Raw genomic sequence first — 57,671 nt, 5'->3', positions numbered from 1 at the left:
CAAATTGTTCGGAGAGCGCAACAAGAACAGTAGTTTTTCTAACATTAATTTCGTCTAACATTTTTCTGACGCTGACGAATCGTTCTTTCTATTACTCGATATTTACAACATTAAAATACAAAAATAATCTGGTTTTGATGATCATCAGCGTAACCATTCTAATTACAGCTTCGTTATTATTTGTACCATTATTTGCTGCTTTTTTCCAATTCGAAACGGTTTCGGGATTCCAAGTAGGGTTAAGTATTTTAGTAGGTTTTGTTGCCGTACTTTGGATAGAAATTTACAAAGGATTTAAACGAAGAAAAGTCCAATTTTAATCAGCAATTTACTTTTTACTATTCTTAAAAATAACATTCAGCCCGAGTTGAAAAGAAAGGCTATTTGCCTTGGTAACATCGCTATATTCTAAAAGATTATCGGCAAGAACATAGAAATTCACAGGTCCAAAATGACTGGACAATCCCAATCCTATATTCTTGTACGAATACGAATCTAGCGTGTACGTGGCTTTCATTTGCAATGCCTTGAATATTTTTCTTCGGTAATACGTGGTAAAAGCTACTAATGGTGTTCTTGGCGTAGACATAACGAATAACTGTGCACCAACCGCACTTTTATAGGTCGTTTCCGGATCATAGTTAAGACAATTACAATCTTCTGGTCTTTCTTCATTAAAGGAATACTGAACCGAAGTATTGAACTTTGCCGGACGCCAAGTCGTATAATCAGCATACAACGTATCTAAAGGAATGGCATCTTTAAATTCTTGATATCCGTTTTCGGCTGAATTTCCGGAACTGAAATTTGGAACCACACCTTCGTATTTATAAGCACCTTTAAACGTTAAACTTTCCACTTCTTTGGTGTGTTTAATGAAACCTACGTCAATAACACTGGCGGTAACTTGTATGTTTTTCTTTGGATAATAGGTAAAACCAGCATCAAATCCCAGCCCTAAATTGCCCCCAAGAAGAGCTCTTTTGGTAATATCTTTAACCACATTTGGCTCATAATCTTCATCATCATATTTAGCAATTCCCGATGTATTGAGCTGTAATTGTGAATAAATCATCTGCTCATAAACTCCTGTATATGAAGGGATTGTATAAATATAACCGGAGTTATTTGTAGAATTAGCATTGTAAATACTGGAATAAATTTTTCCACGAACTCCTAAAATAAATTTTTTGGTGATGTTTTTATGAAATCCAAGATGAAATACGGATAGCATTTCTGCTTTGGCACTCAAATCGCCTAAATTGAAAACTTTACCCAAATAGTCTCTGTTTCCATCTAAAGCTAAAACGGCAATATCTTTAGGAACATAACTCAGCATATCAAATTCCTGGTACATTCCAAACGAAATATAGGAATCACTTTCCTGTCCTGCTATTTTAAAACCTCCGTTAAAAATTTCTATTTGCTCGTTGATGGCTACTCTGTCTTTTCGGGTGGTAGAAAATACTGCATTGCGTAATTTTACATTAAAATCGACTCCATTATCCGCAAATAAATCATAGGCTGAGAACCCGCTTGAGCCTACATTTGCAGAAATCCCAGACAACAAAGGAACTCCAGCATACCAATTATACTTGAAATCCGCACCGGGATTTGTCAACAGAGACTGTGGTATTGAAGTGAAATTATATAAAATTTGTTTGTTTTGTGAAAAGCAATCTATTGCCAGAAATAGAATAAATATCAAAATTAACTTTCTCATTCTACTACTAAATAAGCGGTTACACCAGAACGCAATTTTAATCTTCCTGAACCATTCTCATTTACTGGAGCACCCGGCAACATTCGTAATGTAAAAGCAATTTTTGTGGTTCTTTTTAATAAGTCAAGTTGGGCATTTTCGAATATTTCAGTCTTGGTCACTTTATTTTCTGTGTCCGCGTATTCCGGGACAGTAAAATTAGTAGCATGAACTCGTTGATTATTATTGTCTAAAAATACTAAATCTACTGAATAAGATCTATTTATGGTGTTTTCCATTTCAAAGAAAAACTCTACTTTTTTCAAATTATCTCTAAAAAAATCATCATTGAACACATCAACGGTTGGTGTATCAAAAATCACGCTTTGCTCTACTCCATTTGTAACAAATTCATTTGCCGGAATATCAAAATATATTAAATTAGCTACGAAAATAGGCTCCAGTTTTAAATCATTCGCCTGATTATAATCTAAATCACTTGCACATGAAAAAGAAAATACTAGAAGAATTAATAGGCCTACAACTCTATTTAAAGCAGGTCGTTTCATAATTTTATAAGTTAAGGGTAATTTAGTGGATATTATTACTCAACGCATCAATACTACACTTAGTATCAACATTGTAAAGAGTTCAACTATATTTTCGTTTATTTTATTTTTAATGAAACTCCCCAAACAACTTAGAAGCTTCATTATAAGCACTTTCGAAACTCATTGGGCTCATATTCGTGAATTCCTTTTGTGCTGTAAAATAAGACAATAATTTCTCCGTAGGCATATTACCCGTAAGATCATCAGTCGCCATTGGACAACCACCAAAGCCCTGAATAGCTCCATCGTATCGACGACATCCCGCTTTGTACGCGGCATCAATTTTCTCAAACCATTTATCTGGTGTAGTATGAAGGTGCGCACCAAATTCTATTTCGGGATATTTTGGAATCAAATTTGAAAATAAATATGAGATTACATCAGGAGTGGAACTTCCCACCGTATCCGAAAGTGAAAGTATTTTCACTCCCATAGTAGCCAATTTTTCAGTCCACTCTCCTACTATTTCAACGCTCCAAGGATCGCCATACGGATTTCCAAATCCCATTGATAAATACGCCACCACTTCTTTATTACTCTTATCTGCAATTTCAAGAATTTCATGCAAGGTGATTAATGATTCGGCTATAGTTTTGTGGGTATTCCGCATTTGGAAATTCTCAGAAATCGAAAATGGAAAACCCAAATATTGTATTTCTGGATGAACTGCAGCGAGAGTTGCCCCTTGCGTATTGGCAATAATAGCCAAAAGTTTGCTCCGGGTTTGAGACAAGTCCAGTCGTGCCAAAACTTCGGCCGTATCCTGCATTTGCGGAATTGCTTTTGGAGAGACAAAACTTCCAAAATCAATACTGTCAAAACCTACCCGCAATAACGATTGAATATAAGCCACTTTCTTTTCCGTAGGAATAAATGGTTTAATGCCTTGCATGGCATCGCGTGGACATTCTATAATTTTTATTGGCTCCATAGGAAGCCAAAGATACTAAAACTTGTAAAGTTGCAAAATTTCTAACTTACTAAATTTTCATAAACAAAAATTGATCGAATTTCAGCGATTGTAACAGCTTAATTATTTCTATTAACCCACATTTTACACAAAAAAATTAAAATTTTAGTCCAAAAGCTGAAATAATAGTTCAATTACAACTAGATAATCCTTTAAATAGCTATTCCATCTTAAGGTATGGCATGTCTATACTATTTTCAACAATTAACATAAAAGAGATAATCCGCTATTTTTATTGATTCTATTTTTTTTCTTAAAAAAAATAGAATTATCTACAATAAAACAACATTAAGACATTTTTTTCAAACATAATACGTCATAATTAACATTTTATTTAGATATTTGACCTAACTAATCTTAAATAATCCAAAAATGAAAATTAAATTCAAACAATTTTTGAGTTTACTATTTGTACTATCGGTACAATTAACATTTGCTCAAGAAAGTACCTTGTCCGGTAAAGTTACCGACATGGGCGGCGTTCCCGTTCCAGGTGCTAATATTGTAGTTAAAGGAACTACTATCAGTACGCAAACAGGTTTTGATGGTGACTTTACCATTAATGCAAAAAAAGGACAAATTTTAATCGTCAGTTTTATAGGAATGAAAACGGCAGAAATTCCTGCATCTACTGCAATGCTGATAAAGTTGAGTGATGCTTCCAATCAATTAGAAACTGTAGTTGTTGTAGGTTATGGAACCCAAAGCAAAAAGAAATTAACCGATAATATTGCTCGTGTAACAGCAAAAGATATCCAACAAATTCCAGTATCGAATGTTCAAAATGCTTTAGTGGGTAAATTAGCAGGTGTTCAAATCACCCAAACCAATGGTAAAGTTGACGGAGGAATAAACATTCGTGTACGTGGAGCCGCCAGTATTAGTGCAGGAACACAGCCACTCTATGTTTTGGATGGAATTCCTTTAGTAACTACAAATGAATCCAGTAACGGTGCACCAACCAATCCATTACTAACCTTAAGCCCAAACGAAATTGAATCTATTGATGTACTAAAAGATGCTTCATCAGCCGCAATTTACGGTGCCAGAGGTGCAAATGGTGTGGTATTGATTACTACTAAAAGAGGAAAAGAGGGTAAAGGAACTTTCTCTATCAACCTTTCTCAAGGAGTTAGTCAGGCTACAAATAAAAGAAAATGGCTGAATGCTGACCAATACATAGAATTATTTACAGAAGCTTCTATCAATGGACTTGGTGATGCTGTTGAAGCCGAAGATACTTTTGATTTCTTGGCACAAGGTACAGATTGGAGAAACAGAGAAGTAGACACCGATTGGCAAGATACCGCATTTCAAGACGGATTTAACACCGATGCTGATTTTTCAGTTTCTGGAGGAGATGCTAAAACTCGCTATTTCTTTTCTGGAGCTTACAACAACACGACAGGAATCATTAATAGTAATGCATTAGAAAGAGTCACTGCTCGTACGAATGTTTCCCACAAAGTTTCAGACCGATTCACTGCTGGAATGAATTTGAGCTTTTCCAGATCACAAATTGATCGAGTTCAGGATGACAACTCTTTTACAACTCCTTTACAGGCTGTAGCCCAATCACCATTATCTCCAGATCGATTAGAGGATGGTACAGCAAATCCAAATACGCTGTATGCAAATTATTTATTAGCGATTGACAATTCATTTTGGAAAACATTAATGAGGAGAGTTACCGGAAAAGTGTACGGAGAGTTCAAAATTATTCCTTCTCTAAAAGCAAATTCTGATTTTTCTTATGACCTTTTATCACAAACAGAAGATGCTTGGTTTGGTAAAGATTCTCCTTTTATGGCTACTGATGGTGAAGTTTTCGCCACTTCTGTCAATAACGAAACCTACATTTACAGTAATTATTTGACCTTTGACAAAACCTTTGGTGAGAAACATGACATTAATGCCGTTGCGGGTATAGAATTCAATAAATTTAATCGCAGGTTTCAAAGTGTAACCAGTATTTATTTTCCAAATGACTCCTTTCAAACTGTAGATGGTGGAGCAGAAGTAAATGCAGGATCAGGAAATGAAACGGATTACACTTTTGTTTCACAATTTGGCAGAATTACTTATTCATTTGATGATAAATATATTTTTAAAGCTAGTATTCGTCGTGATGGTTCTTCTCGTTTTGGTAAAAATGAACGATTTGGAACTTTTCCAGCCTTCTCTGCTGGTTGGATTATTTCAGAAGAAAGTTTCTTAAAAGACAACGCTACTTTGACTTTTTTAAAATTAAAAGGAAGTTGGGGTAAATTAGGAAATGCCGAATTAGGAAATTTTGCGTCCCGCCAATTGTACGGTTCAAATCCTTATAATTTAAAATCAGGACTTACTTTTTCTCAAGCAGGAAATGACAATCTTACATGGGAAAAATCTACGCAAATTGATTTTGGTGTTGAATTTGGCTTATTAAACCGAATCAGTGTTGAAGCAGATTATTACAAAAAAAATACCGATGGATTATTGTTTAGCGTACCATTGGCTTTAAGTTCTGGTGCGACATCTATTAACCAAAATATTGGAGAAGTACAAAGTAGCGGTGTCGAATTTACTTTAAATACAAAAAATATTGATTCTGATAAACTAAAATGGAATACCAGCTTAAATATTACCACAAATCAATCCGAAGTATTATCGATGCCAAATAATAACAAAGACATCATTACTACATTTACTATTAACAGAGTAGGAGAAAATATATCTTCCTTTTTCTTGGCAGAATATGCTGGAGTTGATCCTGCTAACGGTGACGCATTATATGTGAAAAATACCCGTCTTGCTGATGGATCTTTAGACAAATCAATTACAAATGATTATGCTGAGGCTTCAAGAGTAGTTTCTGGAAATCCTTTCCCAACATTGATGGCAGGTATGACTAACACTATTAATTTTAAAGGAATTGACTTCTCTTTTACCTTTCAAGGAGAATGGGGTGCCAGTATTTATAACTCAGCAGGAAAATACCAATCTGTAGCTGCTGATTATTTTGATAACCAAACTATTGATCAATTAAATCGTTGGCAAAATCCTGGAGATATAACTAATGTTCCGCAAGCCAGATTATATGGAAGTAATGGAACTGGGGAATCAACACGATTTTTAGATAAATCTGATTTCGTTCGTTTAAGAAACCTAACCATAGGATATTCACTTTCCGGGAATGCTATTAAAGAACTTGGAATGAGCAGCGTTCGCCTTTATGCAACGGGTGTCAACTTGCTTACATTCACAAACTATTCTGGTTATGATCCAGAAGCAAGAAGAGATGATACCGGTATTGGAGAAGAATTTTATTCTGCCCCACCTGCGAGAACAATTGCTTTAGGAGTAAATATTAATTTTTAAAAATTAAAAAAATGAAATCAAATAAATTAATCTTATTTATTCTTTTCGCTACTTTTTTTGCAAGTTGTGATAATGAATTAGAAATTGATCCGAGACAAAATGAAGATGCAACGGTAACATTAAGTACGGAAACCGGCATTACTAACATATTAACAGGTGCCTATGCTATTGCGGCTGATGGCGATGTTTACGGAGGTCGCATATTGACCTCTGCAGATTTATTGGCACAAACGGGAATAACTGCTACTACAGATTTTAGATGGAGAGGAACTTTTGGCGAATGCCGCCAAATGTATTCTAAAACTATTCTTGTAAACAATGCTTTTGTTCAGCAAATCTATGCCCGAAATTATCAAATAATTAATGCGGCAAATATTGTTATTGAAAACATAGATAAAGTACAAGATCTGGAAAAACAAGCGACAATGATTGCCGAAGCTAATTTCCTAAGGGCATTGGCGTACTTTGATTTGGTTCGTTTCTTCGCAAAACCGTACGAAGCAGGGCAGGCCAATGCACAATTAGGCGTGGTTATCAGACCAAATGCTATCTATGATTTCACTATTGATTTGGCAAAAGAAAGAAGCACTGTTGACGAAGTATACACGGTAATAATTGCCGGTTTGAATCTAGCTTACAATGACCTTCCAGCAGATAATAGTTTTTATGCTGATAAATATGCTGCCAAAGCGTTGTTAGCAAGAGTTTATCTGCAACAAGGAAATTACCCTGCGGCCAGAGATGCGGCTCATGATGTAATTGAAAATAGCGGACGCACATTATCGACTAAATATGCAAACGCTTTCAACCATGATGTAAACCAAAGTGAGGATATTTTTGCAATCCAAATCACAAAACAGACAGGAGAAAATGAAATGACCAATTTATATGCTTCTGAAAACAACGGTGGTCGTGGTGGCGATATCGAAATCAGATCTACTTATTTAGCTAAATTTACAGATCCTGCTGATGAACGACGTAACTTTAATTACATCAACCCGGACAATGGCAGAAGATTGACTTCCAAATATACCAATCAATTTGGTGATGTTCCCTTAATTCGTTTGGCAGAAATGTATCTTATCAGAGCGGAAGCTAATTTTAGAGCCACAACTTTTGTAGGAAACACTCCGGTAGCGGATATTAATTTATTGAGAACTCGCGCAAATGCTACAAATTTCGTAACCGTAACACTAGCAACTATTTTAAGAGAACGCCAGTTGGAATTAGCAATGGAAGGTTTTGCTATCCATGATTTAAAAAGAACAAAAGCTTCAATTGATGTTTTTGCTGATGGAACAGAATTGATTTTATATAATGACAACTCTTTAGTATTTCCTATTCCTTTAAGAGAAATGGATACCAACAGTAAAATAAGTCAAAATCCTGGTTACGGAGGATAATCAAACTTCATTTATTAGATAAAACCATTACCAAAAAATCCCGAAATCAATTAAGATTTCGGGATTTTTTATACGTTCCAAAAAACTATTCAACAGGAATAATAAGCTCCGCGGTTATGGCTTCTAAAACTTCAAAAGCCGTTTCTGCCATTTTATTTCCTTTAGTATCTAATAAAGGATTGATCTCAACAAACTCGATACAAACCACCTTTTTGGTATGGATAATTTGATTAATGATTGCAATAATTTCATACTGATCGAAACCTTTAGGAACTGGAGTTCCCGTTCCATACGAAATCATATCACAATCCATGGAATCCACATCAAAAGAAATATACAAAACTTCACAATGCGATAATTTTGATAATGCTTCAGTGACACATTTGTACAAACCTCGATACCGCACTTCGTCCACCTTATAATTTTTGATCTGCAATTTTTCTATTTGCTTATCTTCCTCTTCTTCGGTATCACGAACACCAAAATAAATCAGATTTTCGGCTAAAACTTTTGGTCCTTTATAGCCAATATTTTTCATGTCCTCCCAATGCTGCTGCGTTTCAGCTGGGACTTCGTTATTCTGGCAACTCAAATTATCATCGCCAAGAGCAGCAGATAAAGGCATTCCGTGAATATTTCCAGAAGGCGAAGTGTAAGGCGAATGCAAATCAGCATGCGCATCAATCCAAAATACACCTATATTTTGCTCTGGATACGCGGCTTTGATTCCACTTAAAGTTCCTAATGCTGAGGAATGATCTCCCGATAATACTATTGGAAAATAATTCCTTTCTATATTTTTTTTGACTGCATTACAAACTCGGGTGCATTGCTCCACAACGTGCTCAATCCTTTTAGCAGATGAACTGCGATTTTTATCATAAATCGATTCGTTATGTGTTTTGACATCTTCAAACTCAAATTGATTAAAATAATCACTGTTTTTATTAATTGCAGCAATTTCTATAGCATCAATTCCTAAATCGGATCCTCGTGTACCAGCTCCAATATCGGATCGATTCTTTATTAATTTTATCGTTTTTCCCATTATTTGAAATCGTTTAATGCTCTTTCAATAATAGCCAAACATTCGTGTATTTGAGCTTCCGTAATTACCAATGGCGGCGCAAATCGAATTTTGTTGCCGTGTGTTGGCTTTGCCAATAATCCATAATCTCTGAATTTCATACAAATATCCCAGGCTAAGTCGGATTCTTCATCACTGTTGATAACGATCGCATTCAACAAGCCTTTTCCTCTCACCAATGTAATTAATGGATTTCTGGAAGCAATTTCATTCAATCCTGTTCTTAAAACTTCGCCTAAGTAAGCTGCATTTTGTGCCAAATTTTCTTCTTTTACTACTTCGAGCGCCGCAATTGCAACAGCAGCTGCAATAGGATTTCCTCCAAAAGTAGATCCGTGTTGTCCCGGTTTAATCACGTTCATAATGTGATCATTTGCTAAAACTGCCGAAACAGGATACACACCACCAGAAATTGCTTTTCCAAGAATTAAGATATCTGGTTTTACTTCAGGAGTATTTTCACATCCTTTTTTACAATCGCAATTTCCGCAAGTTGCTAATAATCTTCCGGTGCGCGCAATTCCTGTTTGAACTTCATCAGCGATAAACAAAACATTATGTGCTTCACAAAGTGCTTTCGTTTTTGCTAAATATCCTTCGGAAGGAACGTAAACTCCTGCTTCACCTTGAATAGGTTCCACTAAAAATCCAGCAATATTTTTGGTTGATTTTAAAACGTTTTCCAATGCTTCGACATTATCGTATGGAATTTTAATAAATCCAGCTGTAAAAGGTCCAAAGCTTTTACGTGCATTTTCATCATTCGAAAATGAAATGATTGTTGTTGTTCTTCCGTGAAAATTATTTTCACAAACGATAATTTGCGCTTGATTTTCAGGAATTCCTTTTACCTCATACGCCCATTTTCTGCATAACTTCAATGCAGTTTCTACTGCCTCGGCACCAGTATTCATGGGTAATACTTTATCAAAATCAAAATACTTGGTCACATATTCCTCAAAAGGTCCTAATTGATCATTGTGAAAAGCACGCGACGTCAGTGTCAATGTTTGTGCTTGTTTAATCATAGCACCCACAATTTTTGGATGACAATGTCCTTGATTTACGGCAGAATATGCAGATAAAAAATCAAAATATTTTTTTCCATCTACATCCCAGACATAAACGCCCTCACCTCTTTCTAAAACGACAGGTAATGGATGGTAATTGTGTGCACCATATTGATTCTCTTTTGCTATCAACGCTTCAGATTTTGAAGAAAGGTTTTGTTCTGTATGTGTCATGATATTTCGGATTTACTATTTGAAAGCACAAAATTACTATTTTTTTTTAATTTACCAATAAAAATAAATATTTTGACTTTTAAAACGAGTTTATTTAAAAATATTTGATTAATTTAGATTGAAAATAAGTCATTTTTTAAATAAACATTTCGATTTTCAGATGCATTTCGAAATAAATAAAAATAAGTACTTTTATACAAACACAAAAGCATCATTTAAAATTAAACCAACATGGAAATACTGGACGAATTCGATATTAATATTATTAAAGAATTAGAAAAAGATGGAAGAATGGCGTATTCAGCCATTGCAGCCAATTTAAAAATATCAAATACGATGGTGCATCAACGTATCAACAGATTAATGGAACAAGGAATAATTACCGGAATAAAACCTATAATCAATGAAAAAAAGGTAGGATATGATTGGGGATCTTTTACGGGAATCACGTTAAATAAAGATCAGGATTCAGATAGGATTATTGAAGAACTGAAAAAAATATCTGAAATAACAGAGTGTTATTATATTACCGGATCGTTTACCCTTTACATAAAAATTATTGCCAAAGACCACGAACACATGCGCAAAGTCCTTTATGAAAAAATTGATACTATTCCAGGTATTGCCAAAACAGATTCTATAATTGAATTGGGTTGTGCTTTCAAAAGGAATGTTTCTCTGTAATCTTCATTTAAATATTGAACTAACTTCTAAAAAATAACCCATGATAAAGACGAACCATTCCCCACTCTATTTCAAATTTTTTATTTCCATGCTTGCATTTATATTTTGCGGCAGTTTACAAGCGCAAAAAACGAAAGGAAATTTATTCATCATTGGTGGCGGACATCGATCTGATACATTGATGACGCAATTAGTAAGACTGGCGGATTTGGGGAAAAAAGATTATGTGGTTGTGTTACCAATGTCAACCAAAGAACCGGATAGTGCTTATATTTATTTCAAAAAGCAATTCGAAAAACTGACCCCAAATCCAATTATTATGTTAAATTTTAACAATACAACCGCTTTTAATAAAGTGCTGAACGATTCCTTGCAAAACGCCAAACTAATTTTCATTAGCGGAGGCGATCAATCACGGTTTATGAATGTCGTTAAAAACACTCCTACATTTACAGCAATTCATCACGCATACAAAAACGGAAGCACAATTGCTGGCACCAGCGCCGGAGCGGCAGTAATGTGTGAGCACATGATTACGGGAAATCAGAAATTAGAGTCCAAATACACCGAAACTTTTAACAATATCAGATACGATAATCTGGAAACAACAATCGGTTTGGGACTTATAAAAAACGTGATTATCGACCAGCATTTTCTAAAAAGAAGCCGCTACAACCGTTTACTCTCTGCTTTGGTTGAATTTCCAACTCACATAGGAATTGGTATCGACGAAAGTACTGCGCTGATTGTTCGCAATAAAGAAATAGAAATTGTTGGCGAAAGCGAAGTTATTGTGGTCAAAAAACCGAAAGGAATTGCCAGATCTAAAAAAGAAAATTTAGTAAGTATCAAAAACTTAGAAATGGCTGTGTATCACGAAGGTCAAAAATTTAAAATTTAATAAAATGAAATATTTTAAGAATCATTTTGCGCTAATAATGGTAGTTTTTTGTTTTAGTTTCTCGATGTTTTCGCAAAAAATATCAAATCAAGAAATAGAAAGACTAAAAAAAATATCGCAACAAGTCACTATCATCAGGGACAATTGGGGAATTGCGCACATTTATGGCAAAACAGATGCTGATGCCGTTTTTGGAATGTTATATGCCCAATGTGAAGACGATTTCAAACGTGTAGAAATGAATTATATTGAAAAACTCGGGAGACTCTCGGAAATCAAAGGACAATCGGTTTTGTATAATGATTTAGAAATTAAACTTTTGATGGACACTGAAGAAGCTAAAGCCGATTATAAAAAAGCAGCGCCTTGGTTAAAAAAATTATTAAACAGTTATGCGGACGGAATCAACTTTTACCTGCACAATCACCCCGAAGCAAAACCCGCTTTATTGACTCATTTTGAACCGTGGTTCCCGTTGCTTTGGACCGATGGAAGCATTGGGGCCATAAGCACCGCTGATCTATCAACCGGAGAATTGAAAGCTTTCTACTCCGGAAATACCGATAAAGTGTCGTACATAGAACGCGAAAAAGATGTGCAAACCGGGTCTAACGGATTTGCAATTGCTCCTTCAAAAACTGCATCGGGAAATTCTATTTTATATATTAATCCACATACTACTTTTTATTTCAGACCAGAAATACAAATGAGCAGCGAGGAAGGATTGAACGCTTACGGAGCAGTAACTTGGGGGCAATTTTTCATTTACCAAGGATTTAATGAAAACTGTGGCTGGATGCATACCTCCTCAAATGTGGATGTAGCGGATATGTATGCCGAGAAAATCGTGACCAAAAATGACAAACTATTTTACGAATACGATAATAAGTTAGTACCGGTTATCGAGAAAAAAATAACCATCAAATATCTGGAAAACGGGAAATTGATTCCTAAAACATTCAACACCTATCATACCAATCACGGTCCAATTATGGCCAAAAGAGATGGAAAATGGATTAGCTTAAAATCGAACAATCGTTCGATGAAAAGTTTGGAGCAAAGTTGGATACGAACAAAATCAAAAAGCTTTGCAGACTACAAAACAGCAATGGATTTGAAAGCAAACACCTCAAATAATACCGTTTATGCTGATAAAGAAGGAAATATTGCGTATTGGCATGGAAATTTTGTTCCTGTTCGGGATAAAAAACTGAATTGGTCAAAAGTGATGGACGGCACAACACCAGCAACACAATGGAAAGGATTGCACGAAGTGTCAGAAACGGTACATTCTTATAATCCGATAAACGGTTGGTTGCAAAACTGCAATTCTACACCTTTTACTGTAGCGGGTGAAAATAGTCCAAAAGAAGAAAACTACTTGCCATACATGGCACCGGATGGTGAAAGTTTCAGAGGATTAAATGCCGTACGATTATTGAGCAAAGGCCATAAATACACTCTCGACAAAGTAATTGCTGACGGTTATGATACTAAACTGACGGCTTTTGAATTTTTAATTCCAGCGTTAGTTTCTAGTTTTGAGAAAAATATTAGCGTTGAAGATCAACTTTACGCAGAACTCTCAGAACCGATATCGCTACTGAAAAATTGGGATTACTATGCCAAAGAAAATTCTGTTGCTACAACTCTGGCCGTGGAATGGGCTTATAAATTAGATCCTATTATTCAAAAAGTATACACAGATGAAGGAGAACTAGACCAAGTTGAAAACACGATGAATTTTACAAAAAATGCTTTTCCAGACCAACTTATTCCGCAATTGCAAATGGTAGTGAATGAATTAAAAATTAAATTTGGAACCTGGCAAATTCCTTGGGGGGAAATCAATCGTTTCCAAAGAATTTCCGGCGACATTAATTTGATTTATAACGATGCTCTTGAAAGTTTGCCCATTGGTTACGGACCGGCACTTTGGGGAAGTTTACCAGCTTACAAAAGCAATTACCAAAAAGATACTAAAAAACGCTATGGATTTAATGGAAATAGTTTTGTCTGCGCGGTCGAATTTGGACCAAAGATAAAAGCCAAATCAATACTTGCAGGCGGGAACAGCGGTGATCCAAAATCGAAACATTTTTACGATCAGGCTGAAATGTATCGAAAAGGACAGTTCAAAGACGTCTTGTTCTACAAAGATGATGTCCAAAAAAATGCCGAAAAAACCTATCATCCGGGAGAATAAGAACTTCTCGGTTCATTATAAGAATTAAAAATACAGTTATCAATTAAAAAAATCGCAGTTATAATTTCAGAATAAATTAATTGAGATATTTGAAAAAAAAACAATCAATATGAAAAATATTTTCTTTGCCTTATTAGGATTTCTTTTGTTTTCCAATGGTGCTTTTGCACAATTAAAAGCTGTAAAATACACAGACGGAAATCAAAAATTAAACGGACTATCAATTGCTCCAAAAAAAGGAAGCAAAACTAAACCTGGAATCTTGATTCTTCCTGCTTGGAAAGGTATTGATAACCACTCCAAACAATCAGCAGAAAAATTGTCAAAAATGGGTTATTATGCATTTGTAGCTGATATTTATGGTGAAGAAAATTATCCAAAAAACACGCAAGAAGCTGGAAAACAAGCTGGTTTTTACAAAACTAATTTTGCTGATTATCAAAGACGCATTCAATTAGCTTGGGATCAATTAATAAAATCGGGCGCAAATCCGGATAATATTGTAGTAATTGGATATTGTTTTGGAGGAACAGGAGCACTTGAAGCAGCAAGAGCAGGAATGAAAATTCAAGGAGCCATTTCTTTTCACGGTGGTTTAGGTCGTGATGCTTCGAGAGTAAACAATCCAATCACTGCAGAAATTTTGGTTTTACACGGCGCTGATGACACGTATGTGCCAGCTGCAGAAGTAGCCGCTTTTCAACAAGAAATGAGAGATACAAAAGCAGAATGGGAAATGATCTATTATGCTGATTCTGTTCATGCTTTTACAGATCCAGAAGCTGGAAACGATAATTCTAAAGGTGCTGCTTACAACGAGAAAGCTGCCAAACGTTCTTGGGAACGCATGAATTCTTTCTTAAAAGAAGTTTTGAAATAATTCAGAAAATATATATTTTTCAAAAACAGTATAAGTTCCATTTTTTTGTTAGTTTTATCTATTGAAATTTAACAGAAATCTAGAATTTATACTGTTTTTTTTTATGTCAAAAAGTAAAATCAGAACCGACAAAACCTGCCTCAATTGCAGATATGTGGTTGAAAATAGATTCTGTCCGAATTGTGGACAAGAAAATACCGATACTCGAAAAACGTTTCACCACCTCTTTATCCATTTTTTTGAGGATTTAACACATTATGAAAACGCTTTTTGGCGCACTATAAAAAATCTTTTATTCAAACCTGCTGCGCTAACTAAAGAGTACCTTTCCGGAAAAAGATTGTCTTATTTAGCTCCTGTTCGGCTTTATATATTTATCAGTTTTATCACGTTTTTAATAGTTGCCATTTTCCCCAATAATGTTAATTCTTCTGATAGCACTCCAAAAAAGGAATCAACCATAACCACAAAAAACAAATCATTCCAGAGTACGATTTCCAAAAATGATTCTATAAAAAATCATCAAACTGAAGTCGAAGAACAAAATCAAATATTCAATTTTGGATATGAATCAGTCGAGCAATTAGACTCCATCCAAAAGCATGCACCCGAGTCTGAAAAATTATCTGATTTTAGTTATTGGATGAATAAAAAAATTCAAATCGTTAAACAGGAAAACACGACGGATGAAATTATTAAAAAATTCATTAGTTCCTTCACCCATAACTTGCCGAAAGTTCTATTTGTATTCATGCCTCTTTTCGCTTTTTTTCTTTGGTTATTCCATAATAAAAAACGTTGGTATTACTTTGATCACGGCATTTTTACTTTACATTATTTCTCCTTTTTATTATTGATTTTTCTGCTTTTGTATCTCTTAAACAAAGCGTTGTCTCCATTTACAGAATCAAGTTTTGTCACTTTCGTACAGATTATAGTTAATTTTATTGGTATCGGATGGATGATTTATTATTTTTATCCCGCCCACCATCGCTTTTATAGCGAAACACGCTTGATATCTTTTATAAAAAGTAGCCTGTTATTTTTTCTAAACTTTATTCTTATCTTAATTATTCTATTAATTTTTGCTATATACACCTTTATTAATTTACATTAAAAAATGAAAAAAATCCCTTTATTAGGTTTAATGGTTATTTTAACCATAAGCTGTACTTCTCAAAAAGCGAGTGTCACTCTTGCCGACCCAACGAAATTCATGAATACAATTACTGCTGATGAACTAAAAACGCACCTTTATATTGTTGCTTCAGACGAAATGGAAGGCCGTGAAACTGGTTCAGCAGGCCAAAAAAAAGCAGGTGTTTACCTCATCAATGAATATAAGAAAAATGGTATCAGTTTCCCAACTGGGGCATCTGACTTTTACCAAAAAATTCCGGCAGCTTTCCTGAATGCAAAGCGAAATGAAAACTTACCAGATTCAGAAAACGTTTGGCTTACATTGAAGGATCTGAAAAACCAAATGAAGTCCTCGTAATTTCTGCCCATTACGATCACGTAGGCACAAAAAACGATGAGATTTATAACGGTGCCGATGATGATGGTTCAGGAACTGTTGCTTTACTTGAAATCGCTCAGGCGTTTCAAATCGCTAAAAAAGCAGGACATGGCCCAAAACGTTCTATTCTGTTCCTTCATGTAACCGGCGAGGAACACGGATTGCATGGCTCAAGATATTACTCTGAAAATCCGTTATTCCCGTTGGCGAACACTATTACTAATATCAATATTGATATGATAGGCCGTCGTGATGAAGCTCATGCAGCAAGTAACAATTACGTTTATGTGATTGGAGCAAACCGATTATCAACTGATTTAGACAACATCTGCACCATTGCAAACGCGAAATACATCCAATTAGATCTGGATTATAAATACAATGACCCTAAAGATCCAAACCATTTCTATGAACGTTCAGATCATTACAACTTTGCTAAAAATGGCATTCCATCCGTTTTTCTTTTCAACGGAGTGCATGCTGATTACCATAAACCGACGGATAGTCCAGACAAAATTGAATATGATGCGTTAACTAAAAGAGCGCGATTTGCATTTGTAACCGCTTGGGAACTAGCTAACCGTGACGAAAGACCTATTGTAGATAAAAAATAGATTTCCTCTTCGGGCACATCCACGCTTTCACTAGCGTTACAGCATGGTCGGGCTATCCGTTACAATCTTTATCGTCTCGTTAACAAACGAGACAATAAAGGATTTCCACTACTATCCCTTGTGCAAACCCCATAAAAAAAAGAGCTTTGAATCACTTCAAAGCTCTTTTTTTATTCTTCATTTATTAAACGCTTTCGTCGAATTGTATTTTATCCACGCTATCAATTTTATACAAAGGCTTTTCAAGAGGTAAGGTAAAGTAAAAAGAGGTTCCTTTTCCTTCTTCACTTTCAACCCATATTTCTCCATCATTTCTTTCTAAAAATCCTTTAACCAATAATAGTCCAATTCCGGCACCTTTGTTATCTTTCCTTGCTTTCGAAAGTGTACTCATTTGCGGAGTGAAAAGTTTTTCTTGAACATCTTTAGACATTCCAATTCCGCAATCCTTAATCTGAATTATGAGCATTTCCGATTCAATATTTGCTAAAACCGAAATTTCACCTTCGGGCAAAGAATGCTTTATAGCATTAGAAAGTATATTTTGAAAAATGGATAATAACATTTTTCCATCAGCAAAAACAGTGGTATCGGGTTTAATTTCATTGTGAAAAGTAATCGCATTCAAAGAAGCCGTTTCATGCAAGGACTCAAAAACTTTTTCTACATAATCACACAACACAATTTTTGTGGGAGAAAACACCTCAGATGCATATTTGATTCTTGCCCATTCCACTAAATTATCAAGCATATTCAACTCATCGACAGCTGTTTTTCTGAAGTAAATCAAGCATTTCTTTTATCTTACTGGATTCTAATCTGTCTAGATTTTTTTTCAAATATTCCGCCGTTCCGATAATTCCGGATAAAGGACTTCTTAAATCATGGGAAACTATGGCAAGAACATTCTCTTTATGTGTATTAAGATCTTCCAGTTCTTTTACATATTTTTTTATAGCATCCTCTGATTTTTTTCGCTCCGTCAGATCTCGCAGGATTTTAACATATCCTAACATCTCCCCTTCACTGCCAATAAGCGGAAAAACTAAACCATAAGCATAAAATTCGCTCCTATCCTTACAAATATGCAATCTGTTATCTGTTGCTCTTCCTTCTTTTAATGCTGTTTGAATTTCTTTTTGTGGAATACCATTATTTATATCTTCTTCCGTGAAAATCAGATCAAAAGGTTTTCCTATAATTTCATCTGTTTCATATCCAAATATTTTTGTTGCACCTGAACTCCAGCTGTTAATTATAAATTCATTATCAAGAGTGAAAATCGAGTAATCCTGTAAACTATCTATTATTTGGCTATAAAATTCGGCAGTTGGAATGTAATTACTTTTAAGAATTTTAGAACTGATTTTCTCTTTTTCCATTAAATTATATAAATAATATTTAAAATTTTGAAAGCTTATATTAGTTTGATTTAACTATGCAATGTGTTCAAAGATACACAAAAGGAATCGTGTTTCTGTAAACAAAAACTATTAGCGCTAACCTCGCAATCCAAACAGTATGAGCTTTCCAATTTTGTTTGAAGCAAAATTCTATAGGTCTGCTTTAGTTGTTCACTTACATTTTATTCTTTTACAATATTCAAGCCAATAAAAATAGCTTCATAATCTCACGACACTTTATTCCACAAAAAAAGCCTCGAATTTCTTCGAAGCTTTTGCTTTCTGGGTGGGAGACGGGGCTCGAACCCGCGACCCTCGGTACCACAAACCGATGCTCTAACCAACTGAGCTACAACCACCATTTGCTTAGCGGTGGCAAATATACGACATAAGTTAAAAAGTGGCGCAAAAGTGGCAGATAATGAGCTATGAATTCAAAAATTTAAGAACCTTCAAATTAAATGATGGTCGAGTTGGCATCTCTTTTTATTATGATAATAAGCGATACCGTTTTTTTAATGCAAAAGTAATTGGAGAGGATTACTCCCCTAATACTTGTGAAAAAAAACATCTAGAAAAAGAACTTCAACTAATGTTACAGTCATTTTCAAAAAAATTAGATAAAGGTTGGAGACCAGTAAAAGAACTAAAACTTATAAAGAGTAAGCAAATTGATATTAATGTCATTGAAGCCTGTAGATTAAGCTTTCAACAAAAAATGAACTCTGATTATAGTCCACGCTATAAAAAAGATTTAACCTATGCACAAAAAAAACTAATTGATTATTTAATGTCCAACAATTATAATAAATTGATGCTGAGTGAATTTGACATCACCATAATTAAGGCTGTATTGAATAACATTAGCGAATCTAAGCGTGTACAGCTAAATTATAAAAGAAACTACTCATCTTTATTTTCAGAATTCTACATCAAATACAAAATAACCAATCCATTTCCATCAGTTAAATTAGTCAAACAAGAAGAAGTACTTCATAAGCCTATTATTGAAATAAAATCGGTACTTGAAGAGTTAGCAAATAGAAACAAAAATCTACATCTTTGTTGTATTTTAGCCTATGGTTGTTTACTGAGACCCCATCGAGAAATTCGAAATCTTAAATGGGGTGATTTCAACGAAGATTGTACAATTATTAGTCTCTCAGGTGCTAGAAATAAAGGAAAAAAAAATAGAATAGTTCCTGTCCCTAAATTTATTCAACAATTTTTAGTTAAAGGAGAAGAAGAACATAATATATTTACAAATACAATTGAAGCCTTTAATGAAGATTACTTCAAAACTTTATGGGGCAGGTACAAAAAGGAGTCTAAATTGATTAAGACAGGTAATACTCTTTATAGTTTCCGACATACTGGAGCTATAAACGTATATGAAAAAACTGGGAGTTTGAGTAAATTACAGCAAGTAATGGGGCATAGTAATTTGAATGTGTCGTTAACTTATTTAAGAGGATTGGGTGTTAAACAATTAGATGTTGAGGATATGCCTGATTTGTAAATAAAGCTTAATACAAACCATTAAACAATTAAAGAGTTATGCTGATATCCACAAAAATCAACCTTCCTCTGGAGGAAAAGTTCAATCTTTTAATTAAGAATAGAATTAACAACAGCTATGTAAATGAAGATGGAGACATAATCAATATTTATTCTTCTTCAGAGATAATCAATAAAGAGCTTTTAGAGAAAGGAATAGATTATAAAGATAAAGCTATAGATGATATAATATTAGAATTAAGGTCAAAAAACCATCCTAAATTAAGAGTCCAGAACAGAGACTATTCGGAGGAGCTATGCATTTTAGAGGATTATCTGTTAGAGCTGTCGTTTTATCTACACGATTATGATTACGACAAGATGAATCCGATTTTACAAAATGAATTTAAGAATCTAAGGCAATATTCTGACCTTTTAAGAAAACACAGGTTTAATTTTTAATCTTAAAATTTAGTAAATCTTTTGGTTCGATTTCAAAAGCGTTGGCAATTTTGACTAGTGTTTTGATTGTAGTGTTCATTTCAGCCCTTTCGATTCGTCCAATGGTTGTTTTAGGTAAATCACACAAGTCAGCGAGATTTTGTTGCGAGATTTTTTTTACCTCCCTAATCTGCCGAATGTGAACACCTAAATTTACTAGAAAATCTTGACCTGAAATCATATTCAAAGGTCAACAACAAATAAAAATTATTTGAGTGCATATATGCGTCCAATTTTTTATATTTGAAAAGAAAATAATACAAATGAGGAATCCCGTAAAGATTCTAATTAGTCCTAACTGATATTTGTAATTAAAGAATGTTGCTAATCAGATAAACTATTTTTATAATAAATAGATAAACACCTAAGAAATCTCAAATTGAGTATAAAAACCAAAAATTATGAAAAAGTCACTTTTAATAATATTATTAGTATTTGTAAGTCTATCGTCCAATTCACAAACGATTAGTTTAAGTCAACTTATATCAATTCACAAAATGACTGACGTAAATTCTTCTGACAAGTATTTGAAGGATAAAGGATGGGTTACTTCGAGTAGCGATGATGATGCTATAAATTATGAGAACAAATATGGAGATATTATTATAATTTCTCTTTATGAAGGTTTAGCAACTAGCGCAAGTTTCACCTCAGCAGAATTGCGAGATTCTTATTTTAAGCAGATTAAGAATTTCGGAGGGGTATTAAGAGACATTACAGGTAATGGAGATGTTTCTGTCATGAATTACAAAGGAGGATTGTTTGATTTTATGTTTACAATAAAATTGTTACCTAAGAATAAACAATTATATACTGTAACAGTTTGTAAGTTTAAATAGATAATAAAGCATGGTAAATTGCTAAGTGGAAATTCTTATTAAATATCAGATTAAGTTATTCTATAAACCAACAAATAAATTATGCAAACATTCAAAATTATTATCGGAGTTATTTTATTAATTGCAGGAATCAATGTTATGATAACAATGGCAGGCGAAGAACAAGGTGCGGGCTTAGCTGGAGCTTTTACAGGTTTTATTATCGTTGGTGGATTAGGTGGTTGGTTAATCTATAGCGGTTCTAGAAGAAATAGTATGAGAAAAATACTTGTTTACTCATTGTTTTTACTTTTTATTCTTTCCTGCAACAAAAAAGCAAATTCAGAATTTGAAGTCGAATCAGCAATAGAATCTCCTACTTCATCTGATGAAAACAACAATCTAGAGAATAATGTTGCTTCCAAAAATAATTTAAAGAAATTTGTTTATGTTCTTATAAAAATCAAAACTCCAAAATTGGATTTGTATGAATTTGAAGGTGTATACACTGTAGATGAGAATATTAATCGTCATGAAGAAATTCCTGCCAGAACAATTTATTCAGCGAAATGGGAAGAAAGCGTATATTCAACTGACATTATGGAAATTGAAAATTATAATGAAGATGAAAAGTATAGAATGGTAGATAATGCCGAAAACAATATCAGTCTTCAACATAACCTATCATCATCTGATATGAATTTTCGCTTAGAAATTGATGCTAGATGTAAAGATAATACTGAAAGAGAAAGATTAAAAGAAAACAAGTCACAAATAACCAATAGTGAGGTTTATGTTTTTGATTCTTACGCTGAAGCGAGTCAACATAAACGTGAAAACACTACCGCTAATTAGTTCTGTAATTACTATATGAAGAATTTTATAGTATTACCTCTATTATTTTCTTTTCTAATTTCACATTCACAAGTGGTTTGGAAAAGTACTAAATACAATTACTCCCTTGAAATTCCATCGGGATTTTCAGTTTCTGAAAGTGTTGGAGCAAATGTTGATTTCAAAGCCAATAAAGGAAGAAATTTAGTAGTTATCGTTGTAAAATCGATACCTAAAGAAGATGAAAAATATGCAATTTGGGATGTTGTGGGCAATTTAGATACCTACGGTAAAGAATGGGAAAATGGAGCTAAAGAGTATTTACCAAATCAAAAATTCAAAAAGCTTGGGAAGACAACATTAAGTAATCAACATACATTTTGGTATGATTACACAACCGAAAACCCCCAACTTTACTCAAAAACGTATCAATTGAAAAAAGGTGTCATTCTTTACACAATCACATTAACTTGTGAATTAAGGGATTTAAACTATTTTTCTCCGATTTGGTTTAGATTTAAGGATAAGATAATTATTAAATAATAACAAAGTTTACTAAATGAAAACAACTATAACACAAAGAAATTTTAAACCACTTTATCATTTTTTAATCATTCTATTTTTATTTTTGTTAATACGGCAATATTTTGTTGTAAAAATAAGTGATATAGCAAAAATAAATTCTCAACTTTATTTAACTAATGTAGAATTAGGAAAGCTAGGACACCCAGAATTTCAGCAGTCTTACGACTCTTTATATATTCAGATTCGTTCTTTTGAGGAATATTTTGGAGTAGCAATCGTATTGATATCATGTGTAATCTTCTATTTTATTTCAACATATCTTAAATCAATAAAAGCTAAATTTTTTGCGTTTTTAATTGAACTTTGTTTAGTATGGGTGGTATTTTCAATGACAACTTCGGAATTGAGGTTAAATGCTCTTGAGGATGATAAATATTTTATCTCCTTGTTGATTTTTTTACCTTTCCTATTCTTCATTTATCATAATTCAATTATTGGAAAAACAGTTGATATTTCAAATGAAATAAAAGGAAAAACCGAACAGTTACATAATGAGGATTTAAATGATTTAGACAACCTTTTTAAATTAAACTTAATTTCTGAAGAAGAATATAATAAGAAAAAAGACTCCCGAAGAAAAGATAAGATAATAGTTGAACTTAAAGATTCGGAGGAATATAATTTATTAGTAAAGTCGAAACAAAAAGGTTTACTAACAGAAGATGAGTTCAAAATAAAATTTGAGAATTTAGTAAATAATGAATATAAAAAAACATTATAATTCTGCTATTTTTTTTGTGAAAAACTTAATTTTCTGCAGACAGAATAATCAAGTCTCACTTATAATCAAAACACGAAATGATAAAAAAATCACTATTTACAATTGGGATTGTAAGTTTATTTTCAATTGTAGTTTACGGACAAAATGAAAATAATTTTGAACGTATTGCGAAAAAAGAATTCTTAATGGAAAATTCTCCAGAGGTAGAATTTGATTCAATCGAAAAAGCTATTAGAAAATCTTTAGAAGTAAAAAAGTCAGATGAGATGGAACATCCCTCAGATTTTAACCCTACATCCGATTTACTTTTTGGTGAAAGTGCAGCATCTGACGTAAAGCCTTCGTTAGAGAGGAGAAACTACAATATCGAAGAGGCTTATGACCTTACAAGTTCAGGAAGGTATGTAGCCAAAAATGATAGTTCAGATAGCATTGGAGATTCATATCATATTCAAACTCCAAGTATTCCTTTTTTAATAATACTTGGTATTTTGTTGATTGTTGTTTATGAAATCGTATTTAAAAATCGTGATAAATCACAAGATTATAAATTGACTCAAGAATACAAGAGCGTCAGTAATAAAGGTAAGGTAAAGCTAGATATTCTGTCAGGCATTGATAAATTAGTTAAACAAGTGTGTAAAACTGCTCCTCAAGGATTGGAAGGTTTATTTATCAAAGGAGCTATAAACGACAGGTGTGACTCTCTGCTTAAAAATAAATCAGTTATTGCAGTTCAAAATAATATGTCTGTTTCGAGTGTGGTATATATGATTGAAGAATGTCGTAAGTCTGCTATTAATTATTACATTGGTTAACCAATTACTATGAAATTAACTAAATGGAATAAGTTTTTTTTGATTTGCATTTGCTTTACGTTATCTATCCTTGGATTTATGCTAAAGCTTCCATCAATTTTTAGACATTTTGATAAAGAATTGCATTCTGCATTTTATTTTATTGCAGCTGCATTTTTAAATATAATATTTGGAAACAAAAAACTCTTAAGACACATATTAATATTTACCATTCTATTCTTGTTCGGAATAGCTATTGAGCTCGCTCAAGGTTATTCAAATAAGTTTTTCCATAAAAGAATTCATGGACGTTTTGACCCTCAAGATATACAATCTAACCTAAAAGGTTTAATTGCATTCTCAATTCTCTGGATTGTATTTCTGGCTTTAGAAGTTGTTTACAAAAGGTGGAATACAAAAAAACTGAATTGACACTTTCTCATTTTAATTGAGGTTTTCTCTCGAAATATAGCGTCTTGATTTCTTTTTTGTGTTTTATTTGAATTCTAAATATTCTATCAGGGGTTTAAATATCTGTATCAGAGATGATTAATGGATAATATTTTTTTAAACGGATTATCATCTAATAAGTACTGAATTTCTGAATTTTCCACAATGATTACTTTAGTTAAAAATGACTTTGTCAAATGTTTTGAGTATGACTTCCCAAAAATAAAACCCGCCTACAACTTGTATAGGCAGGCTTATTTTAAAAGCTATGAGAGCTTAAAATTCAACTAGGAACAAATTAGCATGTCCACTGTTACTTTTGATTCGAATTGTGCTTTCTGCATTGGGAAATAAATATACCGCTTATTTTAAACAGTGATTTCTGTTTTTTCTTGACCATCCATGCTGCTCTTCTAGTTCCAATTTTTCAATTCTTGACCTAATTGCTCCTTCCGTCCGTCCAAAGTGTTTTGCCACATCCATAACATTCCAACCTTCCCAATAAATTACAGTGAGTTCGTTATCGAGTTCCTGTGTCCATGGTTTGTAGGCAGCTTTGTAATTAACTCTTACTTTCTCAAAAGTGTATGCCTTATTCGGTTCAGTTTCTGTAATGTTTTTTTGAAAGAATTGATTTTGTGTTGTTGTACACAGTTTTTCTTCGGTTTTCACATTTGTTATGATACTGATTTGTTTTGATGTTGGAAAGTTATCTGGTATTAATCTCTCAGGAATATATATATTGTTTTTTGTTCTTGTAATAGCTACATATAAGAGATTTATTTCTTCATTAAGTTTTGCATATTTTAGGTCATCACTTTTATTGCTAGTAGTAACCCACTCCAATTTTTCTTGCGAAATGAAGTCATCCACAATTTCAACAGAATCATATTCCATTCCTTTGCAACGATGAACAGTTGAAAAAATAATTTCAGCATTTTCCTTATCATTATCTCCAATATGTTTTTCTTTAATTGCCTCTATAATACCATAAATTTTATTCCCATATTTCTTGACAATTTCAACCATGATTCTAAGTTGAACATCTTTAGTCTTATCTATATATTCTTCAAGACCCTCAATGTTTTTCATTTTTTTGATAAGTTCGTCTTTTATTAATCTGTGCTTGTTATTGTAAAGATTTAATACATCGTAGAGAGAAGCACCTTCTTCTGCGTAAGTATATGAATTTATGTTACCTTCAAAATAAATATTTTTAACCGTTGGCTTTTCTGTCACATATTCAACAGCTTTTGCTAATAGTCCTAGGTTTGTTCTAGCAATTACTGCTTTGGATATTGTTTTTTCTCCAATGCCTTTGCCTATAATTTGGGAAGATGCTTTTAAATTAATTAATTCTTTCCATTTTAGTACTTCCATTGCAACGTTAGCTATGTCTTGGTTAAATCTAAAGCTAGTGGATAGATTGAAGTTCTTAAAGTTTACTTTTTCAAGAGAATTAATGGCAAAACGCCATCCATAAATTTGTTGGTGAGTGTCTCCAACAATCACCTTTGTGGCTTTCTGTTTTAAAAAAATATCAAGCATTGCTGCAGATGCATCTTGTCCTTCGTCAAAAAGAATATAGTCGTAATTAAGTTCTGGATTTGAAAGTTGAAATTTTTTAAGATAAAAATCATGAGTAATTTCAATTTCTCCTCTATCCATCATCCTCAAAAGCAAACTTGCCTTTTCTTCAATGTGGTGGTATAAATTAGACACCAATGCTTTTTCATTTGAGTCTGACACAATTTCCAAATAGTTCAAATCTTGCAGGTGGGTCTTTTCACTATTACAGAAGTAAGCAATAAACCTATTGATGTGGTTAGCAACAATGTATTTAGCATGTTTTTCTCCATTTCCATCCAACCCAAGTATTTCAGCAATTTCATGTGTTTTGTAATCTTGATTTCTTACTTTATATTTATTTTTGACATCAATGTACTGGTAAGCAAGTGAATGAGCTGTTTCCACCTTTACATTGTCTAAATCCTTTTTAATAAATTTTTTGGTCGCATTCATTTTTACAGACTTATTGAACGCTAGATAAAGGATTTTGCTCGTCTTTGGTCTTGCCTTTGCATACTCAATAATGGTTGTAGTTTTTCCAGACCCCGCAACAGCATTTATTTTGATATCACCAGTTGAGTAGACAATGTCGTATTGTTCTTTTGTTAATTGCATATTCTTCTAATATTTTTATTTATTGGTAGTTTTTTTGAATTATAAAGCCTGTTAAAAGACTTAAAATAGTTGATGAGTGACAAAATACGAAGCCGTTTTTCATCACTTGGCTAGATAAAAAACAAATTATTTGTGACTTAATCTTCTATGAAGCAATTTGATTTTTAGTATCTAATTCAGAGTACTCTACTGTTAAGTTTGGTGATTCTCCAAGTAATTCTTTGAACTTGCTTTCCATGAATTCTTTTAATTCACGCACATTGCTACTTGAGGTCAATATGCAATCGTGGAGCGTAAAAACTGGAATCTTACCTTTCTGTAGTTTGTCATATTCTCGGGCTATATTATCTATCATAACCTTTGCTTCAAACTGAAAACACAAATAAGACAATTTTTTATGTCTGTTTTTTAGATTCCAATTTAATTCTTCGCTTTGAACATCTTTAAATTCATTTAGAAATTTATGAATAGTTGGATATAACTTTTTAAATACTAATTGTTCAAATTTGTAAGAACTAGATTTCGCAAATAACATTGACAGTAGCCCCTTTTTAGCAAATTTTTTAAGTTCTTTAATGTCACCATCGAAGTAATGGTTAAACTGCTTATTGAATTTGTATTGGTAATATTTCAATACTTTTTTATAGTCCTTTCCCTCGGATTCATAAAAAGATTGGTCTAAAATCAAGTTGCTAAATTGCTCATAAAGCTTACCCGTTTTAACAGCATGCCCAAACTCCTGAAGCTCCGTTTTATCTAGGTCTCCCGTGATTTTATCGAAGATATAAATGATACTATTAGAATACTGATAATCGGTTAATTTACTTAATTTATTATTTAGGTAATAGTTCATAGTTACATAGAGAAAGAAGGGGACAGCAGAGGAAATGTCGACCTCCGCCAAAAATTCGCCCTGATACTGTAAATATTTACGGGTTTTTTTCGACAGCCTTGTAATGTTTGAGTGAACTCTCCCATCAGTATTAGTTTTTAATGTCATTGTATGTTCTCCATTCATTATATTTACTATGTTTTTGGCATTCCTAAGGCGTTTTTTTTGCTCTTGAGCATTTGCTTCTTCTATCGCATCAGAGGGGCTAGAAACGGCTAATTTCCCATTATTGAAATACTTAGTTAGAAAGTAATAATTAAGTCTAATCGCCTCATTTTTTGAGGGGTTTACAAATTTTTGCTTATACATATTGATTAGTTTGTAATCTTTGATGGTATAGAGTTCAAAACCTCCATCAAAATAATAATCAGTTAGCCGATACTCAAACGGATTTTTGCCAACATTATAACGAGAACCTTTCAATACATTACCAGTTCCACTGTTATTATCAAGTAAAAATCTGATGTATTTGTGGTAATCCCTACCAATTATTCGTTCCAATAGTTTAGAATGCAATCCCACCTTTTTCAAATTATCCCTTTCGTGACCTAATATTATCACTAAATGAATGATTAGATAGGCACGTTCAAAATCAAATTTAAAATCAGGTTGGTATTTATTTACCAAATATTCAAGGTTTAGTTTTTTGGGTTTTAATATATTATAAGTTTTCATTTTTTTTTAAATTTTAGACATAGCGCAGCCGTTACAATGTGGCTACATCGCTTATGTTGTTTGTTTTTAATGTTTTAATGTTTAATTATTTGGCATATTCCCTCATTCACGAATAAGATTTCGTGGGTTTTTTTGCCGAAGTAAAAGGGTACGTCAAAAAAGATGAAGATTTCCAACCCAGTAAAAGAAATAAAGATAAATTGAAAAGATTAAGCTAAAACAAAATTGAAAAGTTGTGTTTTGGTAGCTTACTTGATTTTGTGTAATTTTTTTGAAATGTATATGAACAATACATACACCTTCTGAGAAGTGGTTTTTTTTCATTTTCATACTTTTTTATTTGACAATTAGCCTTTATTTGACATTATGCCCGTATCATTTGACCACCTTTTAAAAATCTGTATGATAAATTAGGTTGGTATTCTGTTTTAGCAGAATTCTGGATACATTATTTGTTATTATTCCTTAGTGATTTTTATTAATTTTACAAGGCAAATATACGTCAAAAAAAGGACATACGCAATAGCTAAGTAATTGTTTTTAAGCTAACTAAGCTAGTTTAAAATAAAAAAAAGACAAATAACTATAATTCAGTTATTTAAGTTTTACGCTAGTTAAGATGAGTAAAAATTAAGAAAATTTTAACTATTTTATTTTTAAAATAGGAGAAAATAAGTGCTTAAATAAATATTTTATTGGCGGTTTTTTATTGAAAATTACAGTCATTGAGAAAATCAGCTAATAATTTATGTAGGATTTTAAAACAATACGCCATGCTATTAAGTCTAAAAAGTTTTACAGATACAATACTATGTAGTCCAGTACCATATGGGGGCGTTGATAAATAGTTTTTACCCCCACCCCCGTCTAATTTTAATCAATTTCATTTTCAAATCTATAGACAAATAGGTTTTCAAATTAAACATGGGAAATTTTTTGATATATAAAATTATTCATGACAATATAAAATAAGAGCGCACAATAAAAGCTCAGCAAAAAATAAGATTAAGTAAATACTACATTCTGGCAAATGTCAAAGAAGAAGGAATAGGAACAATTAACATAGTATAATGATGATTTAATGATGTAATCTAGTAGGGTAAATATTAATATATAGGATTGGAAATGATATTGGGGAGGAGCGTGAAAAAGAAACTTCATTGAGTTGAAGTAAAAAAGACTATTTTATTGTTGGATTGGAATTGAAATGCTTTTATTGATAAAAAGGAACAATTATTAGTGGCGCAAAAGTGGCAGTATACTTAATGGAAAACAAGTTTGAGGAAAGAATATAAAATCGTATCTTTGAACTTATTAATCAGTCACTTTTTGGTTTAGTAAGTATGTCAAAATGGAGATAAGGCTTGTGTTTATGGGGGTTTCCGTCACGACACTTTATTCCACAAAAAAAGCCTCGAATTTCTTCGAAGCTTTTGCTTTCTGGGTGGGAGACGGGGCTCGAACCCGCGACCCTCGGTACCACAAACCGATGCTCTAACCAACTGAGCTACAACCACCATTTGCTTAGCGGTGGCAAATATACGACATAAGTTTACTTCTGCAAATATTTTTTTCAAAAAATTACTCGAAATTTACATCAAATCTGCTAAGCTATTGACTGCCAAATATCTTTCTACAGTAAAACCTTCCGCATGATCTACTCCTGTGAGCCTTCCTAGATCCCTGGAACGGTAATTCAGGCTTTCCAGAAAATTTTTACTCGAAATTGGCGATTCCGGTTCGTTTGAATTTGCATCATAAAACTGCGAACTGTAGGCTAAAATTGACTCAATTTTTTTATCAGTAAAGCCAGTAATATCAACCACAAAATCCGGCTCAATATTTTTCCATTGTATGTAATGGTAAACTAATTTGGGTCTCCAAGCCGTTTGTTTCTCTCCTTCTAATGAAGTTTCAATTTTCGTTAATCCAGATAAAAAACAAGCATCTGATACTAATTTACTTCCCTTTGCATGATCAATATGGCGGTCATCAATCGCATTACACAAAACAATCTCCGGTTGATACTTACGAATCATTTTTATAATTTCCATTTGATGTTTTTCGTCATTGACAAAAAAACCATCGCGCATTTCTAAATTTTCACGCACTGAAACACCAAGAATTTTTGCAGCTGCATTCGCTTCCTGATCCCTGATTTCCGCCGAACCACGAGTTCCTAATTCACCGCGGGTCAAATCAATAATGCCGACTGTTTTACCTAAAGAGATTTCTTTTAAAATGGTTCCTGCACAACCCAATTCCACATCATCAGGATGCGCACCAAAAGCAAGTATGTCTAATTTCATTTAAAATTCGTTTAATGTTTTTTTGTTTAATGTTTAAAGTTGCCGATACTACTTCAAATCCAATATTTTCTTCATAGTAACAGATTTATTAACGCTTTCTTTCCATTCTTTTTCAGGAATACTGTCCTTTGTAATACCACAACCCATGTATAAATGCGCTTGGGTCAATGAAAGTTCCGAATCAACTTTTATTTGCATGCATCGTAAATTCACATACAAATCTGATTTTATTTCTCCTTTATTAAATCCTTCCTTGTTTAATTCGCCTAAAAAACCGGTATAATATTCTCGATCATAACCTTCATGTTCCAAAATAAAATTTTTAGCAACCTCTTTTGGTAATCCACATACGGCGGGCGTTGGATGCAAAGCGGAAACGACTTCTTTCAAACTTGAATTCTTATTAATCACCCCTTCAATATCTGTTTTAATGTGTGCTAATGTCCCCGCTTGCGCAGTGTAAGGACTAGAAACGGAAACCTCTGAAGTCAAATCCTTTAAATTATTCAATATAAAATCGGTAACAAACTGTTGCTCTTCCATTTCCTTTTTCTCCCAAACAACTTCTTCGGTACCCTGAAGCTTTTGAGTTCCAGCTAATGACATTGTGTGAAAATTATTCGTATTAGCCTTGAGTAATCGCTCCGGTGTGGCGCCCATCCATAAACCTATTTTTGGATGAAACCAGCAATAGCAAAAAGCAGTCGGATAATTTTGAATTAATTTTTCGAAAATTGAAACTAAATCAAAATTTGACAAACCAACGATTTCTTTTCGGGACAAAACCACTTTTTTAAAAGTCCCTTTTGCAATAGCATAAATTCCTTTTTGGACCAGCTTTTCAAAATGTTCTTTCGCATGAATATCTTCAGAATCTTCGAAATCCGAATCCTCATTTTCCTGAGAAGAAGTTATCAAGGCTTCCCATTTTACCGATTGATTTCTAGGAATCAGAATCATCTGGTTGCCTTCAAAAGGTGCGAAAACAAACCCACTCTCTTCAAAATTCTCAGCAAAATACAAGTGATCATTATTCTGAAAAAATCCTGTTAATTTGATGTTGTTTGGTTTTTTGTACAATACAAAAGGTAAATTTTGAGCTTTTTGTTGCTTTACTTTTATAAAAAAATCAATCATATTTAATGTGTTAAATATAAATTTCATTAAAACTCTGGGTGTTATTAATCCCTTGAATGTATTAAAACCATTTTAATCATTTTTACCTGAAACTGTTTCTTTGGCTTTTGCTACAATTAAATCCAATTATTTATTTTCGCTTTTTCTTTTTGGTAAAACCATATTCGTAAGCTTGCAAAGCGAAATTAGACTATTGTTTTCATCCGTAATCCTTATTTCCCAAAGATGAATACTTCGGCCCTTATGAACAATCTTAGCGGTTGCCGTTACAATTCCGTCTCGTTTTGCTTTTAAATGATTGGCTGAAATTTCAATTCCGCGCACTTCGCTTAGTTCAGAATTTACATAAAGCATGGAAGCTGCGCTGCCCACACTTTCTGCTAAAGCCACCGAAGCACCGCCATGTAATAATCCCATCGGTTGATGCACGGAAGGATTAACAGGCATAGTAGCAACCAGAAAATCTTCTCCTGCATCAGTATATTCAATATTCAGAGTTTGCATTAAGGTGTTTTTAGAAACGTGATTGCAATATTGGAGTATTTTTTCTTTATCGAATGTCATATTATATACTTTTAAAATGTAAAAATAATTAAAAGATAAGTCACAAAACAGTAATTACAATTGTTATTCTGATTTCGAAAATAGATTTTTCCTATTTTTACAAAAAAATATAACTAAATGCGTCTCAAAATAGTACTGTTTTTTATTGGAATCATAATGACTATCTGTTCCTGCCGTTCTGATTTTGAGACTGTAGCAAGTACTGGTGATTTAGAATTTTTCAAGGACACGATTTATCTTGACACTGTTTTCTCCAACATTGGTTCCAGCACGTACCGACTCAAAGTATACAATAAAAGCAAAAATGACATTACGATTCCAAGCATTAAATTAGGGAAAGGTTTGAGTTCTAAATACCGAATATCCGTTGACGGAATGCAAGGAACAGACGGTAAAATTTTCAATAATGTCGATCTTCTAGCTAAAGACAGTTTGTATATTTTCATAGAAACTACTGCAAATATTGCTGATGCCAACCCAAGCGATTTTTTATACACCGATCAAATTCAGTTTGACAGTGGCGAAAACCTACAAAATGTTGAACTGGTAACGCTAATTCAAGACGCTATTTTCCTGTATCCAAAGCGTTTTGCTGACGGAACCACTGAAACACTTCCTATTGGAAACGAAAAAATTGATGGCTTTTATCTGGATGAAAATGATCCTGTCAATGGGAACGAATTGCAGTTTACCAATGACAAACCGTATGTAATTTATGGCTACGCAGCAGTTCCTTCGAATAAAATAGCCACTTTTGAAGCAGGAACTAGAGTACATTTCCATGCGAATTCAGGACTTATTGTAGCCAATAATGCTTCGATACATATTAATGGAACACTGTCACCAACGGATAAACTAGAAAACGAAGTCATTTTTGAAGGCGACCGTTTAGAACCTGATTTTTCAGATGTGCCGGGACAATGGGGCGCCATTTGGCTGACTGATGGTAGCACGAATAATACCTTGAATCACCTCACTATTAAAAACGCAACGATTGGATTGTTAGTTCAAAACAATGATGGCACAACAGTTTCTATAAAAAACACCCAAATCTATAACAGTAGCAACTACGGAATTTTAGCGCAGACTGCAAAAATAAGCGGAGAAAATGTAGTCATTAATAATGCTGGATTAGCAAGTTTAGCCTGTACATATGGCGGAAATTACAAGTTTACCCATTGCACTTTCAATAACAACTGGAACAGCTCACAACAAGTGGCCGTTTTAATCAGCAATTATATTTTGGGAGCAATTCCGGAAGCGAAAGATTTGACCGCAGCCACGTTTAACAATTGCATTATCTATGGTTCTTATTCAAACGAAATGAGTTTGACCAAAAAAACAGGAGCCACTTTTGAATACCAATTCAACAATTGCCTGATTAAATTTGATACCGAATCTAACCAATTCGCAACGAATCCTGATTATCAATTTAATACGGATACAGCACATTACAACGCGATACTTTTGAACAAGGATCCAAAATTCTTCAATCTTTCACAGAATAAATTTAATATCGATGAAACGTCCGCCGCTTTCGCAAAAGGGAATTCGGCGTATCTGATTCCACTTGATATTACAGGAAATACGAGAACTTTACCGCCAGATTTAGGTGCGTACCAAAACAAAGCTTTTCAAAAATAAACCGCTCTGAATTAAGCCATATTATACACTTAAAAGGTTAATTCCAATAATAAAATTGGCTTACAACATACTATATATAAACCAGTTGGATGTAATTCAATTTGTTTAATTTTTAAACCACATAGAAACATAGATTTTAAAATTTTTGGGAGGCGTTTCACTTTTTTAGATAAAGCCATAGCTATGTAAACACAAGACCCGAGCGATAGCGAACAGGCGAAGCAATTGGGCTATCCGGCTCTTTTTTCTATGTTTCTATGTGGTTCATTTTTTTTATGAGATTAATTGAAATTTTTATTAATTACACACAACGGATGATGTTAATAATAATGTTAAGAAAATCTTAATTATATTCACAATTTCTTAACATAAACGATATTAAAAGTTATAAATTTGCATCAGTTCAGTATTTTTAAAATTTAAAAATAAAGTTTTAAAATTTGAAATTAACCCCAATAACCAAAACAAATTTAAATTATGAAGAAAATCTACTCTGCCTTATTATTGTTATTCGTCACAGTCGGTATCGCCCAAATCCCGAATACTTATTATACAACCGCCACAGGAACTGGCTACACATTAAAAACACAACTTTATAACATTATAAAAGGGCACACTGACAAAGGATATTCCGGATTGTACACAACTTACCAAACATCTGACCGTGATTACTACTATGAAAATGATGCTACAATATTAGACATGTATTCCGAAAAACCCACAGGAACAGATCCTTATAGTTACTCGGCAGGAACAACACAAAGATGCGGAACCTATAGTGTAGAGGGTGATTGCTACAACAGAGAACACATTATTCCACAATCAACTTTCAATTCTGCAGCACCAATGGTCTCTGATGCGCATTTTATCACGCCAACTGACGGAAAAGTAAACGGACAACGTTCTAATTATCCACATGGACCGGTGACTACAGCAACTTGGACCTCCTTGAACGGAAGTAAACTTGGATCAAGTACAACTTCTGGTTATTCTGGGCCTATTTTTGAACCTATCAATGAATTCAAAGGCGACATTGCACGCATGTACTTTTATTTTGCAACACGTTACGAGAATACTGTAGCCGGTTATTCCTATGCAATGTTTAATGGCACAAGTAATCAAGTTTTCACTATAGCTTTTTTAAACTTATTGATAACATGGCACAATCAAGACCCTGTGAGTTCTAGAGAAATTGCTCGTAACAATGCCATATACGCCATCCAAAACAATAGAAATCCTTATATTGATCACCCTGAATACGTTCAGGCAATATGGAATCCAACTGCTGATGCACAAGCCCCTACAGCTCCCGCAAATTTAGTATCATCCGCAAAAACAACTACTACAATTTCGCTTAGTTGGACAGCTTCAACTGACAATACTGCCGTAACTGGCTATAATGTATACATGGATAATGTATTAAAAACAACAGTAACTGGACTTACCACTACTATTACGGGATTAACAGCCGCGACAGCTTACTCTTTTAACGTGAAAGCCAAAGATGCCGCAGGGAATATTTCAGCACCTAGTAACATCCTAAGCGTAACTACTACAGCAAATAGTGCAACTGCAACGGATTTACTATTTTCTGAATATATTGAAGGTTCTTCAAATAATAAAGCGTTGGAAATTTCAAATGCAACTGGTGCAGCAATCAACTTATCGATTTATAGCATCAAAAAACAAACTAATGGATCCGGTGCTTGGAGTACAGGATTACCACTGACGGGAACTTTAACTAATGGTAGTAAATTCACTATCGTAAATAGCCTAATGGCATCTAGTTGTTACACAATAAGTTCTGCAAACATTTCTACATCAGCAACTGAGATGGCTTTTAACGGAAACGATGCTGTAGGTTTATTCAAAAATGGAGTTTTAATTGACATCATAGGCACATTTAACGGCGGAACGGCAAACTTTGCAGCGGATCAAACCCTCCGCAGAAAAGCTACTGTTACTTCTCCAACGACCACTTTCAATAAAACGGCCCAGTGGGATTCCTACACATCAGATACTTGTAACAATTTAGGAAGTCGCATCGTTGCAAAAGCTTCGAAAACAGAAACTGTTTTAGATATCAATGCAATTGTTATTTATCCAAATCCATCCCAGGGAACTTTCTCTGTCAATAATTCGAATAAAATGTATTCTATCGAAATTTATTCTATCATTGGTCAGAAAATTTACAGCGAAGAAAACAGCACCAAATCAGAAATTACGCTGCCAAATAGTGTAAAAGGAACGTATTTGGTTCGAGTGACTATCGATTCAAATTCGGTAATAAAGAAATTAATAATCAACTAATTCAAAAAGCGGCAAATTTGCCGCTTTTTTTTTATGTCTTAGGTAATTATTTACAAGTGATTCTGATGGATTTCGCCACTATTGTTTTACTACAAACTACAGTAATGTAAGTGCTAACTTATAACTAATAAATGAGGCTGCACTATATTTTAATTTCAGTAAAGTACCTCACAAATCTAATTGTTTTATTTGATATTTAATTATTTTGCTGACTGTCTTCTCTTACGGTACTTGTTATGGTATCTTCACTAAAATCTGGTTTTACATAACCTTGCGAGTGGGCTACACTTTTCCCTCGTTTTAAATCTTTATTTTTCTCCACTGATATTTTGAAATTCTCAGGTGTTCCTGATATTTTTAAGTTGAGATAATTTACTTTTTTATTGGGATCTTTATAAATAATTTCATCCTCCTGATTTACATCTACAGCTTCTTTTTTTCTTCCAAAAAGCTTTTGAAATGCAACGCCAGTAACCATTTTTAGTGGAATGCGTAAATAATATTCCATGTTCATATTCATGTCTTGACTTCCTGATAATTCAATAAAACCCAGAGATGAATTAACCAACATATTAGGCAAAATTAATTTTCCGTTTTGTAACTGTAAGCGATTTTCAAGTTTATCAAAGAGGATTTTTGTTAGATTTTTGTCTTTAAAAAAACTTGCCATAGCCTGCATCGGACCAAAATTGTCCAATCTGCCGTTATCAATGGCAACATCCATCGTTAGGGTAGATTCATCAATTTTAGGTGTTAAATCAGTGTGCAATGCTATTTTACCTGTAATTTTACCTGTAAAAAGTCCATGTACATTCTCTGAAACCATTTTGTCCTGTCCAAAGTTATCAAACTTAAATAATACCTCATCTAAGTTTACTTTTTGAATGTTTAAACTAGGATTTATATAGATGTTTTTAGGGTCTGAACCGTTTAAATATCCCTTGCTACTCACTTTTCCACCCGCAGCATTAAATTGTAAATTATCAAAAACTACAGTGTGATTTTCTTTCATTCGCATACGCGCCTGCAACGATTTTACCACATATTTATGGTAATTTAAATGATTGATGCTTGCATTAACTTTTATATTTCTAAATGGAAGTTCAAACAAATTAAAACCACTATCATGATCAACTTTTTTCTCTGAATTTGTTGGCGATTCTTGGTAACGCAATAGTTCATCAAAATCTAAATAAGAAGATTGAAAATTTAAGAAATCACCTTGCTTTTTATAAGACTCATTTTTCTTCAAATGATACTTTCCGCTTACCAGAAAATTACTTTTACCTATTTTTCCAGAGATTGTATTCAACGTTAAAACATCCTTTTCGGCATGAACATTTCCTTTAAACTGTTCGAACTTTATAGGATGAATTTTCATCTTTCCTTTAAATTCATCTAGATAAAAATCAGTTGATTGTAACGAATCTTTATAATGTAGTGCTACCCTGCCGTGTAATTTTAATTGTTTGATATCTTCGTTTCTGTACTCCTTTGGTACAAAATTTTCTCCCTTGTATGTAAACAAATCTTTGAAATGTATTTCATTTGATGTTAAATCAAATTCCATTTGGGTATCTCCTATTTTTTTGTCTGCAAGCCATAAATTGTAGTTTTTAATCTTACCCTCAAAGTTAAAATCGGTTGCATCTATCGCTCCATAAAATTTAGAAACAATGATTTCGCTTTCTGTTATTTTCAGGCTACCGTCAAAATCGTGAAAAGCATGCGGATACTGCTCTAATTTACCATAAAAATCTTGAATGCGATAATTCCCTACTGGCAATGATTTTGATTGTAAGAAGGTATTAGCCGCGCCTTTAAAAGCAAGGTCTACTTTTAAATTTCTAATTTTTTCATCAAAAGGTTTCTTTTTGACGGTATCATTAGCAGTAAGCTCTTTAAAATCTAATAATTTTGATTTGATATGAACTTCTGAAACCACTTCGCCTGCAGTTTGATGAATAATTGCTGGGACATTATTAATTTTTCCGCTCCACTCTAAATCTGATTTCCCGAGTTGCAAACGGCAGTACTCCATTTTAAAATCATTCCCATCCATAGTTGCTTTCAAGTTCAAATTCTTTACTGGCAAATGGTAACTATCTGATTTAAAATTCAAATTGGTCACTAACAATTCTGAAAAATAAGCTTGATTTAGTTTCTCCAAACTTCGTTCTGGATGCGCTAGATCAATGATATCATGAAACTTCATGCTGAGTTTTACATTCCCAGTTAAATTGGACAAATCATTCAGATTAAAAAATTTCGATAAAAATTGCAAATCAAAATCTGAATCTAATTTTAAATCAATTTCGGGAGAGATAAAATTAACTACTTTTAAATTTCCTTTAAAACGACCTGCTTCGGGCTTAGCCGAAAAATCATTGAGATAAAAAGCACTAGTTTCCAGATTCCTTTTAACGCCATTTGTAAAATACGCGTTGAATGCCATTTCGTCTAGTTTTTTATCAGTGACTGTATTATCAAAAAAACCATTTTTGCAACCAAATTTAGCTTCAACAGCTGGAAGATTACCATTAGCTGATTTCCCTTTTACAGTTGCTAAAAAGAAAATTTCGCCTTGATTATCGTATTTTTTCAAGGAGGGAATCAAGTCTTCTGGAGCAAACGCAATTAACAAATCAAAATTAGGTTTCTTACCCGAGAATTCAAGATTCATGTTAAAATCATCATCTACATCAATGCTGCCTTTGGCACCAAAAAGTCCGTTTTCAAGTTGCACCGTCGAAGGTTCAAAAAATAATAAATGTGTTTTTTTATGAAAAGATAACTCGGTACTTACTTCAAAATGTTTATTTTTTACAAATGTAGTGTCTTCGTTTTTCATAATATTTAAAACAAGCGCCGCATTTAAACCCATTTTTATGTAGGTTTCGTCTTTTTTAAATTGCGTTTCAGCATTATCAAAAAAGGTTTGAACAACTAACGAATCTGCTAAATTTGTTTTTACAACAGTAACATTCTTAATTTTTACTTTTTGCAAATCAAAATGAAATTCTTCTTCTAGGTCATCAACTTTTTTAGTTGGTTCAAAAGCTTTTACAATATTAAAAGTGTTATCTAAATACTGTTTGATGTCAATTTTTCCATTTGCTAATTTTATAGTTTTAACATCATACGTACCTTGAATAATAGTCCATAAATCAAATCCTACGTAAATATCCTTTAAATTTATAACCGGTTTTTCACCAGGATTTTTTGTTTCAAAAACCTGAAAATCCTGTATATCAATAGATATGTAAGGAAAATTTTCAAAAGGTGAAATTTTAGTTCCTGACAAGGCTATTTTGCCTTTAAAGTCTTGATTGGCTTTACTTATTAAATCTTGAACTATGGCGTCTTTTTTATATGCAATTACTGCAGTGATACTACCAAAAAGTAAGATTGGTATTCCTAGAAACAATCCCAAGATTTTTTTCCAATTCATATTTTTAAAAATTGATTGCAAAGCCATATTTATCTATTAATGATTTTAAAAAATTACGAGGAAACTATCTTTGAGTAGTAGCTATAATCCTGAATTGTATCCTATCAGTAGCAAAAATAATTAAATAAAGCATCTTAACCTAAAAATGCTTTGCTACTTAGGGACCTCTTGCGCTAAAAATGAAGCACTATTAAGTTTTTAATTTCATTCTTTTGCCGCTCTAAAAATTTTAAAATTTTAAAACAAGAATTTTCATTAAATGACCTTAAAGAGAATTAACTTTTTTTCAATCTTTCCCTACTTGCTTCTAAAAAAGTTAATCTCCGAAGCAGTTATTAAATGATTGCCTCAATAGAAAAATTACAGGATTATAATTACAAGTAAAAAGGAACTTTATTTATGCTAAAATTTAATCTTAATTGACTAAATTTGCACCGCAATACAACAAACTACACAACAATGATCCATTTCTTTGAAAACCAAAGCAAAACTGTTTTTGCCGTACAAACGCAAAACGCATTGAGCGAAGTCGAAATTTCGGCTCAAGACATTTCAAAACTTAACTGGCTTTTTGCCGACTCAAATAAAATAGAAAAATCCGTACTGACGGATTTTTTTGTTGGTCCTCGCGCCACTATGATAACGCCTTGGAGCACTAATGCTGTGGAAATCACCCAAAACATGGGAATATCCGGCATCATTAGAATTGAAGAATTTCATAAAGCAACAGCTGATTTTTCGGAGTTTGATCCGATGCTTTCGCAAAAATACACAGAGTTAAATCAAGATATTTTTACTATCAACGTACTTCCGGAAGCCATTTTGGACATCGATGATATCGCTGCTTACAACCAAAAAGAAGGATTGTCTTTGAGTCCCGAAGAAGTAGAATATTTAGATAATTTAGCGATTAAATTAGGGCGAAAACTAACAGATTCTGAGATTTTTGGTTTTTCACAAGCCAATTCAGAACACTGTCGTCACAAGATTTTCAACGGAAAATTTATAATTGACGGAGTAGAAAAAGAATCTTCTTTGTTCAAATTAATCAAGAAAACATCTCAGGAAAACCCGAACGATATTGTTTCTGCTTACAAGGACAACGTTGCTTTTGTAAAAGGGCCACGAGTACAACAATTTGCACCAAAAAGTGCTGACAAACCCGATTTTTATGAAGTAAAAGAATTTGATTCGGTTATTTCATTAAAAGCAGAAACACATAATTTCCCAACAACGGTAGAACCTTTCAACGGAGCTGCAACTGGTTCTGGTGGAGAAATCCGTGACCGTTTAGCAGGTGGACAAGGTTCTTTGCCAATGGCAGGAACGGCTGTTTACATGACTTCATATTCTCGTTTAGCCGAAAACAGACCGTGGGAAAATGGTATGACCGAAAGAAAATGGTTGTATCAAACGCCAATGGATATTTTGATCAAAGCGTCAAACGGAGCTTCTGATTTTGGAAATAAATTTGGACAACCTTTAATTACAGGTTCTATCCTGACTTTCGAACACGAAGAAGACGCTCGCAAACTAGGTTTCGACAAAGTGATTATGCAAGCGGGTGGAATTGGTTACGGGAAATTAGACCAAGCGATTAAGAAAAAACCACAAACAGGTGATAAAATTGTTATCCTTGGTGGTGAAAATTATAGAATTGGAATGGGTGGAGCTGCAGTTTCTTCAGCAGATACCGGAGCTTTCAGTTCAGGAATTGAATTGAATGCCGTTCAACGTTCGAACCCGGAAATGCAAAAACGTGCTGCCAATGCCATTCGCGGTTTGGTAGAAAGTGATATCAATCCAATTGTTTCGATTCACGATCACGGAGCTGGAGGACACTTAAACTGCCTTTCGGAATTGGTGGAAGAAACGGGCGGATTAATTGATTTAGACAAATTGCCAGTGGGAGATCCTACCCTTTCGGCTAAAGAAATAATTGGTAACGAATCTCAAGAACGAATGGGGTTGGTTATAGCCAAAGAAAACATCGATTTATTGCAAAAAATTGCTGACCGTGAACGTTCTCCAATGTACCAAGTAGGAGACGTTACCGGAGATCACCGTTTTACTTTCCAATCAAAATCAACTGGCGCGAAACCAATGGATTTTGCCTTGGAAGACTTTTTTGGAAGTTCTCCAAAAGTGGTTATGACAGACAAAACAATCGAAAGAAACTATACTGATTTAGTATACGACAAGAAAAACATTTCTACCTACTTAGAGCAAGTACTTCAACTGGAAGCGGTTGCTTGTAAAGACTGGTTGACCAATAAAGTAGACCGTTGTGTGGGTGGTAAAGTGGCCAAACAACAATGTGCAGGCCCATTGCAATTGCCATTGAATAATTGTGGTGTTATGGCCTTGGATTACCAAGGAATAGAGGGAATTGCAACTTCAATTGGGCACTCGCCTATTGCTTCATTAATTGATCCGGTGGCAGGAACAAGAACTGCTATTGCTGAATCTTTATCAAACATTGTTTGGGCTCCAATAAAAGATGGTTTAGATGGAATTTCTCTTTCTGCCAACTGGATGTGGGCGTGTAAAAACGAAGGGGAAGACGCTCGTTTATACGCTGCAGTGGAAGCTTGTTCCGATTTTGCAATCGAATTGGGAATCAATATTCCAACTGGAAAAGATTCACTTTCAATGAAACAAAAATATCCAAATGACGAAGTAATCGCACCAGGAACGGTAATAATTTCAGCAGGAGGAAATTGTACCGATATTAGAAAAGTAGTAGAGCCTGTTTTACAAAAAGATGGCGGTTCTATTTATTACATCAATTTATCGCAAGATGATTTCAATTTAGGTGGTTCTTCGTTTGCACAAACGCTGAATACTATCGGAAAAGAAGTGCCAACAATTAAAGACGCTGCATTTTTCAAAAGAGCCTTCAATACGATTCAAGAATTAATTTTAGAAAACAATATCCTTGCCGGACACGATATAGGAAGTGGTGGTTTGATTACTACTTTATTAGAAATGTGTTTTGCCGATGTGAATTTGGGAGCAAAAATAGATTTCTCTACCGAAGCATCGGGATTCGAAGAAAAAGATTTGATAAAAATTCTGTTCTCTGAAAACATTGGACTTGTTATTCAAGCAAAATCGGATGATGAAGTGGAATCCAAATTAAACGCAAATAATGTTTCTTTCTATAAAATAGGAACTGCTACGAATGAAGCAACTTTAGACCTTGGACTTTCGACTTTTGATATAAAAGAATATAGAGATATTTGGTTTAAAACTTCTTTTTTATTAGACCAAAAACAATCGAAAAACGGAACAGCTCAAGCGCGTTTTGACAATTATAAAAATCAAGCATTACACTGTACTTTCCCAACTCATTTTACAGGAAAAAAACCAGTTATCGACATTTCTCAAGTACGACCAAAAGCAGCTGTTATCCGTGAAAAAGGAAGTAACTCGGAGCGTGAGATGGCAAATGCGATGTACTTAGCCGGTTTTGATGTTAAAGACGTTCACATGACCGATTTGATTTCAGGTCGTGAAACACTGGAAGACATTCAATTCATTGGCGCTGTTGGCGGATTCTCCAATTCAGATGTATTGGGTTCTGCCAAAGGTTGGGCCGGAGCATTTTTATACAATAAAAAAGCAAAAACCGCTTTAGACAATTTCTTCAAGAGAGAAGATACATTATCGGTTGGAATCTGTAATGGTTGTCAATTGTTCATGGAATTGGAAGTGATTAATCCGGAGCATGAAGTTCACGGAAAAATGCTTCATAATGACAGTCATAAACACGAAAGTATTTTTACTTCGGTAACCGTACAGGAAAACAATTCGGTGATGCTTTCTTCATTAGCAGGAAGTACACTTGGAGTTTGGGTTTCACATGGAGAAGGAAAATTCAATTTGCCAATGGGTGAAGAAAATTACAATATTGTTGGGAAGTATGGCTTCGATAGCTATCCTGCAAATCCAAACGGTTCAGATTACAATACAGCAATGCTATGTGATACAACAGGAAGGCATTTAGTGATGATGCCACATATTGAGCGTTCTACATTTCAATGGAACTGGGCACATTATCCAAAAGATAGAAACGATGAAGTTTCGCCTTGGCATGAAGCTTTTGTCAATGCCAAAAAATGGATTGATAAAAAATAAGTTATTGTATAAATTTAAAAAAGCGTTCTTGAAAAAGAGCGCTTTTTTTATGACAAAAAATTGAAAAATTTTAAAAACAAAAGGAAAAAAATTAATAGACATAAAATCTATAATGCAACCTAACGTTTAGCCTCAACCATATGGTCTTTAAAATCACTATTTGTTCTTGCAAAATATATCTACCAATAATAAATTTTTGTGTTTAATTTCAAACATTCAAAATCTTCTCTTTACTTTATTGCGAACAAATATTTTAAGGAATTTAGCTCATTTTTGAACTTGTCTTAACAATATAAAATATTTGTTAGCAATTTAGTTTTCTCTAATAAAATTATTTACTTCAAGTGAAGCAATTACAATAATCCTAAATTTATTTTTTTAGAATAGAGCCTGTAAAACCTTGTTGGTTAAACAGACCCTCTAATGATTAAATTTCTAAAAAGGAACGTCGCTGTCATCATCCGGATCATTCAAATTACTACCAAAAGCATCATTGGCAGATGGTAAATTTTTAGTGATAAAAGGGTTATCATCCTGATTCATACTGGATGGTAAATCATCATATCCGCCGCTGTAATCTTCCAGATTATCAAATTTTCCTAAATGCCCTATAAACTTCAATCGCACGTTTTCAATACTACCATTACGGTGTTTCGCAATCATTATTTCTGCCTGGCCCGCAGTTGGTGAGGCTTCATCATCATCCCATTCGTCAATTTTGTAATATTCAGGACGGTATAAAAAAGATACAATATCGGCATCTTGCTCAATCGCTCCCGATTCACGTAAATCAGATAATAAAGGCCTTTTGCTGGATCCACGCGTTTCTACCGCACGCGACAATTGCGAAAGCGCGATAACAGGAACGTTTAATTCCTTTGCCAATGCTTTCAAGTTTCGGGAAATCGTTGAAATCTCCTGCTCTCTATTTCCTCCACCTTTTCCGTTTCCTCCAGCCGTCATCAATTGCAAATAATCGACAATAATGATTCGGATACCGTGTTGCGAAACCAAACGTCTCGCTTTTGCCCGTAAATCAAAAATCGATAACGAAGGTGTATCATCAATAAATAATGGTGCTTTTTCTAAATTTTTAACTTTAGTACTTAACTGTTCCCATTCGTGTTTTTCTAATTTTCCGGTACGCAACTTTTCTGATGACAAACCTGTTTCCGAAGAAATCAAACGGGTGATTAACTGAACGGATGCCATCTCCAAAGAGAATAATGCAACTGGCATCCCAAAATCAATTGCCATATTTCTAGCCATTGATAATACGAATGCGGTCTTACCCATGGCGGGTCTTGCTGCAATAATAATTAAATCACTCGGTTGCCAACCAGAAGTAATCTTATCTAATTTATCAAAACCAGTGGCAACACCACTCAATCCTTCTTGACCGGCGATTTCCTCAATTCGTTTTTTGGCTTGCAAAACTAAACTCTGCGCCGTCTCCGAGCTTCGTTTGATATTTCCTTGAGTAACCTCGTATAATTTAGATTCGGCTCTGTCTAATAAATCAAAAACATCTGTAGTTTCATCGTACGAATCTTCAATAATTTCTGTTGAAATCCGAATCAAACTGCGTTGAATAAATTTTTGAAGTATGATTCTGGAGTGAAATTCAATGTGTGCAGAAGAGGATATCTTTTGCGTAAGCTGAATTAAGTAAAAATCACCGCCTGCCAATTCTAATTTGGCATTTTTCTTAAGCTGAGCAGAAACGGTTAATAAGTCAATAGGCTGCGTTTCTGTAAACAGTTGCACGATAGCCTCAAAAATATGTTTGTGTGCTTCTTTATAAAAAGCATCAGGCTGAAGAATGTCAATTACATCATCAACCCCTTTTTTATCAATCATCATGGCACCCAGCACAGCCTCTTCTAAATCGAGAACCTGCGGTTGCAATTTTCCTTTTTCAAGGCTTATAATAGTAGTTTTATCAACCTTAACAGGATTAATATTTCTGAAGTTTTCCATAGAGCGAAAGTAGCAAAAATTAAAAAAAAATCGGTAATGAGTTGTTACAAATAAATGTTCATAAGTAACTATTTTTTGTTTATAACCCAAAAAAAATCCGTCTCATTCTACGTTTTAGGATGAGACGGATTAAATAGTTTCTTGTAAGATTTTACTCTTTATATTCGCCCATTTTGCTGTATTTATCCATCCTTTGGGCAATTAACTGTTCTGTTGATAAGTCTTTCAATTCATTAAAACCTTTCATGATATATTGCTCCACAGTTTTAAAAGCTGTTTCTCGATCATAGTGTGCTCCACCTAAAGGTTCTGGAATAATATCATCTACTAACTTTTGTTTTTTCATGTCAGCAGAAGTCAATTTTAAGGCCTCAGCAGCCTGTTCTTTGTATTCCCAGCTTTTCCATAAAATAGACGAGCATGATTCTGGAGAAATAACGGAATACCAAGTGTTTTCCATCATATAAACTTTGTCACCCACTCCTATTCCTAATGCACCACCAGATGCTCCTTCACCAACAATAACAGTGATAATAGGTACTTTTAAGCGAATCATTTCAAATATGTTTCTGGCTATAGCTTCTCCTTGTCCGCGTTCTTCTGCTTCTAATCCTGGATAAGCTCCCGGAGTGTCAATAAGTGTGACTACTGGAATACCAAATTTTTCAGCCATTTTCATCAAGCGCAACGCTTTTCTATAGCCTTCTGGATTGGCCATTCCAAAATTACGGAACTGACGCATTTTAGTATTGATCCCCTTTTGCTGACCTACAAACATAAACGATTGTCCATTAATTTGCCCTAAACCACCGATCATGGCTTTGTCGTCTTTAAACCCTCTATCTCCAAAAAGCTCAAGAAATGTCCCTTTAGTAAGATTAGTGATATGCTCTAGTACATAAGGCCTGCTAGGATGACGAGATAACTGAACACGCTGCCAAGCAGTCAAATTTTTGTATATATTTCTTTTAGTCTCTTCTAGTTTTTTGTTGATTTGTTTGCAAGTATTCGTTACATCAACATCTGATTCCTGACCTATAACGAGACATTTGTCTAACTGTTCTTCTAGTTCTTTTATTGGAAGCTCAAAATCTAAATATTCCATAGGATTTTTGCGTTTTTGTTTTTATTTCGAACCGCAAATATAAAATTTTAAATCGTTCGAAAAGGTAAATATTCTATTTATGTGTAAAAGTTTGCTTGAACAAAGAAGGCGGTTCTTACTCTGTTTTGACCTTTTGATAGTGTTTAATAGCACCATTCAGGATAACCGTAATGACGATTATCAGTGCACCAATGTAAAATTCAAAACTCATTTTTTCTTTTCCGCCAAGGATGAAATACGCCAATACGATTCCGTAAACCGGCTCTAAATTTGTAGTCAGCATGACCGTGTATGGCGTTAACTTCTGCATTACTTTCACCGATGCAGTAAAAGCATAAGCGGTACAAACCGAGGCTAAAATCAGGATTAAAATCCAATTATTGGAGGTCAATACAAAAAAGTCCAATGTGAATTTTCCTTGAAATAAAAAGTAAATTGAGATGAAACAAACACCCGCCAAAAATTCATAAAACGAGATTACCGAAGGATCGTGATCCGCAATCAATTTTCCGTTCATCAGTGTGAATAATACGCCTAATATGATAGATGCCAAAGCATATAACATTCCGTCAAGGTAGTTGATTTCGACTTTCATAATCAGCGCCAATCCTGCGATTATGATAAGTCCAAAAAAGACTTCGTACCATAAAACCTTCCGACCATAAAAAAGCGGCTCCAAAATAGACGCGAAAAAAGCGCCCAATGAAAAAACCGAAAGTGTTATCGACACATTAGAAACATGTATCGCTTTGAAAAAAAAGATCCAATGTAACGCAATCAATAACCCGACGAAAATCAATTTAAGGAACGACTTTAAAGGAATTTGGAACGATTTTTTCTTAAAAACCAAAAACAGCGCTAAAAAAATAGCTGCAAAAAACATCCGATACCAAACTAAAGCGTCTGCGGTTATGGTGATTAAAGCGCCTAAAATGGCGGTAAAACCCCAAATAAAAACAATCAAATGGAGGTTTAAATAACTTTTTAAATTATCGTTTTGCATTTCGTAGTAAATAAATGGCTAAAATTCCAAAAGCAATATTGGGCAACCAAACGGCTAACATCGGCGGAATACTGGATTTTTCGGCTAATACACCAAAGATTTTATCAAAAAACACAAAGGCAAAAGCCAGTGCAATTCCGATGGCCAGATTCGTTCCCATTCCGCCTCTACGCTTCATCGAAGAAACGGCAACCGCGATAATGGTCAGAATAAATGCCGATACCGGAACACTGTATTTTTTATACAAAACCACTAAGTACACGTTGATATTAGAAGAACCTCTTTCTCTTTCTTTTTCAATAAAAGCATTCAATTTTCCTAAGCTCAACGTTTCCGCAATATATACTACAGGCGTTAAATCCTCTAAATCAAAGGTAAAATCAGCATTCTTTTCCGGCAGCTTTTCAATATTATCATTCAGTTCACCTACCGTTCTTTTCGTGTAATCATACATCGTATAAGTGCTGTCCTTTGCATTCCATTTGATTCTGCTGGCCGTAATTTTATGAACGAGTTTGTCGTTCTTAAATTTTTCCAAGGAGAAATTAAAAGCAATTTTAGATTCCGTATTGAAACTGTTTACATAAATGAATTCATTGTCATTGATCTGGCGATACACATCCGTATTATCACCTCGCATCGCTTCTTTTCCACCTCCTTTTAAGTACGTGTACCTGAAATTATTAAAGCCTTCACTGGCTGCCGGAACAACAAAGAAACCCATTAACAATACAAAAACTGAAACGATGGATGCGCCAATAATATACGGTCGCAAAAAGCGTGTAAATGAAATCCCCGAACTTAAAATAGCAATAATCTCCGTATCGTTCGCCAGTTTTGACGTAAACCAAATCACCGATAGAAACAAAAATATTGGGAAAAGGGAATTGGCAAAATAAACCGTAAAGTTGTAGTAATAAAGAGCAATCTCTAAAAACGGAACTTTATTTTCCAGCATTTTATTGATCTTCTCGGATACATCCACAACGATTCCTATGGGGATAAACAACAACAGCATCACCGCAAATGTGGCTAAATATCTTTTTAGGATGTATTTGTCTATTATTGTTAACATGTTTTAAATTATGAGTTATGAGTTATGAATTATGAACTACAAGCTAACTCATAATTAATAATTCATAATTATTTTACAAACGTTGGCTCATATTCTTCACCATCATTTCTTTCCAAGGTCTGAAATCGCCTGCTAATATATGTTTTCGGGCTTCACGAACCAACCACATATAAAAACCAAGATTGTGTATCGTAGCAATTTGTTTTCCCAAGTATTCATTAGCAGCAAAAAGGTGGCGCAAATACGCTTTCGTGTATTCTGTATCCACGTAAGTGATTGCCATTTCGTCAATTGGAGAGAAATCAGCTTCCCACTTTTTATTTTTGATATTGATTGTACCATTTGCGGTAAACAACATTCCGTTTCTGGCGTTACGCGTAGGCATCACACAGTCAAACATGTCGATTCCCAAGGCAATATTTTCCAAAATATTGATTGGAGTTCCCACGCCCATTAGGTAACGCGGTTTGTCTTCCGGTAAAATTTCGCAAACCACTTCGGTCATCGCGTACATTTCTTCGGCAGGTTCCCCTACTGATAGTCCACCAATGGCGTTTCCTACTTGATTTGAATTCGCTATATATTCCGCTGATTGCTGACGCAAATCCTTATAACAACTTCCCTGAACAATTGGAAAAAAAGCTTGATCGTATCCGTATTTTACAGGTTGCGTGTCTAAATGATTGATGCAACGGTCTAACCAACGATGCGTCATTTTCATCGAGCGTTTTGCGTAGTTGTAATCACACGGATAAGGCGTACACTCATCAAATGCCATGATAATATCGGCACCAATTGTACGTTGAATTTCCATCACATTTTCTGGCGTAAAAAAGTGGTACGAACCGTCAATATGCGATTTGAACTTCACTCCTTCTTCCTTGATTTTTCTGTTGGCCGAAAGGGAATACACTTGGTAACCACCAGAATCCGTCAAAATATTACGGTCCCAGTTCATGAATTTATGCAAACCACCGGCTTTCTCCAGGATTTCCGTTTGTGGTCGTAAATATAAGTGGTAGGTATTTCCCAGGATAATATCCGGGTTAATGTCTTCTTTCAGTTCCCGTTGATGCACTCCTTTTACCGAAGCTACGGTACCCACAGGCATAAAAATTGGAGTTTCAATCACCCCGTGATCAGTAGTAATACTTCCCGCTCTGGCTTTCGACTGCGGATCTTTTTTTAATAAATCAAACTTCATAGTAACGTATTTCACCCGATTGTTCGGCTGGCAAAGATAGGTTAATTTGAAATCTACATCAAAAAAATGTTTTCCATCTCATAAAGTATAAAAGTGTCCCAAAAGGTATAGGAATGAAAATCAAATTACACCAACTTTTTAAGAGAAAAAGGAGACAATTATAGCGTTCAAAAATGCATGTACAATTTAGTGCTTAGGCTTGGGCGTGCCCTAAAAAGGTTGGGCTATTCGTTGCAATCTTTTACTCCGCTGCGCTTCATAAAAGGATTTCCACTACAAACGAAGTTCACTGAACTCCTATGAAAAATATCAAAAAAGTGAAGTAATCCATCACGCGATATTTGGTTTAACAACAACTAAAATCTTAATATTATTATTCAAAAAAGCACCTTATTAAATAAAATACCTTTTGATGATTTGTAAGAAAATTTTAATATATTTGAAAATCAATAAAGCGAAACAAACCTTCGCCTATCTACCCATATTTGGGTGTATATACGAAGGTTTGTTTCGACTATAATCAAGTTATGCACAATTTAATCAAAAACGATAAAAACAAATAAATAGATGAATATACTAAATTGGTTTTATAAAAAACCTAATATACCACAACGCAGTTTAGACGATATAAAACGTGTAACTAAAATTTTGTTTATAGATGATATCTAATTTGAAGTTGTAGAAAAAATTTCTACAAATGGATGGAGACAATGTTCAAGAGTTAAAGATATTGAGGATCTTGACCATGCAGATGTAGAAAAAACTCATATTTTTTTTGTTGATATTCAAGGTGTTGGTAAAAAATTAAATTTTCCTGACGAAGGTCTTGGATTAGCAAGAGCATTAAAGGAAAAATATCCATCTAAAGCTGTCATCCTTTATTCTTCTGAAGGTAAAAGAGATATTTTTGATAATACCTTATCAATTGTTGATGCTCGAATAAGGAAAAATGCGGATACATACGAATTTTTAAAATTAACCGAAAAATTTGCAAATCAAGCTTTTTCTCTCGAAGAATGCATTCAGAGAATTCAAAAACTTGTAAAAGACGAAACAGGAGAATTTTTAGAATTAAGTTTAATTAAAACTAACTTATTAAAAGTTCAAAATAAAGGTGAAATAGATTCCGATAAGGTCCTTAAAGCATTTAAAGTAACAGCTCAGTCTGGTTCTATAATTGGAACAATAATAAAAACTTTTTTAACACATTCTGTTTCACCATGAGGTTTATTATTAAAGAAAACGGTAAAATATTAGTTAAAAATATCGATTTAAATGATTGCTGTTTAGACAATTTAATTCCAAATCAGACAGAAAAGTATTTTTGTAACAAAAAAAAAGAGTTCAGAAGGCGTGGAGTTTTTAAGAAAGGAGATATTGAAGTATTATTATGCATAAATGAAGCTGTTGATTCTACAAGAATTTGGAAAAGCAAAGCGATTTTATTGCATGATTTTATAGAAACTTTCAAAGATTTAAAGATAGAGCTTTCAAAAGATTTTATAACTATTACCGATAGACTAACACATAATTTAAAAAAATATAACGCACATTGCATACAAGCATCCGAAAATATTTTAGACCCATATTCTAATTCGTCAGGAACTAAATCACAAATCGATACAATTAAAAGTAACTTAACTCTAAATGTAAGTAAAAGTAGTAGTTCACTTTTAAAAATAATAAAAAATAACAAATTAATTCAAGCAGAATTAAGTGTATATGACAGACTTTATAAATTTAATAATGAAAAATTAGAAAAGTTATCACATTCAATTCATAGATTAATTAAAGCTACTTTATCAGCATTTTGGGATTCATTTATAGAAAACAATGTCGTTGTCGAAATTGAAAATTGCTACGATGAAGTAAATGTTGATTATGAAACTATTACTGTTGCTTTAGTTCATTTAATTGACAATTGTACAAAATATACTTGTCCCCACTCTACTCTAAATATAACTTTTAGCAAATTAAATTCAAAACAATTAATAATTACTTTTAAAATGTTAAGCCTAAGAATTTACGAATATGAATTAGATGAAATATTTAATGAAGGTTTTTCAGGTGAGCTTTCATGTTATTTAGGTCTTAATGGTAGTGGAACAGGAATGTATATTATAAAAAATTTTATTGAATTAAATGGAGGTATTTTAAATCTAAAAATAGATACAAATCATTCGAAAAACATGAAATATAATGGAAGTGAATATGAAGAAAACATCTTTGAAATAATACTTCCATTAACATAAACTGTGCATAACACACGCCTTGCACCATTTGCGAATTTAGTGGAATTACCGTTTTTAGATTGTATTTTCGTTTAAAGGAAAATACTCGTCTTCGTAAGTCGCAAACGGCTCAAGGCGCCGGAACGTTTACCATGAAATCAACAGACAAATAATAATAAAGCTATCCTTTTTTTAACACAAGCCCAATTTAGAGGATGGTAAAAATCAATATAAAAAAAACCGAACTACTCTTAGGTTTCTACAAAGTGAGTAGCGATAAATTATCTATGAACCACTAATAATCATTAGATTACGTGCTATGAACCCATAAGATAGTTAAGAAACACATAAAAATAATATACTGTCACGGGTTGAAAAAACGATACAAATAAGTGAGTAACAAAAAATGAATGCTCTAAAAAATAAAATCCTAAATAATTTAACCACCAAGATGTTTCAATATAACCGCAACTATTTTACTCTTACAATTTTACTTTTCCTCGCAGAAATCGCCATTGCTATGTATGTTCATGATGACTTTATAAGACCGTATTTCGGAGATTTTCTGGTGGTTATTTTACTCTATTGTTTTGTGAAATCCTTTATAAAAGTTTCGTTTTTGGTAGCTGCAAGTCTTGTGTTGATTTTTTCATTCGGGATCGAAATCGCACAGTACTTCAATATGGTGGAAAAACTAGGACTGCAACATTCTAAAATTGCAAGAGTTGTGCTCGGGAATTCATTTGCCTGGATGGATTTGCTTGCCTACGCTCTTGGAATTCTGACCATAATTAGCATTGAAACATTCCATTTAAAACGAAAGAATAAAATCAATAACCAGATGTGACTTTCGCTAAAATACGGTATTTCATACAGCAAATTCTTGTGAAAAAATCTTATGTTTGTCTGAACACAATTTTAAAAACTTAAAAAATATGATTCGAAAATTATTTTCCTCAAGTTTATGGTCCGCTAGTGCAACAGATTGGGCTTCGCTTATTTTACGATTAACATTTGGTTTACTGATGTTGAGTCATGGTATTCCAAAGCTGATGAAGTTAATGGATGGCAACATGGAATTTGGTGATCCAATAGGTATAGGAGTTCCGGCATCATTAGCTTTGACTGTTTTTGCCGAAGTTTTATGCTCAGCGTTACTGGTAATTGGATTATGGACCAGAATGGCGTTGATTCCCCTTATTATAACCATGGCTGTTGCCGCATTTATTGTTCACATCAATGATGATCTGGGAACCATGGAACCTGCATTACTATATTTACTATCGTATTGCGCACTGTTTTTACTAGGAAGTGGTAAATATTCAGTTGATGCGATTTTAAAAAAATAAGCTTACTTAATTCTTCTTGCTCAAAACCTTTGGAGATAATTAATTTTTTAAACACATAGAAAAATAGAATTTAAAATTATGGAAGGCGTTTCACTTTTTTAGAGAAAACCAAAGCAATGTGAACCCAAGACCCGAGCGATAGCGAACAGGCGAAGCAATTGGGCTAGCTAAATCTTATTCTCTATTTTTCTATGTGTTTCAATTTTTTTATTAAATTCTAAAGGATAATTAAGTTTTACTTATTGTGCAAATTCATAAAAGCAATAATTTCATCAAAGCGATTGCTCCAAGGTGAAAAATACTGGAGCACCATTGGGACGTGCTTTTTATTCAACCGAATTGGTGTCACATCGGGTTGGAAAGGTTGCAAAGCAGTTACAAAACGGCTGTTAGCAATTTTAATAGAATTATATGTTTTGTCTCCAACATAAATTAAAAAAGGGGGCGTGTTTTTATTTAAAAAATAAATGGGCGAAGCATCTTTCCATTGCTCCGGATTTGAGGTCCAAGTTGCTAAATAATCATCTTTTTCGGTTGGCGGATTTCCCTCTAAATAATTTTTCATGTCTAATCCTGCCGCATCATTCAGAATTATTCCGGCAATAGTGCCAGAATCAATTCCATATTTTGGATTCATGACTGCCAAAGCACCAAGATGGCCGCCTGCCGAATGACCTGTAATATAAATCGAATTGGGATTACCATTATACTGGCTGATGTTCTTTTTTGTCCATTGAATTACAGACACAATTTGCCGTGCCATATCATCATAAGTAGCATCAGGACTCAACGTGTAATCCGGGATAACTGTAATCACGCCTTTGCTGGCAAAATTTCTGCCCAGTAAATCATAGGTACCTTTCCGGCCACTGTTCCAATTTCCTCCGTGAACAAAAATTAAAACTGGTATTTGCGTTGCAGTTGATTTTCGGGGCACAAAAACATTCAATTGTGGCGATTTTGCAGTGTTTTTATCGGTAGAATTGAGATATGAAATATCAGTATTTTTTTTGGAACCGCAGTTGACCAAAAGAAAAGCATTCAATAAGAGGATAATAAAGAAGGAGAAACGCATATTCATTTTTTTAACGAATATAAGATTTAAAAAAAATACGAAAGTTAATTTAGCTTTAAAAAGTGGTTTTCTTTAGTAAAACGCTTTTCATATCCTTTAATACGCCTATATTTACTATGAAATTTTCGCTTATTAATGCTGCTAAAATTTTTCTTTTTCAACAAATTCGAACATCTATTTCTACAGTTATCTAAAAAATAATTACAAATGAACACTATAAATACACAAAATCTCCAAAAAATGAGTTTAGCTCAAAACATAAGCCGTTATATTTTAGGACTATTTCTCACAACTGCTGGAATTAGTCATCTTACTTGGAGTCGAACAGAATTTTTAGCACAAGTACCACCGTGGATTCCTGTAAACGCCGATTTAGTGGTTCTGCTGTCTGGAGTTGTCGAAATTGCTTTGGGTTTATCCCTAATTCTGTTATTTAAGTATCGCATCCAGGTTGGGTGGATTGTAGCTGCTTTTTTTGTTCTTGTATTTCCAGGAAATATTGCGCAGTTAGTCGAACATAGAAATGCTTTCGGACTTAATACAGATTTAGCCAGATGGCTCAGACTGCCGCTTCAACCGCTTCTCATTATAGTAGCATTATGGTCGACTGGCGCTTGGCATTCATGGAGGAAAAATAAAAATTAAACAAGAAAGTTCAATGGAATTTCTTTTAAATTTCAAAACGGTACTGTACCAAACAAGATAGGCTGCCCTTCCGGACAGCCTATCATCATTTATCTCAAAAAGATTAGTTGAATTGTGAAGCCACATATTCAATTAAGCTCTCGTCACTCATTTTATTAGAAGTACTTAGTTTAGCCTCTACATTTTTGTATTGTGGAGTTTCGCTCAAATATTTAACAAATTGTTCTTGAGCAGTTCCAGGACCTGTTACATGTAATTCATCCACATTTTGCATGTGCGCAGTAATGTTTTTGAATAACTTGTGAAGTGAATCTCTTTCTGCATTGTTTGCCGCGTTTTCATTTGAGTTTCCACCCTGTCCTTCTTCTTTTTCGTGTCCTAAAACTACGAAATCTCCAGAATCTACATTTTCTTTACCTACAATAGTTGCATGATGTGAATCCATCCAAACTCCGAATTGTTTTTTACTTTTCTCTGACATTATACTCTATTTATTTTTATTAATATTTGTATTATTAAATTGTCAAAAAGCATGCAGTGACAGTTGAAATACTTATTCTTTTAAAATTAGCGTATTTTTTTGACAAAAAGGGAATTAGTTCTGAATTTACTTTTTAATTAACACAATTCATTTGTACTATTTTAAAAATAAATCGATTCTTGGCTTTAATAAAAAAGCTGCTGTATTCCCAGTTCATTATAGGTAAGTCATGGAATAATCTGACGCTAATCATTAGTCATTTTGAGTTTTTCTGTATCAACCTGCTTCGCGTCTTTATGTTGAATTACTTTGCCAAGAATCTATTGTTTGTACCTTTACTTTCGAAAAATATAAAAACTAAATCCTAATAAGATGTACGAATTACTTCAAAAGTATATCAGTAACCGAACACAAATCAATGATGAACAAATGGATTTCATCTGTTCCTTTTTTAAACCAATGCAAACCAAGCGCAATGAAATTTTAGTGCGTTATGAGGAAATATGCCAACAGTATTATTTTGTAAACAAAGGCTGTATCAGAATTTTCACTATCAATAAAGAAGGAATTGAAACGTCACGATTTTTTGCTTTTGAAGGCGGTTTTGGAACAGCCTTACCAAGTTTTATTGATCAACAGCCCGCTTACGAATACGTGCAAACGATAGAAAAATCAGAATTATTGGTGATTTCCAGAACGGACTTTTATTATCTCGTAACAACAATACCAGAATTTGGACTGATTTACAGAGCGATTCTGGAGTTAGGTTTTATAACGGCTCAAAAACGCATTTACGGTTTTCAGGGATTTGATGCCTTAGAAAAAGTAAAATGGATTATTGAAAATCAACCTCATTTTTTATTGCGTGTTTCTAATAAAACTGGCCGCGTCCTATTTAGGAATTTCTCCCTCAACCTTAAGCCGAATAAAATCCAAACTCTAAAAACGTTGACATAGGACAAGCTTTTTCATGCGACTCGTTTTTAATTTTGTAAAAAAATTAATCATGAAAATCAACTCTTGTCTATTAGTACTACTCATTCCATTATTTTCATTGGCACAAATCAGCACTAAAAAAAGTACCGATTTTACCAATTTAAATGCTAAAATGGAAGGAAATTATACGACACAATCCGTTCAACTAACGCTCAAAACTGCATTTCAAATTACAGAACAAGCCCGCGAAGCCGCAAAAAGCTTGAAAAAAAAAGTCACCATCGCAGTATTGGACGCATCAGGGCAAATTATCATCCTCACTCGTGGCGACGAAGTGGGACCGCACAATACGGAAGCGGCCAGAAGAAAAGCGTACACCGCATTATCAACAAAAACCCCTACGCTTTTATTGTCAAGAAATGCCAAATTGAATCCGGATACTCAAAATTTAGCTACACTGCCGGAACTTTTATTATTAGGCGGTGGTTATCCGC

46 protein-coding genes, 2 tRNA genes, 1 pseudogene and 1 riboswitch (2 of these 50 cut by a window edge) are annotated in these 57,671 nt (G+C 33.7%); of the genes and pseudogenes, 26 read left to right on the top strand and 23 right to left on the bottom strand.

Annotation, left to right across the window (positions count from 1 at the left end; all coding sequences use genetic code 11):
- Window positions 1–320, top strand: the final stretch of a protein-coding gene (locus AC0J6S_RS09385) for a cation-translocating P-type ATPase (RefSeq protein WP_474953571.1). Its footprint begins 2,194 nt before the window's first position; only the last 320 of its 2,514 coding nucleotides appear in the window; its start codon lies beyond the left edge, outside the window; its stop codon occupies window positions 318–320.
- Between the two features lie 8 nt (window positions 321–328).
- On the opposite strand, the gene AC0J6S_RS09380 is transcribed toward AC0J6S_RS09385, so the two are convergent.
- The 3 genes from AC0J6S_RS09380 to AC0J6S_RS09370 all read right to left on the bottom strand — a co-directional run bounded on the left by AC0J6S_RS09380 (window position 329) and on the right by AC0J6S_RS09370 (window position 3,244).
- Window positions 329–1,723 (bottom strand): DUF5723 family protein, encoded by a 1,395-nt coding sequence (locus tag AC0J6S_RS09380; protein ID WP_474953570.1) that lies wholly within the window; start codon window positions 1,721–1,723, stop codon window positions 329–331.
- The gene (locus tag AC0J6S_RS09375; protein ID WP_474953569.1) at window positions 1,720–2,271 is read right to left on the bottom strand and encodes a hypothetical protein; all 552 of its coding nucleotides are present in this window, start codon (window positions 2,269–2,271) and stop codon (window positions 1,720–1,722) included. Before AC0J6S_RS09375 ends, AC0J6S_RS09380 begins: the two co-directional genes overlap by 4 nt.
- 109 nt (window positions 2,272–2,380) lie before the next feature.
- Entirely contained in the window at window positions 2,381–3,244 is an 864-nt protein-coding gene (locus AC0J6S_RS09370; RefSeq protein WP_474953568.1) for a hydroxymethylglutaryl-CoA lyase, read from the bottom strand.
- A gap of 411 nt (window positions 3,245–3,655) precedes the next feature.
- Between AC0J6S_RS09370 and AC0J6S_RS09365 the strand changes: the two genes are divergently transcribed.
- Window positions 3,656–6,643 carry a SusC/RagA family TonB-linked outer membrane protein gene (locus AC0J6S_RS09365; protein WP_474953567.1) on the top strand — a complete coding sequence of 996 codons (2,988 nt, stop codon included), beginning with the start codon at window positions 3,656–3,658 and terminating at the stop codon, window positions 6,641–6,643.
- Between the two features lie 11 nt (window positions 6,644–6,654).
- A complete protein-coding gene (locus AC0J6S_RS09360; RefSeq protein WP_474953566.1) occupies window positions 6,655–8,046 on the top strand; it encodes a RagB/SusD family nutrient uptake outer membrane protein in 1,392 nt (463 codons plus the stop codon).
- An 85-nt stretch (window positions 8,047–8,131) separates the two neighbouring features.
- Here the strand turns inward: AC0J6S_RS09360 and AC0J6S_RS09355 are convergent, their stop codons facing one another.
- A complete protein-coding gene (locus AC0J6S_RS09355) occupies window positions 8,132–9,094 on the bottom strand; it encodes an arginase (RefSeq protein ID WP_474953565.1) in 963 nt (320 codons plus the stop codon).
- Entirely contained in the window at window positions 9,094–10,377 is a 1,284-nt protein-coding gene (gene rocD, locus AC0J6S_RS09350; RefSeq protein WP_474953564.1) for an ornithine--oxo-acid transaminase, read from the bottom strand. The genes AC0J6S_RS09355 and rocD overlap by 1 nt, the downstream gene beginning before the upstream one ends.
- Window positions 10,378–10,608: 231 nt before the next feature.
- Between rocD and AC0J6S_RS09345 the strand changes: the two genes are divergently transcribed.
- The 6 genes and pseudogenes from AC0J6S_RS09345 to AC0J6S_RS09320 all read left to right on the top strand — a co-directional run bounded on the left by AC0J6S_RS09345 (window position 10,609) and on the right by AC0J6S_RS09320 (window position 17,181).
- Window positions 10,609–11,061 (top strand): Lrp/AsnC family transcriptional regulator, encoded by a 453-nt coding sequence (locus tag AC0J6S_RS09345; protein WP_474953563.1) that lies wholly within the window; start codon window positions 10,609–10,611, stop codon window positions 11,059–11,061.
- An 88-nt stretch (window positions 11,062–11,149) separates the two neighbouring features.
- Window positions 11,150–11,962, top strand: a complete 813-nt coding sequence (locus AC0J6S_RS09340) for a cyanophycinase (RefSeq protein ID WP_474953562.1) — start codon at window positions 11,150–11,152, stop codon at window positions 11,960–11,962.
- 4 nt (window positions 11,963–11,966) lie between these two features.
- Window positions 11,967–14,168 (top strand): penicillin acylase family protein, encoded by a 2,202-nt coding sequence (locus AC0J6S_RS09335; protein WP_474953561.1) that lies wholly within the window; start codon window positions 11,967–11,969, stop codon window positions 14,166–14,168.
- 109 nt (window positions 14,169–14,277) lie between these two features.
- A complete protein-coding gene (locus tag AC0J6S_RS09330; protein ID WP_474953560.1) occupies window positions 14,278–15,048 on the top strand; it encodes a dienelactone hydrolase family protein in 771 nt (256 codons plus the stop codon).
- Between the two features lie 103 nt (window positions 15,049–15,151).
- Window positions 15,152–16,165: a DUF3667 domain-containing protein gene (locus AC0J6S_RS09325; protein WP_474953559.1), complete on the top strand. Its 1,014-nt coding sequence runs from the start codon at window positions 15,152–15,154 to the stop codon at window positions 16,163–16,165.
- 3 nt (window positions 16,166–16,168) lie between these two features.
- Window positions 16,169–17,181, top strand: a pseudogene (locus AC0J6S_RS09320) (M28 family metallopeptidase).
- 184 nt (window positions 17,182–17,365) lie between these two features.
- On the opposite strand, the gene AC0J6S_RS09315 reads toward AC0J6S_RS09320, so the two are convergent.
- The 3 genes from AC0J6S_RS09315 to AC0J6S_RS09305 all read right to left on the bottom strand — a co-directional run bounded on the left by AC0J6S_RS09315 (window position 17,366) and on the right by AC0J6S_RS09305 (window position 18,944).
- Window positions 17,366–17,971 carry a sensor histidine kinase gene (locus tag AC0J6S_RS09315; protein ID WP_474953558.1) on the bottom strand — a complete coding sequence of 202 codons (606 nt, stop codon included), beginning with the start codon at window positions 17,969–17,971 and terminating at the stop codon, window positions 17,366–17,368.
- The gene (locus AC0J6S_RS09310; RefSeq protein WP_474953557.1) at window positions 17,940–18,563 is read right to left on the bottom strand and encodes a PAS domain S-box protein; all 624 of its coding nucleotides are present in this window, start codon (window positions 18,561–18,563) and stop codon (window positions 17,940–17,942) included. Before AC0J6S_RS09310 ends, AC0J6S_RS09315 begins: the two co-directional genes overlap by 32 nt.
- Window positions 18,564–18,868: 305 nt before the next feature.
- A tRNA-His gene (locus AC0J6S_RS09305) sits at window positions 18,869–18,944 on the bottom strand.
- Window positions 18,945–19,005: 61 nt separating this feature from the next.
- Here AC0J6S_RS09305 and AC0J6S_RS09300 point away from each other — a divergent pair.
- Window positions 19,006–20,103: a tyrosine-type recombinase/integrase gene (locus AC0J6S_RS09300; RefSeq protein ID WP_474953556.1), complete on the top strand. Its 1,098-nt coding sequence runs from the start codon at window positions 19,006–19,008 to the stop codon at window positions 20,101–20,103.
- Between the two features lie 38 nt (window positions 20,104–20,141).
- The gene (locus AC0J6S_RS09295) at window positions 20,142–20,543 is read left to right on the top strand and encodes a hypothetical protein (protein WP_474953555.1); all 402 of its coding nucleotides are present in this window, start codon (window positions 20,142–20,144) and stop codon (window positions 20,541–20,543) included.
- Here the strand turns inward: AC0J6S_RS09295 and AC0J6S_RS09290 are convergent.
- Complete coding sequence (locus AC0J6S_RS09290; RefSeq protein WP_474953554.1) at window positions 20,533–20,763, bottom strand: helix-turn-helix domain-containing protein; 231 nt, start codon at window positions 20,761–20,763, stop codon at window positions 20,533–20,535. The two genes, AC0J6S_RS09295 and AC0J6S_RS09290, sit on opposite strands and share 11 nt — an antisense overlap.
- A gap of 316 nt (window positions 20,764–21,079) precedes the next feature.
- Here AC0J6S_RS09290 and AC0J6S_RS09285 point away from each other — a divergent pair, with 316 nt between their 5' ends.
- The 6 genes from AC0J6S_RS09285 to AC0J6S_RS09260 all read left to right on the top strand — a co-directional run bounded on the left by AC0J6S_RS09285 (window position 21,080) and on the right by AC0J6S_RS09260 (window position 24,769).
- A complete protein-coding gene (locus AC0J6S_RS09285; RefSeq protein WP_474953553.1) occupies window positions 21,080–21,421 on the top strand; it encodes a hypothetical protein in 342 nt (113 codons plus the stop codon).
- Between the two features lie 81 nt (window positions 21,422–21,502).
- A complete protein-coding gene (locus AC0J6S_RS09280; RefSeq protein ID WP_474953552.1) occupies window positions 21,503–22,255 on the top strand; it encodes an MntP/YtaF family protein in 753 nt (250 codons plus the stop codon).
- Between the two features lie 15 nt (window positions 22,256–22,270).
- Window positions 22,271–22,777, top strand: a complete 507-nt coding sequence (locus AC0J6S_RS09275; RefSeq protein WP_474953551.1) for a hypothetical protein — start codon at window positions 22,271–22,273, stop codon at window positions 22,775–22,777.
- A 16-nt stretch (window positions 22,778–22,793) separates the two neighbouring features.
- Entirely contained in the window at window positions 22,794–23,540 is a 747-nt protein-coding gene (locus tag AC0J6S_RS09270; protein WP_474953550.1) for a hypothetical protein, read from the top strand.
- Between the two features lie 77 nt (window positions 23,541–23,617).
- Complete coding sequence (locus AC0J6S_RS09265; protein WP_474953549.1) at window positions 23,618–24,358, top strand: hypothetical protein; 741 nt, start codon at window positions 23,618–23,620, stop codon at window positions 24,356–24,358.
- A gap of 9 nt (window positions 24,359–24,367) precedes the next feature.
- Complete coding sequence (locus AC0J6S_RS09260) at window positions 24,368–24,769, top strand: hypothetical protein (protein WP_474953548.1); 402 nt, start codon at window positions 24,368–24,370, stop codon at window positions 24,767–24,769.
- Window positions 24,770–25,150: 381 nt separating this feature from the next.
- On the opposite strand, the gene AC0J6S_RS09255 is transcribed toward AC0J6S_RS09260, so the two are convergent.
- The 6 genes from AC0J6S_RS09255 to AC0J6S_RS09230 form a co-directional block, all read right to left on the bottom strand.
- The gene (locus AC0J6S_RS09255; protein ID WP_474953547.1) at window positions 25,151–26,971 is read right to left on the bottom strand and encodes a UvrD-helicase domain-containing protein; all 1,821 of its coding nucleotides are present in this window, start codon (window positions 26,969–26,971) and stop codon (window positions 25,151–25,153) included.
- A 145-nt stretch (window positions 26,972–27,116) separates the two neighbouring features.
- Window positions 27,117–28,538: a hypothetical protein gene (locus AC0J6S_RS09250; protein WP_474953546.1), complete on the bottom strand. Its 1,422-nt coding sequence runs from the start codon at window positions 28,536–28,538 to the stop codon at window positions 27,117–27,119.
- Window positions 28,539–28,882: 344 nt separating this feature from the next.
- Window positions 28,883–28,990, bottom strand: a riboswitch (SAM-I-IV-variant riboswitch).
- A gap of 990 nt (window positions 28,991–29,980) precedes the next feature.
- A tRNA-His gene (locus AC0J6S_RS09245) sits at window positions 29,981–30,056 on the bottom strand.
- 74 nt (window positions 30,057–30,130) lie between these two features.
- A complete protein-coding gene (gene bshB1, locus AC0J6S_RS09240; RefSeq protein WP_474953545.1) occupies window positions 30,131–30,847 on the bottom strand; it encodes a bacillithiol biosynthesis deacetylase BshB1 in 717 nt (238 codons plus the stop codon).
- 48 nt (window positions 30,848–30,895) lie between these two features.
- The gene (locus tag AC0J6S_RS09235; RefSeq protein ID WP_474953544.1) at window positions 30,896–31,984 is read right to left on the bottom strand and encodes an isochorismate synthase; all 1,089 of its coding nucleotides are present in this window, start codon (window positions 31,982–31,984) and stop codon (window positions 30,896–30,898) included.
- A 126-nt stretch (window positions 31,985–32,110) separates the two neighbouring features.
- On the bottom strand, window positions 32,111–32,548 hold the full coding sequence (locus AC0J6S_RS09230; RefSeq protein ID WP_165152842.1) for a PaaI family thioesterase: 438 nt from the start codon (window positions 32,546–32,548) through the stop codon (window positions 32,111–32,113).
- A 117-nt stretch (window positions 32,549–32,665) separates the two neighbouring features.
- Here AC0J6S_RS09230 and AC0J6S_RS09225 point away from each other — a divergent pair, with 117 nt between their 5' ends.
- Together AC0J6S_RS09225 and AC0J6S_RS09220 are read left to right on the top strand one after the other, a co-directional pair.
- Entirely contained in the window at window positions 32,666–34,192 is a 1,527-nt protein-coding gene (locus tag AC0J6S_RS09225; RefSeq protein WP_474953543.1) for a hypothetical protein, read from the top strand.
- Between the two features lie 477 nt (window positions 34,193–34,669).
- Window positions 34,670–36,502 (top strand): endonuclease, encoded by a 1,833-nt coding sequence (locus AC0J6S_RS09220; protein ID WP_474953542.1) that lies wholly within the window; start codon window positions 34,670–34,672, stop codon window positions 36,500–36,502.
- Between the two features lie 196 nt (window positions 36,503–36,698).
- Here the strand turns inward: AC0J6S_RS09220 and AC0J6S_RS09215 are convergent, their stop codons facing one another.
- Window positions 36,699–39,953 (bottom strand): AsmA family protein, encoded by a 3,255-nt coding sequence (locus AC0J6S_RS09215; protein WP_474953541.1) that lies wholly within the window; start codon window positions 39,951–39,953, stop codon window positions 36,699–36,701.
- 459 nt (window positions 39,954–40,412) lie between these two features.
- Between AC0J6S_RS09215 and purL the strand changes: the two genes are divergently transcribed.
- Window positions 40,413–44,093: a phosphoribosylformylglycinamidine synthase gene (gene purL, locus AC0J6S_RS09210; RefSeq protein ID WP_474953540.1), complete on the top strand. Its 3,681-nt coding sequence runs from the start codon at window positions 40,413–40,415 to the stop codon at window positions 44,091–44,093.
- A gap of 435 nt (window positions 44,094–44,528) precedes the next feature.
- Here the strand turns inward: purL and dnaB are convergent, their stop codons facing one another.
- From dnaB to tgt, 5 genes are all read right to left on the bottom strand, one after another.
- A complete protein-coding gene (gene dnaB / locus AC0J6S_RS09205) occupies window positions 44,529–46,073 on the bottom strand; it encodes a replicative DNA helicase (RefSeq protein ID WP_073350996.1) in 1,545 nt (514 codons plus the stop codon).
- A gap of 151 nt (window positions 46,074–46,224) precedes the next feature.
- The gene (locus AC0J6S_RS09200; RefSeq protein ID WP_474953539.1) at window positions 46,225–47,178 is read right to left on the bottom strand and encodes an acetyl-CoA carboxylase carboxyltransferase subunit alpha; all 954 of its coding nucleotides are present in this window, start codon (window positions 47,176–47,178) and stop codon (window positions 46,225–46,227) included.
- Window positions 47,179–47,293: 115 nt separating this feature from the next.
- Complete coding sequence (locus tag AC0J6S_RS09195; RefSeq protein WP_474953538.1) at window positions 47,294–48,181, bottom strand: DMT family transporter; 888 nt, start codon at window positions 48,179–48,181, stop codon at window positions 47,294–47,296.
- The gene (locus tag AC0J6S_RS09190) at window positions 48,168–49,256 is read right to left on the bottom strand and encodes an LptF/LptG family permease (RefSeq protein ID WP_474953537.1); all 1,089 of its coding nucleotides are present in this window, start codon (window positions 49,254–49,256) and stop codon (window positions 48,168–48,170) included. Before AC0J6S_RS09190 ends, AC0J6S_RS09195 begins: the two co-directional genes overlap by 14 nt.
- Window positions 49,257–49,329: 73 nt before the next feature.
- Window positions 49,330–50,460: a tRNA guanosine(34) transglycosylase Tgt gene (gene tgt / locus AC0J6S_RS09185; protein ID WP_091171344.1), complete on the bottom strand. Its 1,131-nt coding sequence runs from the start codon at window positions 50,458–50,460 to the stop codon at window positions 49,330–49,332.
- Window positions 50,461–51,680: 1,220 nt separating this feature from the next.
- Here tgt and AC0J6S_RS09180 point away from each other — a divergent pair.
- The 3 genes from AC0J6S_RS09180 (at window position 51,681) to AC0J6S_RS09170 (ending at window position 54,040) form a co-directional block, all read left to right on the top strand.
- Complete coding sequence (locus AC0J6S_RS09180; protein WP_114752855.1) at window positions 51,681–52,712, top strand: histidine kinase; 1,032 nt, start codon at window positions 51,681–51,683, stop codon at window positions 52,710–52,712.
- Window positions 52,713–53,097: 385 nt separating this feature from the next.
- Entirely contained in the window at window positions 53,098–53,538 is a 441-nt protein-coding gene (locus AC0J6S_RS09175; protein ID WP_474953536.1) for a ribosomal maturation YjgA family protein, read from the top strand.
- A gap of 88 nt (window positions 53,539–53,626) precedes the next feature.
- On the top strand, window positions 53,627–54,040 hold the full coding sequence (locus AC0J6S_RS09170) for a DoxX family protein (protein ID WP_474953535.1): 414 nt from the start codon (window positions 53,627–53,629) through the stop codon (window positions 54,038–54,040).
- 235 nt (window positions 54,041–54,275) lie between these two features.
- Here the strand turns inward: AC0J6S_RS09170 and AC0J6S_RS09165 are convergent, their stop codons facing one another.
- A complete protein-coding gene (locus AC0J6S_RS09165) occupies window positions 54,276–55,115 on the bottom strand; it encodes an alpha/beta hydrolase (protein ID WP_474953534.1) in 840 nt (279 codons plus the stop codon).
- Window positions 55,116–55,322: 207 nt separating this feature from the next.
- Between AC0J6S_RS09165 and AC0J6S_RS09160 the strand changes: the two genes are divergently transcribed.
- A complete protein-coding gene (locus AC0J6S_RS09160) occupies window positions 55,323–55,760 on the top strand; it encodes a DoxX family protein (RefSeq protein ID WP_474953533.1) in 438 nt (145 codons plus the stop codon).
- Between the two features lie 103 nt (window positions 55,761–55,863).
- Here the strand turns inward: AC0J6S_RS09160 and AC0J6S_RS09155 are convergent, their stop codons facing one another.
- Window positions 55,864–56,241: a hypothetical protein gene (locus tag AC0J6S_RS09155; RefSeq protein WP_474953532.1), complete on the bottom strand. Its 378-nt coding sequence runs from the start codon at window positions 56,239–56,241 to the stop codon at window positions 55,864–55,866.
- A gap of 372 nt (window positions 56,242–56,613) precedes the next feature.
- Here AC0J6S_RS09155 and AC0J6S_RS09150 point away from each other — a divergent pair, with 372 nt between their 5' ends.
- Together AC0J6S_RS09150 and AC0J6S_RS09145 are read left to right on the top strand one after the other, a co-directional pair.
- On the top strand, window positions 56,614–57,198 hold the full coding sequence (locus AC0J6S_RS09150) for a Crp/Fnr family transcriptional regulator (RefSeq protein ID WP_474953531.1): 585 nt from the start codon (window positions 56,614–56,616) through the stop codon (window positions 57,196–57,198).
- Window positions 57,199–57,247: 49 nt separating this feature from the next.
- On the top strand, window positions 57,248–57,671 hold the 5' portion of the coding sequence (locus AC0J6S_RS09145; protein ID WP_474953530.1) for a heme-binding protein. Its footprint extends 119 nt past the window's final position; 424 of the gene's 543 nt are visible here — the first part of the coding sequence; it begins with the start codon at window positions 57,248–57,250; its stop codon lies beyond the right edge, outside the window.

Source organism: Flavobacterium sp. TS_SC_5 (assembly GCF_056156265.1).
Note: the sequence above shows the minus strand (reverse complement) of the source record. Positions and strands in the feature narration are given on the sequence as shown.

Excerpts from the sequence above, each read along its gene's own strand:
- AC0J6S_RS09380 (WP_474953570.1), bottom strand. The coding sequence starts at position 1,723 with ATGAGAAAGTTAATTTTGATATTTATTCTATTTCTGGCAATAGATTGC.
- bshB1 (WP_474953545.1), bottom strand. The coding sequence starts at position 30,847 with ATGAAATTAGACATACTTGCTTTTGGTGCGCATCCTGATGATGTGGAA.
- rocD (WP_474953564.1), bottom strand. The coding sequence starts at position 10,377 with ATGACACATACAGAACAAAACCTTTCTTCAAAATCTGAAGCGTTGATA.
- AC0J6S_RS09325 (WP_474953559.1), top strand. The coding sequence starts at position 15,152 with ATGTCAAAAAGTAAAATCAGAACCGACAAAACCTGCCTCAATTGCAGA.
- AC0J6S_RS09230 (WP_165152842.1), bottom strand. The coding sequence starts at position 32,548 with ATGACATTCGATAAAGAAAAAATACTCCAATATTGCAATCACGTTTCT.
- AC0J6S_RS09215 (WP_474953541.1), bottom strand. The coding sequence starts at position 39,953 with ATGAATTGGAAAAAAATCTTGGGATTGTTTCTAGGAATACCAATCTTA.
- AC0J6S_RS09360 (WP_474953566.1), top strand. The coding sequence starts at position 6,655 with ATGAAATCAAATAAATTAATCTTATTTATTCTTTTCGCTACTTTTTTT.
- AC0J6S_RS09310 (WP_474953557.1), bottom strand. The coding sequence starts at position 18,563 with ATGGAAAAAGAGAAAATCAGTTCTAAAATTCTTAAAAGTAATTACATT.
- AC0J6S_RS09295 (WP_474953555.1), top strand. The coding sequence starts at position 20,142 with ATGCTGATATCCACAAAAATCAACCTTCCTCTGGAGGAAAAGTTCAAT.
- tgt (WP_091171344.1), bottom strand. The coding sequence starts at position 50,460 with ATGAAGTTTGATTTATTAAAAAAAGATCCGCAGTCGAAAGCCAGAGCG.
- AC0J6S_RS09330 (WP_474953560.1), top strand. The coding sequence starts at position 14,278 with ATGAAAAATATTTTCTTTGCCTTATTAGGATTTCTTTTGTTTTCCAAT.
- AC0J6S_RS09375 (WP_474953569.1), bottom strand. The coding sequence starts at position 2,271 with ATGAAACGACCTGCTTTAAATAGAGTTGTAGGCCTATTAATTCTTCTA.
- AC0J6S_RS09235 (WP_474953544.1), bottom strand. The coding sequence starts at position 31,984 with ATGATTGATTTTTTTATAAAAGTAAAGCAACAAAAAGCTCAAAATTTA.
- AC0J6S_RS09160 (WP_474953533.1), top strand. The coding sequence starts at position 55,323 with ATGAACACTATAAATACACAAAATCTCCAAAAAATGAGTTTAGCTCAA.
- AC0J6S_RS09355 (WP_474953565.1), bottom strand. The coding sequence starts at position 9,094 with ATGGGAAAAACGATAAAATTAATAAAGAATCGATCCGATATTGGAGCT.
- AC0J6S_RS09335 (WP_474953561.1), top strand. The coding sequence starts at position 11,967 with ATGAAATATTTTAAGAATCATTTTGCGCTAATAATGGTAGTTTTTTGT.
- AC0J6S_RS09190 (WP_474953537.1), bottom strand. The coding sequence starts at position 49,256 with ATGTTAACAATAATAGACAAATACATCCTAAAAAGATATTTAGCCACA.
- dnaB (WP_073350996.1), bottom strand. The coding sequence starts at position 46,073 with ATGGAAAACTTCAGAAATATTAATCCTGTTAAGGTTGATAAAACTACT.
- AC0J6S_RS09155 (WP_474953532.1), bottom strand. The coding sequence starts at position 56,241 with ATGTCAGAGAAAAGTAAAAAACAATTCGGAGTTTGGATGGATTCACAT.
- AC0J6S_RS09175 (WP_474953536.1), top strand. The coding sequence starts at position 53,098 with ATGAATGCTCTAAAAAATAAAATCCTAAATAATTTAACCACCAAGATG.
- AC0J6S_RS09365 (WP_474953567.1), top strand. The coding sequence starts at position 3,656 with ATGAAAATTAAATTCAAACAATTTTTGAGTTTACTATTTGTACTATCG.
- purL (WP_474953540.1), top strand. The coding sequence starts at position 40,413 with ATGATCCATTTCTTTGAAAACCAAAGCAAAACTGTTTTTGCCGTACAA.
- AC0J6S_RS09255 (WP_474953547.1), bottom strand. The coding sequence starts at position 26,971 with ATGCAATTAACAAAAGAACAATACGACATTGTCTACTCAACTGGTGAT.
- AC0J6S_RS09265 (WP_474953549.1), top strand. The coding sequence starts at position 23,618 with ATGATAAAAAAATCACTATTTACAATTGGGATTGTAAGTTTATTTTCA.
- AC0J6S_RS09290 (WP_474953554.1), bottom strand. The coding sequence starts at position 20,763 with ATGATTTCAGGTCAAGATTTTCTAGTAAATTTAGGTGTTCACATTCGG.
- AC0J6S_RS09225 (WP_474953543.1), top strand. The coding sequence starts at position 32,666 with ATGCGTCTCAAAATAGTACTGTTTTTTATTGGAATCATAATGACTATC.
- AC0J6S_RS09200 (WP_474953539.1), bottom strand. The coding sequence starts at position 47,178 with ATGGAATATTTAGATTTTGAGCTTCCAATAAAAGAACTAGAAGAACAG.
- AC0J6S_RS09150 (WP_474953531.1), top strand. The coding sequence starts at position 56,614 with ATGTACGAATTACTTCAAAAGTATATCAGTAACCGAACACAAATCAAT.
- AC0J6S_RS09340 (WP_474953562.1), top strand. The coding sequence starts at position 11,150 with ATGCTTGCATTTATATTTTGCGGCAGTTTACAAGCGCAAAAAACGAAA.
- AC0J6S_RS09250 (WP_474953546.1), bottom strand. The coding sequence starts at position 28,538 with ATGAAAACTTATAATATATTAAAACCCAAAAAACTAAACCTTGAATAT.
- AC0J6S_RS09195 (WP_474953538.1), bottom strand. The coding sequence starts at position 48,181 with ATGCAAAACGATAATTTAAAAAGTTATTTAAACCTCCATTTGATTGTT.
- AC0J6S_RS09220 (WP_474953542.1), top strand. The coding sequence starts at position 34,670 with ATGAAGAAAATCTACTCTGCCTTATTATTGTTATTCGTCACAGTCGGT.
- AC0J6S_RS09260 (WP_474953548.1), top strand. The coding sequence starts at position 24,368 with ATGAAATTAACTAAATGGAATAAGTTTTTTTTGATTTGCATTTGCTTT.
- AC0J6S_RS09170 (WP_474953535.1), top strand. The coding sequence starts at position 53,627 with ATGATTCGAAAATTATTTTCCTCAAGTTTATGGTCCGCTAGTGCAACA.
- AC0J6S_RS09370 (WP_474953568.1), bottom strand. The coding sequence starts at position 3,244 with ATGGAGCCAATAAAAATTATAGAATGTCCACGCGATGCCATGCAAGGC.
- AC0J6S_RS09285 (WP_474953553.1), top strand. The coding sequence starts at position 21,080 with ATGACTGACGTAAATTCTTCTGACAAGTATTTGAAGGATAAAGGATGG.
- AC0J6S_RS09345 (WP_474953563.1), top strand. The coding sequence starts at position 10,609 with ATGGAAATACTGGACGAATTCGATATTAATATTATTAAAGAATTAGAA.
- AC0J6S_RS09165 (WP_474953534.1), bottom strand. The coding sequence starts at position 55,115 with ATGCGTTTCTCCTTCTTTATTATCCTCTTATTGAATGCTTTTCTTTTG.
- AC0J6S_RS09270 (WP_474953550.1), top strand. The coding sequence starts at position 22,794 with ATGAAAACAACTATAACACAAAGAAATTTTAAACCACTTTATCATTTT.
- AC0J6S_RS09280 (WP_474953552.1), top strand. The coding sequence starts at position 21,503 with ATGCAAACATTCAAAATTATTATCGGAGTTATTTTATTAATTGCAGGA.
- AC0J6S_RS09180 (WP_114752855.1), top strand. The coding sequence starts at position 51,681 with ATGAGGTTTATTATTAAAGAAAACGGTAAAATATTAGTTAAAAATATC.
- AC0J6S_RS09300 (WP_474953556.1), top strand. The coding sequence starts at position 19,006 with ATGAGCTATGAATTCAAAAATTTAAGAACCTTCAAATTAAATGATGGT.
- AC0J6S_RS09275 (WP_474953551.1), top strand. The coding sequence starts at position 22,271 with ATGAAGAATTTTATAGTATTACCTCTATTATTTTCTTTTCTAATTTCA.